49 protein-coding genes and 1 pseudogene (1 of these 50 running past the window's edge) are annotated in these 57,671 nt (G+C 40.4%); 21 read left to right on the top strand and 29 right to left on the bottom strand.

Annotation, left to right across the window (positions count from 1 at the left end):
• From CDG79_RS15520 to CDG79_RS15510, 3 genes are all read right to left on the bottom strand, one after another.
• Positions 1-161, bottom strand: the 5' portion of a protein-coding gene (locus CDG79_RS15520) for a DEAD/DEAH box helicase (RefSeq protein WP_094342891.1). It extends 4,054 nt beyond the left edge of the window; the window shows 161 of its 4,215 coding nt (coding positions 1-161); it begins with the start codon at positions 159-161; its stop codon lies off the left edge, out of view.
• A gap of 249 nt (positions 162-410) precedes the next feature.
• The gene (locus CDG79_RS15515; protein ID WP_094331599.1) at positions 411-692 is read right to left on the bottom strand and encodes a hypothetical protein; all 282 of its coding nucleotides are present in this window, start codon (positions 690-692) and stop codon (positions 411-413) included.
• 264 nt (positions 693-956) lie between these two features.
• Entirely contained in the window at positions 957-1,169 is a 213-nt protein-coding gene (locus tag CDG79_RS15510) for a hypothetical protein (RefSeq protein WP_094331600.1), read from the bottom strand.
• A gap of 31 nt (positions 1,170-1,200) precedes the next feature.
• Here CDG79_RS15510 and pyrC point away from each other — a divergent pair, with 31 nt between their 5' ends.
• A complete protein-coding gene (gene pyrC / locus CDG79_RS15505) occupies positions 1,201-2,229 on the top strand; it encodes a dihydroorotase (RefSeq protein WP_094331601.1) in 1,029 nt (342 codons plus the stop codon).
• Between the two features lie 285 nt (positions 2,230-2,514).
• Here pyrC and CDG79_RS15500 read toward each other — a convergent pair whose 3' ends face one another.
• The 4 genes from CDG79_RS15500 to CDG79_RS15485 all read right to left on the bottom strand — a co-directional run bounded on the left by CDG79_RS15500 (position 2,515) and on the right by CDG79_RS15485 (position 8,167).
• The gene (locus CDG79_RS15500; protein WP_094331602.1) at positions 2,515-3,465 is read right to left on the bottom strand and encodes an RpoD/SigA family RNA polymerase sigma factor; all 951 of its coding nucleotides are present in this window, start codon (positions 3,463-3,465) and stop codon (positions 2,515-2,517) included.
• An 89-nt stretch (positions 3,466-3,554) separates the two neighbouring features.
• Positions 3,555-5,801 (bottom strand): SF1B family DNA helicase RecD2, encoded by a 2,247-nt coding sequence (gene recD2, locus CDG79_RS15495; RefSeq protein ID WP_094331603.1) that lies wholly within the window; start codon positions 5,799-5,801, stop codon positions 3,555-3,557.
• Positions 5,802-6,140: 339 nt separating this feature from the next.
• Positions 6,141-7,304 (bottom strand): ParB/RepB/Spo0J family partition protein, encoded by a 1,164-nt coding sequence (locus tag CDG79_RS15490; RefSeq protein WP_094331604.1) that lies wholly within the window; start codon positions 7,302-7,304, stop codon positions 6,141-6,143.
• The gene (locus CDG79_RS15485) at positions 7,304-8,167 is read right to left on the bottom strand and encodes a ParA family protein (RefSeq protein ID WP_094331605.1); all 864 of its coding nucleotides are present in this window, start codon (positions 8,165-8,167) and stop codon (positions 7,304-7,306) included. Before CDG79_RS15485 ends, CDG79_RS15490 begins: the two co-directional genes overlap by 1 nt.
• 945 nt (positions 8,168-9,112) lie before the next feature.
• On the opposite strand from CDG79_RS15485, the gene CDG79_RS15475 reads away from it, so the two are divergent.
• From CDG79_RS15475 to CDG79_RS43765, 7 genes are all read left to right on the top strand, one after another.
• On the top strand, positions 9,113-10,069 hold the full coding sequence (locus tag CDG79_RS15475; protein ID WP_094342890.1) for a ParM/StbA family protein: 957 nt from the start codon (positions 9,113-9,115) through the stop codon (positions 10,067-10,069).
• Positions 10,070-10,083: 14 nt separating this feature from the next.
• The gene (locus CDG79_RS15470; protein WP_094342889.1) at positions 10,084-10,371 is read left to right on the top strand and encodes a hypothetical protein; all 288 of its coding nucleotides are present in this window, start codon (positions 10,084-10,086) and stop codon (positions 10,369-10,371) included.
• 266 nt (positions 10,372-10,637) lie between these two features.
• On the top strand, positions 10,638-11,000 hold the full coding sequence (locus CDG79_RS15465) for a hypothetical protein (protein ID WP_094330343.1): 363 nt from the start codon (positions 10,638-10,640) through the stop codon (positions 10,998-11,000).
• 14 nt (positions 11,001-11,014) lie between these two features.
• A complete protein-coding gene (locus CDG79_RS15460) occupies positions 11,015-13,714 on the top strand; it encodes a hypothetical protein (protein WP_094342888.1) in 2,700 nt (899 codons plus the stop codon).
• A 282-nt stretch (positions 13,715-13,996) separates the two neighbouring features.
• Positions 13,997-14,311: a hypothetical protein gene (locus CDG79_RS15455; protein ID WP_094330341.1), complete on the top strand. Its 315-nt coding sequence runs from the start codon at positions 13,997-13,999 to the stop codon at positions 14,309-14,311.
• A gap of 170 nt (positions 14,312-14,481) precedes the next feature.
• Positions 14,482-15,531, top strand: a complete 1,050-nt coding sequence (locus CDG79_RS15450) for a J domain-containing protein (RefSeq protein ID WP_094330340.1) — start codon at positions 14,482-14,484, stop codon at positions 15,529-15,531.
• Between the two features lie 71 nt (positions 15,532-15,602).
• The gene (locus CDG79_RS43765; RefSeq protein WP_223269828.1) at positions 15,603-16,205 is read left to right on the top strand and encodes a hypothetical protein; all 603 of its coding nucleotides are present in this window, start codon (positions 15,603-15,605) and stop codon (positions 16,203-16,205) included.
• A 438-nt stretch (positions 16,206-16,643) separates the two neighbouring features.
• On the opposite strand, the gene CDG79_RS15430 is transcribed toward CDG79_RS43765, so the two are convergent.
• Entirely contained in the window at positions 16,644-21,842 is a 5,199-nt protein-coding gene (locus CDG79_RS15430) for a hypothetical protein (protein ID WP_094330339.1), read from the bottom strand.
• 47 nt (positions 21,843-21,889) lie between these two features.
• Between CDG79_RS15430 and CDG79_RS15425 the strand changes: the two genes are divergently transcribed.
• Complete coding sequence (locus CDG79_RS15425) at positions 21,890-22,420, top strand: hypothetical protein (RefSeq protein WP_189525013.1); 531 nt, start codon at positions 21,890-21,892, stop codon at positions 22,418-22,420.
• Between the two features lie 164 nt (positions 22,421-22,584).
• On the opposite strand, the gene CDG79_RS15420 is transcribed toward CDG79_RS15425, so the two are convergent.
• The 4 genes from CDG79_RS15420 to CDG79_RS15405 all read right to left on the bottom strand — a co-directional run bounded on the left by CDG79_RS15420 (position 22,585) and on the right by CDG79_RS15405 (position 25,547).
• Complete coding sequence (locus CDG79_RS15420) at positions 22,585-22,959, bottom strand: hypothetical protein (RefSeq protein ID WP_094330337.1); 375 nt, start codon at positions 22,957-22,959, stop codon at positions 22,585-22,587.
• Positions 22,960-23,157: 198 nt separating this feature from the next.
• Entirely contained in the window at positions 23,158-23,568 is a 411-nt protein-coding gene (locus tag CDG79_RS15415; RefSeq protein WP_094330336.1) for a hypothetical protein, read from the bottom strand.
• A gap of 243 nt (positions 23,569-23,811) precedes the next feature.
• Positions 23,812-25,008, bottom strand: coding sequence for a ParM/StbA family protein (locus tag CDG79_RS15410; RefSeq protein WP_094330335.1), 1,197 nt, complete (start codon positions 25,006-25,008; stop codon positions 23,812-23,814).
• Positions 25,005-25,547 (bottom strand): hypothetical protein, encoded by a 543-nt coding sequence (locus CDG79_RS15405; RefSeq protein ID WP_094342887.1) that lies wholly within the window; start codon positions 25,545-25,547, stop codon positions 25,005-25,007. The genes CDG79_RS15410 and CDG79_RS15405 overlap by 4 nt, the downstream gene beginning before the upstream one ends.
• Positions 25,548-25,949: 402 nt before the next feature.
• Here CDG79_RS15405 and mobV point away from each other — a divergent pair, with 402 nt between their 5' ends.
• The 7 genes from mobV (at position 25,950) to CDG79_RS15370 (ending at position 32,736) form a co-directional block, all read left to right on the top strand.
• Positions 25,950-27,698: a MobV family relaxase gene (gene mobV, locus CDG79_RS15400; RefSeq protein WP_223269827.1), complete on the top strand. Its 1,749-nt coding sequence runs from the start codon at positions 25,950-25,952 to the stop codon at positions 27,696-27,698.
• A gap of 107 nt (positions 27,699-27,805) precedes the next feature.
• Entirely contained in the window at positions 27,806-29,434 is a 1,629-nt protein-coding gene (locus tag CDG79_RS15395; RefSeq protein WP_094330332.1) for an ATP-binding protein, read from the top strand.
• Positions 29,431-30,000, top strand: a complete 570-nt coding sequence (locus CDG79_RS15390; protein WP_094330331.1) for a DUF192 domain-containing protein — start codon at positions 29,431-29,433, stop codon at positions 29,998-30,000. The genes CDG79_RS15395 and CDG79_RS15390 overlap by 4 nt, the downstream gene beginning before the upstream one ends.
• Before the next feature lie 100 nt (positions 30,001-30,100).
• Positions 30,101-30,427 carry a hypothetical protein gene (locus CDG79_RS15385; RefSeq protein ID WP_094330330.1) on the top strand — a complete coding sequence of 109 codons (327 nt, stop codon included), beginning with the start codon at positions 30,101-30,103 and terminating at the stop codon, positions 30,425-30,427.
• A gap of 38 nt (positions 30,428-30,465) precedes the next feature.
• Positions 30,466-31,452 carry a nucleotide-binding protein gene (locus CDG79_RS15380; protein ID WP_094330329.1) on the top strand — a complete coding sequence of 329 codons (987 nt, stop codon included), beginning with the start codon at positions 30,466-30,468 and terminating at the stop codon, positions 31,450-31,452.
• Positions 31,436-32,143 (top strand): ATP-binding protein, encoded by a 708-nt coding sequence (locus CDG79_RS15375; protein WP_223269826.1) that lies wholly within the window; start codon positions 31,436-31,438, stop codon positions 32,141-32,143. Before CDG79_RS15380 ends, CDG79_RS15375 begins: the two co-directional genes overlap by 17 nt.
• Complete coding sequence (locus CDG79_RS15370; protein ID WP_094330328.1) at positions 32,143-32,736, top strand: DUF6753 family protein; 594 nt, start codon at positions 32,143-32,145, stop codon at positions 32,734-32,736. The genes CDG79_RS15375 and CDG79_RS15370 overlap by 1 nt, the downstream gene beginning before the upstream one ends.
• On the opposite strand, the gene CDG79_RS15365 is transcribed toward CDG79_RS15370, so the two are convergent.
• A complete protein-coding gene (locus CDG79_RS15365) occupies positions 32,737-33,390 on the bottom strand; it encodes a response regulator transcription factor (protein WP_094330327.1) in 654 nt (217 codons plus the stop codon).
• A gap of 256 nt (positions 33,391-33,646) precedes the next feature.
• Between CDG79_RS15365 and CDG79_RS15360 the strand changes: the two genes are divergently transcribed.
• A complete protein-coding gene (locus tag CDG79_RS15360) occupies positions 33,647-34,417 on the top strand; it encodes a sensor histidine kinase (protein ID WP_094342886.1) in 771 nt (256 codons plus the stop codon).
• 159 nt (positions 34,418-34,576) lie between these two features.
• Positions 34,577-34,819 (top strand): hypothetical protein, encoded by a 243-nt coding sequence (locus CDG79_RS15355; RefSeq protein ID WP_094330325.1) that lies wholly within the window; start codon positions 34,577-34,579, stop codon positions 34,817-34,819.
• Here the strand turns inward: CDG79_RS15355 and CDG79_RS15350 are convergent.
• The 13 genes from CDG79_RS15350 to CDG79_RS15290 form a co-directional block, all read right to left on the bottom strand.
• The gene (locus CDG79_RS15350; protein WP_094330324.1) at positions 34,816-35,592 is read right to left on the bottom strand and encodes a hypothetical protein; all 777 of its coding nucleotides are present in this window, start codon (positions 35,590-35,592) and stop codon (positions 34,816-34,818) included. The two genes, CDG79_RS15355 and CDG79_RS15350, sit on opposite strands and share 4 nt — an antisense overlap.
• 243 nt (positions 35,593-35,835) lie before the next feature.
• Positions 35,836-39,321 (bottom strand): DUF3854 domain-containing protein, encoded by a 3,486-nt coding sequence (locus CDG79_RS15345; RefSeq protein WP_094330323.1) that lies wholly within the window; start codon positions 39,319-39,321, stop codon positions 35,836-35,838.
• A gap of 46 nt (positions 39,322-39,367) precedes the next feature.
• Positions 39,368-39,850, bottom strand: a complete 483-nt coding sequence (locus CDG79_RS15340; RefSeq protein ID WP_223278161.1) for a relaxase/mobilization nuclease domain-containing protein — start codon at positions 39,848-39,850, stop codon at positions 39,368-39,370.
• 10 nt (positions 39,851-39,860) lie between these two features.
• Positions 39,861-41,636 (bottom strand): type IV secretory system conjugative DNA transfer family protein, encoded by a 1,776-nt coding sequence (locus CDG79_RS15335; protein ID WP_094342884.1) that lies wholly within the window; start codon positions 41,634-41,636, stop codon positions 39,861-39,863.
• 155 nt (positions 41,637-41,791) lie between these two features.
• Positions 41,792-42,982: a hypothetical protein gene (locus tag CDG79_RS15330; RefSeq protein ID WP_094342883.1), complete on the bottom strand. Its 1,191-nt coding sequence runs from the start codon at positions 42,980-42,982 to the stop codon at positions 41,792-41,794.
• The gene (locus tag CDG79_RS15325; RefSeq protein ID WP_094342882.1) at positions 42,979-43,734 is read right to left on the bottom strand and encodes a hypothetical protein; all 756 of its coding nucleotides are present in this window, start codon (positions 43,732-43,734) and stop codon (positions 42,979-42,981) included. The genes CDG79_RS15330 and CDG79_RS15325 overlap by 4 nt, the downstream gene beginning before the upstream one ends.
• Positions 43,731-45,290 carry a TrbI/VirB10 family protein gene (locus CDG79_RS15320; RefSeq protein ID WP_094342881.1) on the bottom strand — a complete coding sequence of 520 codons (1,560 nt, stop codon included), beginning with the start codon at positions 45,288-45,290 and terminating at the stop codon, positions 43,731-43,733. Before CDG79_RS15320 ends, CDG79_RS15325 begins: the two co-directional genes overlap by 4 nt.
• Positions 45,287-46,078 carry a hypothetical protein gene (locus tag CDG79_RS15315; protein WP_094342880.1) on the bottom strand — a complete coding sequence of 264 codons (792 nt, stop codon included), beginning with the start codon at positions 46,076-46,078 and terminating at the stop codon, positions 45,287-45,289. The genes CDG79_RS15320 and CDG79_RS15315 overlap by 4 nt, the downstream gene beginning before the upstream one ends.
• Positions 46,079-46,083: 5 nt before the next feature.
• Positions 46,084-47,304 (bottom strand): hypothetical protein, encoded by a 1,221-nt coding sequence (locus CDG79_RS15310; protein ID WP_223269825.1) that lies wholly within the window; start codon positions 47,302-47,304, stop codon positions 46,084-46,086.
• A gap of 6 nt (positions 47,305-47,310) precedes the next feature.
• Complete coding sequence (locus CDG79_RS15305) at positions 47,311-48,021, bottom strand: hypothetical protein (RefSeq protein ID WP_094330316.1); 711 nt, start codon at positions 48,019-48,021, stop codon at positions 47,311-47,313.
• Positions 48,022-50,841 carry a hypothetical protein gene (locus CDG79_RS15300; protein ID WP_094330315.1) on the bottom strand — a complete coding sequence of 940 codons (2,820 nt, stop codon included), beginning with the start codon at positions 50,839-50,841 and terminating at the stop codon, positions 48,022-48,024.
• A 25-nt stretch (positions 50,842-50,866) separates the two neighbouring features.
• Positions 50,867-51,196 carry a hypothetical protein gene (locus CDG79_RS15295; RefSeq protein WP_094330314.1) on the bottom strand — a complete coding sequence of 110 codons (330 nt, stop codon included), beginning with the start codon at positions 51,194-51,196 and terminating at the stop codon, positions 50,867-50,869.
• 83 nt (positions 51,197-51,279) lie between these two features.
• The gene (locus CDG79_RS15290; RefSeq protein WP_094330313.1) at positions 51,280-51,870 is read right to left on the bottom strand and encodes a hypothetical protein; all 591 of its coding nucleotides are present in this window, start codon (positions 51,868-51,870) and stop codon (positions 51,280-51,282) included.
• Positions 51,871-52,611: 741 nt separating this feature from the next.
• Between CDG79_RS15290 and CDG79_RS15285 the strand changes: the two genes are divergently transcribed.
• On the top strand, positions 52,612-53,289 hold the full coding sequence (locus CDG79_RS15285; RefSeq protein ID WP_094330312.1) for a hypothetical protein: 678 nt from the start codon (positions 52,612-52,614) through the stop codon (positions 53,287-53,289).
• A 29-nt stretch (positions 53,290-53,318) separates the two neighbouring features.
• On the opposite strand, the gene CDG79_RS42415 is transcribed toward CDG79_RS15285, so the two are convergent.
• Complete coding sequence (locus CDG79_RS42415; RefSeq protein WP_189525012.1) at positions 53,319-53,495, bottom strand: hypothetical protein; 177 nt, start codon at positions 53,493-53,495, stop codon at positions 53,319-53,321.
• Between the two features lie 785 nt (positions 53,496-54,280).
• Complete coding sequence (locus CDG79_RS41070; RefSeq protein ID WP_143855489.1) at positions 54,281-54,517, bottom strand: hypothetical protein; 237 nt, start codon at positions 54,515-54,517, stop codon at positions 54,281-54,283.
• A gap of 631 nt (positions 54,518-55,148) precedes the next feature.
• Here CDG79_RS41070 and CDG79_RS15275 point away from each other — a divergent pair.
• Both CDG79_RS15275 and CDG79_RS44845 read left to right on the top strand, forming a co-directional pair.
• The gene (locus tag CDG79_RS15275; RefSeq protein ID WP_094330310.1) at positions 55,149-55,799 is read left to right on the top strand and encodes a tyrosine-type recombinase/integrase; all 651 of its coding nucleotides are present in this window, start codon (positions 55,149-55,151) and stop codon (positions 55,797-55,799) included.
• 37 nt (positions 55,800-55,836) lie between these two features.
• A complete protein-coding gene (locus tag CDG79_RS44845) occupies positions 55,837-55,968 on the top strand; it encodes a hypothetical protein (RefSeq protein WP_256875362.1) in 132 nt (43 codons plus the stop codon).
• Between the two features lie 3 nt (positions 55,969-55,971).
• Here the strand turns inward: CDG79_RS44845 and CDG79_RS15270 are convergent.
• Positions 55,972-57,671, bottom strand: a pseudogene (locus CDG79_RS15270) (bifunctional DNA primase/helicase); the annotation flags it as partial.

Here is a 57,671-nt window from a genome sequence, read left to right as displayed (position 1 = left end):
GCACCAGTTTTACTAAGACAACTTACGAAGGAATTTTTGTCTATCGGTGCATAAATTACCGAAAATAACTGAATAATTTTTTGTAAGGAAGGATGTAACTCGAAGTATATATGAGCGAGTTTTGTTTGCAATCTTGTGGTATCATTAGCCAAATTAATCATACTATTAATTCAGTTCTTTAAATAATTCCATTAATTTACGTTTACGTCCATGAGCCGCTTCTAATTTCGAGCGATAAGCAGACCATTCAGCTTTTTACCTTAGTTGAATATAAGCAGCTTTGATTTTTTTAGCTAATTAACGCAGCGTCATAACGGTCAGCTTTTCCTTGTTCCATAATTGGTTCTGCCCGTCTGCTTTGCGTTATCAATTACCCAATCTGCACGATGGGAAACTGCTGCATCCATGACTCAATGAACCAGTTTGGAATCATAGTAAGTATCTCTTTCTACTGTTTTAATTGCATCATCAATTGATCCTTCATGGAGGAAAATATCGACTTGAGCTTCTCCTATTCCCAAATCTGGCTGATTTTGCAGTGTTTGCAGTAAATCTTGTTTGAGCGTCAACCAAGTTTCTCCTGCATAGTCTTGAATCTTACCATAGTCTCGAAACGCAAGAAGCTCAAGGATGGAAGGGGTTACGCCTGAAGTTGCGGTGTAATGCTGGAGTTTGAAGGCGCTTGCCCTCAAAAGTTTGCTCAACTGGTGACAGATGCGCCCGATTGGACAAAGTGGATGGCTTGATTTACACCCAAGCTTGGTATTAGACCAATAAACTATTGCTTGCGAAGTGTGTGTGCCACTTCAAGATTGTTGAATGGCAGTTTCATAAGTAGCAAGTGCTTGTTGATAAGTTGCGAATGCTTCTGTATACTGCTGCTTGTTGGTTAAGTATAGTTCGGCTAATCTTTCAATCATCATTCCGTGATAACTAATATCAATTGCATCACTGTGCTATCGAGAAAAGGCACTATCATAGGCGATCGCTTGCTTTAAAGCCTTAATAGCCTCTGTATAATGCTGTTGAGATAACTGTAGCTCGGACAGCTTTTCGAGAGCGAAACCCTTGCGCTTAAGAGTTTTGAGGTCATTCGGAGCAAACTTGAGTGCAGTATCATAGATAGCGATCGCCCCATACCCTATCTGGATGATCGCCCCTATTTTCATGAGGCCCTTGTTGCCGTTTTATAATGAAAGGATGCAAAAGCTTACCATCACCCGACCTGACGATTGGCATCTGCATCTCCGCGACGGTGCAGCACTGAAAGCGGTTCTGCCCTACACGGTGCGTCAGTTTGCCCGCGCGATCATCATGCCGAACTTGAAGCCCCCTATCCGCTCGGTGGCAGATGCGGCTTGCTATCGCGATCGCATCCTCGCCGCCATTCCAGAGGGACAACAGTTTGAGCCATTGATGACGCTCTACCTCACCGACAACACCAGCCCCTACGACATTCTCCGGGCGAAAGAATCCCAGTTTATCAAAGCGGTCAAGTACTACCCAGCCGGTGCAACGACTAACTCAGACTCCGGTGTGACAGATATTCGGAAGGGTGATCACGTCTTTGAAGCGATGCAGCAGGTGGACATGCCGTTATTACTGCACGGGGAAGTGACCGATAACGATGTTGATACGTTTGATCGCGAAAAGGTGTTTATCGAGCGACATTTAATCCCCCTCAAGCAGCGATTTCCCAACCTGCGGGTGGTGCTTGAGCATATCACCACCTCCGATGCGGTGCAGTATGTCCTGTCTGCCAACACTATCGCGGCAACAATTACGCCACAACATTTGTTGTTTAACCGTAATGCCCTGTTCAAAGGCGGCCTTCGCCCCCATTTTTATTGCCTGCCCATTTTGAAACGGGAGGAGCATCGTCAGGCTTTGTTGCAAGCAGCAACGTCGGGAAATCCGAAGTTTTTTCTAGGTACCGATAGCGCTCCCCATACCCGCACCAGCAAAGAAAGTTCCTGTGGCTGCGCGGGATGCTTTTCGGCTCTGCACGCCCTTGAGTTGTATGCCGAAGCATTTGAAAGCGTGAAAGCCCTGGATAAACTGGAGGCGTTCGCTAGCTTCTATGGCCCAGATTTTTATCAACTGCCGCGTAATACCGAGCGAATTACCTTGTCCAAAACGACTTGGCGCGTTCCTGATGAAGTTCCATTTATGGAATCTGGGCTTGTACCTTTGGGGGCGGGGCAGGAAATGACATGGCAAATGGTATGACATTTGCATTGTGCATCAGCCGTTGTGGAATCCTGTCGGTTAGCTTAGACCAACGAGTAATTTGAATCCTGGCTCAAATTTGAGTTTGCGAATCTTCCATTTTGAGTGGTGATCGCCTTAGCAGAACTTTAAGATTTTAGCAGAATATAAATATAATCTAGTATTGATTGAAGAAACGTTTAAGCCTACAAATGAGAGATTGAGAAATAACCTTTTTATAAATAGCGGGACTTAGACAAATTAGTTCTACAAGAACCGTGCATCATCTGACGAAAGTAATTCTACTTATTCAAATAAATATTCTTGCATGTCGTTTTGTCGATGGCGGAGAATACTTATAGCTTTGACCTGGATTTGACGAATCCGCTCTCGACTGAGGTTTAGCTGTTGGCCAATCTGAGCGAGATTGAAATGCTGATCGTTCTCTAGCCCAAAGCTTAAAGTCAACACTTGACGTTGAATCGGTGTCAATGGTTCTAAGAATTTAGCTACGTCTTGCGATAGAAGTTCCTGGGTAAGCAGTTTTTCTGGTGAAGCGGCATCGCTGGCTAAAATTTCACCCAACTCTGTCTCTTTCTCATCTCCGACTTGTTTATTTAAAGAGATCGCCGTGCGAGAAGCGGTGAGATATTCTCGAAGTTTATCTGTGCTTATGTTTAATGCTGATGCTATTTCTTCAGATGTGGCATGACGACCGAGTTTTTGAAAGCTTTCTCGCTGCACCTTCTTGATTTTATTAAGTATTTCAGTTAGATGAACAGGCAATCTAATAGTGCGGGATTGTTCTGCGATAGCTCTGGTTATAGCTTGACTAATCCACCAGTAAGCGTAGGTTGATAGCCTATAACCTCGGTTGGGATCAAACTTTTCTATACCTTTTTGTAAACCGATTGCTCCTTCTTGGATCAAATCTAGAAATTCCAAATTGCGGTTCTGGTATTTCTTGGCAACAGATACTACCAATCGCAGGTTAGCTGTTACCATTTTTTGTTTGGCTTTTTGGCCAAGGTGTAGTGCTGCTCGGACTTGTGCTTCGGTTTTTTCGACAGCATTAGCTAATTGAGTCAAAGTTGGTTCGCGGTCTAGCTGTTGAGTGAGTTCATTTTTAGATTGCTCAATGACAATCATTTCTTGTACCTGTCTACCATAAGCGATTTCTTCCTCTGGCTTTAATAAAGGATACTGACCAATTTCTTGCAAATAGATGCGAACCATGTCTGAACTCAGGCTGGACATACAAAATCAACACTTTTTTAAACCAAGGAATTTAAAAGTATAAATCAAATAGCTCAATAAAGTTTTCTATTTTGAAGAACCAAAACATATCACCAATTCAGTCCTGTCTGAAGTAACCTCTGCTTCAACCTTGTGTAGCGCTGTTGGTCATCAGTAGAGCGCACCGCCAGAGATATCGCTTTTTTTGCGCCAACTACGATCGCTAACTTCTTGGCACGAGTTATACCAGTGTAAAACAGGTTCCGGGTCAACATCATATAGTGCTGCATATAGATTGGCAGAACTATCACCGGATATTCTGAGCCTTGGCTTTTATGAATCGAAATGCTCCAGGCAAGGGCAATTTCATTCAGGTCAGCGTAATCGTAAACCACAGTCCGCTCACCATACAGTACTGTAACTTCCTGCTCGACAGTATCAATGGTGAGGATTATTCCCAAATCGCCGTTGAAGACTTCGCGGTTGTAGTCGTTGGTTAGCTGGATGATGCGATCGCCCTCGCGTAATAAATTTCCACCTCTGTTAATCTCCACCTTGTTTGGGCTGGGTGGATTAATCAACTGCTGCAACACAGTATTAAGGTTGCGAGTCCCTACCAAGCCCCGCGACATTGGACAAAGTACTTGCACATCAGTAGCAGGATTAAAACCCAGCCGTGGAATCAAATCGCTAATCAACTCGCAGATTGCCTGTACACCATGTTCGGGCTGATGTCCGCCGCCGTGCCAAATACAGTCAGACACAGGATTGTCGGAGATTGGCTCGATTGTCGGATAAATTCCTCGATTAATTTGGTGAGCAGCAGAGATGATTGCAGAAGTTTTAGCTTGGCGGAATACCTGAGTTAACCGCACTACTGGCACACGACCAGAATTAATCAAATCAGCGAGTATTTGACCTGGCCCCACAGATGGTAACTGGTCAATATCACCCACCAACAACAGTAGAGCGCCAGCTAGTACTGCTTTAATTAAGGAGTAAGCCAGAAACAAATCAAGCATCGAAGCTTCATCAGCGATAATTGCCGTGTGGGGTAAAGGATTTTCGCTATCGCGCTTGAAACCCCTTGAGCGGGGGTCAAATTCTAACAAGCGATGAATAGTTTTAGCTTCCAGCCCAGTCATTTCACCCAAACGTTGAGCAGCGCGTCCAGTGGGTGCAGCTAGGGCTATGGATTTACCCATTGCTTTCCACAGGCTGACAATCGTGTGAGTTGTAAAGGTCTTTCCAACGCCAGGGCCACCAGTGAGGATCATGATTTTGGAATAGGCTGCTGTTTCTACAGCTTGGCGTTGCTGTTCTGAAAGCTGAATTTTACGGTTGGCTGTAAAGCGGTCAATCCAATCACGCACACGCTCAATGTCAGTGCCAACAGGTTTTTCCAAGCGTTGGCGTATCAGTTGAGCTAAATTCTGTTCCGTATGAAAGTAAGTCGGCTTGTAGCAAAGTAGTGTTTTTTCTTCATCCCACTCTCTAATCAGGTCGTCTGTTAAAGCCATATCTTTAATAATGATCGCGACCGCTTCTTCTGTGGGCTGATGAGATTCGGTTGTCAGCAGTTTGATTACCGACTCAATCAGTTCGCTTTGTGGCAGGTAACAATGACCATCTTCGGCAGCTTCACTTAGGCAATGGATAATCCCCGCACGGTAACGAAATTCTGAGTCAGGGGCAATTCCGATATTTCTTGCAATCTTGTCAGCAGTCAGAAAGCCAATACCGTAGATGTCGGCTGCTAACTGGTAGGGGTTTTTGGTAACAGTGGCAATTGCTTCATCCTTATATTGCTTGTAAATCTTCACAGCATAAGTGGTAGAAACGCCATGCCCCTGGAGAAATACCATCACTTCTTTGATCGCTTTTTGAGTTGACCAAGCGTTTTTGATGAGAGTGATCCGCTTTTTGGCAATACCCTGGACTTCAATCAGTCGTTCAATCTGGTTTTCGATAATATCGAGGGTTTCAAGTCCAAAGTGAGCTACGATGCGTTTGGCTGTTACTGGGCCAACACCTTTTATAAGTCCACTACCTAAATATTTCTCAATTCCGGTGAGAGTGGCTGGTTTGGTTTCCTGGTAATTGATGACTTGGAACTGTGGCCCAAACTGAGGATGGTCACGCCAAAAACCCGTAAGTTGTAGAGTTTGACCGGGTTGAATATTAGCAAAGCTACCGACAATTGTTGTGAGTTCGTTGCTTCGGGGGCGCGTCAGCCTTGCCACAGTGTAGCCTGACTCAGCAGAGTAAAAAGTTAGGCGTTCTACGACTCCGGTGATTGTTTCGTGTTGAGGAAAGGCACTTACTTGTTGAGGGGAAAGATTAGGGGGAGTGGACATTGCCTGTTAGAAGAGGCCGCACATTATTATAATACTGGAAGTCAGTTAATTATAGTACATAAATACTATATGGCACACCCAGCATTAGTGTCATCTAAAACTCACCCTAATTTCCCTTCATCACTCTTATATGTCATAGTTCTAGGCTTCCTTTTCTTAAGTGGAACTACTGATTTTTTGGGTGCTGGAGGAGGGCGGTAGCTTTCGCAGTAAAGCGATGCTGGTTATACCTATTATCAACGAGGTGAGCAAAAACGTTTAGAACAAAGTATATGACACCTTGACTTGGTAACTCACTTTGTCCGGGATAACTATATTAAAAATTACAAAAACTGCTTACTACATCAGGGTTTTAATCTCATCGAGCTTTTCCTGAAGGACTTGGCGTAGTTTAATAAGTCGTGTCTGTTCCAATATTTTTAAATTTATTGACTGGATATCCTTAATAGTTTTGTTCATCTGTTTGTTCTGCTTGGCTTCAGAATTAGAAGCACTATACTGCTCTAGGGTTTGCTTAACTAGTGTTTTAGTTTGGCTCAATGATAGTTTTTCTTCGATGACTCGATGAGTTACCTGAGTACGAATCATCAGAGCTTTAGATTCATCAATCTTCATCTGTTCAGAGGATAACTTATTGAGTTCTCTTACTTTGCTGGTTTCTAACCCTTCAGAGCGAATGACATTTTTTAGGTCTTCTGTCACTTTAAGAAGAGGAAAGATATTGTTATTAATCGATACCGGATTGAGTTGTAGTCCTAACAAAACTGAGACAATCTCATGTTCCTCATGTTCCTTGAAATCAGATGTTTCTAGCCATTCTTGTTGTGTCATCAAATCAGAATCTTTAATCAGTGCGAGATATTGAAGCTTCTTGCTACGGACTAGTCGGTTAATGAAAGCATTCAAAAACTTTGGAATCTCGTCTTCTCTTCCGCTCAGATCGGGATATTTATAAATAATTAATCGAATAAGAGCAGTTGCTAAGTCAAGGTCATGAAGTTTTTGTGAGTGAATACTACTTACCAGTTGACCCTCAAAAACTACGACTTCATCTGAAGTTTCTTCTTTAGGTAGAAAGACAGCTTTCAGTTTTGTCATTCCAGCAAGTGGAGCTGACCTCCATCTGAGTTCTCCATCAAATATTTTGTAGCGTCCATCAATTTGTGGAATAAGCACTATTGGGTTTTGCTGACCTTGCCGACGCAGACTCTCTGCTCGTTCTTGGATTACTAATTGAGGAAACGTTTGTCTCGGTTGAGCCAGATCGGGATCTATAAGATTTACTGCAATTTCATGTATCCCTCCTTGAGTAGCCAGTTGATTAGTGAGTTGCTCAATTTGTTGCTCTAATGTAATTTTTTCTTCTGAACTAAATACATTTGTTCGCAGCTGTATAATTTCTACTTCGAGTTTCTCTATCTGACTTTTAAGTTGGTGAATTTGCTGAGACTGACCTGCTTGGCCAAACAGTTGACTAATTTCTACAGGTTTTTTACTTGGCATTACAGTTCCTCTGTCATCAATTTAATTAAGCTAGTCACAATAGGTTTAAAGTCTTCACTAGCATCATAACCAGGTCGATATAAATTTAAGGGTAATCCAGAACCACTAGCTTTAAGGTAGTAATTAGATTCTCGAATGTAGGGAAAGCATCGGATTCCCATCTGTTTAATTAGAAAGGGAAGAGTTCTCTCAGGCTCAATATCAGTTCTGAGGTTGCCCTTTTTGTCTAAACCTAAAATATCTCGATGTGCCCCAACGCCATATAAATCTACTCGTGTAGGTACAAACCCTAATATTTCAGGTTGAGGTTTCAATCTCAAATCGTCTACTTTACTATAGAACCAATCTAAAAAACCTGCGAAAGCTCCTGTATCTTTATATTCTGGTTTGATAGGAACAAGCACATGTGTAGAAGCTGCTAGTGCAATCAAACCCATAGGCTCTAAGGAAGCAGGAGTATCAAAGATAATCAAATCGCTATTTAAGGGAAAATCTTCTAATCTATCTTTCAGTGTGTAGTGACGGCGATTATAGTTATATATTTCTGCAATGCTTTCTTCGAGAAATTTTCCTCCTTGAATAGCCGTAACCGTGGAAAGATGTTCTGTCCAAAGTGGAACAAGTGGGTAGTCACCTGTAAATGTTTTTTTGAAGACAGCAGCTAGAGACTGCTCCATTGATGCTGGTGCAAGCCTTGCAAAAATACATAGTGAGCCGTTTTGATCGAGTTCTATTAGGGTAACTTTGTAACCTTTGGCACCTACAGCATATGCTAAATGGGTTGCTACCGTGGTTTTACCTGACCCGCCTGCATTACTAGCAATTGTTAGCCGGATCTGCTTTTTAACTGTTTTCTTTTTCATTACAATGTCTTTTAAAACTCACATCTTTCTTAGTTTTATTTATTACCAACAACTGAGTTAATTCAAAAAAATCGTGATTTCATAAAAAGGTTGTTTTACATAACAAGGCTCCTCAAATCTTTGATAGTGGCAACTTGATACATAATATACGGATCGTTTATGAAACTAACATTAGTTTCATAACCTTGTATATGACTAAGGTTAATTTCTTCTGCTCTAAGATTCGCTAATTACTACTGTTCTAGCACCTACCAGTAGCCCATCAATAACATCTTTGAAGTGTAACTGTGGGAAGATATCAAAAAAAAAGGAACATAGCATTGGACTAGCCAATTATAAAGGTTAAACTTTTCCACTCCCATTTGTAGATCAGTTGCCCCTTCTTGATTCAAATCCAGCAGTTATAGGTTATTCCAGCAATATTTTTTAGCTACTCCAACTTTCCCTTCTTTACACACTGCACCCCTGCGAATGTCTCGAATGATGCAGGTTTAATTGAGATATTAACTCTCAACATCGCTTATTTCCAGTCGAAACCCGTCGCTATCCCCAAAATCACGATCATGCTAGACCACGCTTATCACCTTGAACATCTTACAGAGGCATTAAAGTATAAATCAAACAGCCAACCATCTAAATTAATTTCTGCTGTGTTGATAAAAAAGATTTCAAAAATTCCTCATGGGGGCTATATAGGGGCTATATATACCCCAGCAATAGTTCAAGACTTTGGTGAGATTTTGACCCCTATATAGGGTACATATAGGCGCTAAATGGGGTACATTTGACTAATTAACATTTTGTACCCCATTTAGCCCCCAAGGGGTTATGATAAGCTCTTGAGATTAGGAAAAAAGGGGAGGTTATTTTATTCTTCTTTCTCTTGCTCTTGCAGATCGCTTGAACAGATAATTTTCAAAAATTAAAGTGTATTACTTGGAGCAGATGTCAAACATTCACACCTTACAAAAAATTTTTCCTGCGGGTTTCGATAACGGTTACGGAAGCCTAAAACTTTTAGTCGAAGGATTTGAAGTAGTTCGTGTCCCCAGCTATATAACTAATGCCGAGATGGAAGATGTGCCAGGACGTGTAGTTTTTAACGGCATTGCTTACACCGTTGGAGAGTCAGCTTACCGTACAGGAAATTATTTTGACCGCAACACAGACAATAATGAAAACAAAGTCAATAATGCATTATTGACTTTATTGGGTGCATTAGCACATCTGCCACACCGTAAGGCTTGGCACTTAAAATTAGTCGTCAGTTTACATGATGTTGGTCTGGCATCAGAACTACAAAAAGTACTAAGTGGGGAATATCAGCCGATACTAGCTGGCAAACAATCAGACGTGAAAGTAGAAGTGCTGAAAGTTGTACTAGAGGGGATGGGTGCATTATTTGGGCATCCACTCCCGAAAAAATTAACCATTTTAGACTTTGGTAATGGAACAACCCTATATTCTCGTTACAACCGGGGTCAACGAGAAGTTCACACTGCTTACCCCATCGGTGTAGAAGTTCTCATAGATGATATCTCCCAAAAAATGAAACATCTAAATGGTGGAAAAATCGGAGATCCATCCAAAATCCGATTTTGTTTAGAAATGGGGCATACCCGATACAGCCGTGACATCGATATCAAAGATATATACAGTGCCAGTCTTAAAGATTGGTATGAAAAATACTTGAAGAAAGTGGTGAATCTGACACTTGATGCCAAGCACCAGGGGGATGAAATCTGGGCGATTGGTGGAGGCTGCCTCTTACCTGGATTTAAGAAGCTGTTGGAGAAAAACGGCTTCAAAATCTTGGACAATCCGGTAGAAGCCAATGTCTCTGGGCTTTTAGAGATGGCAAAAACCATCACCAGCAAGAATCCANACTACTACATCTCTTAAGTAAAGTTATAACAATGGCAGACAAACTTGACTTAACCCCAGAAAAAGTTCGGATCAAAGATAGCTACCGAGAGCGGATATTTGCCGAATCACAGCAACTAGGCAAGAGTTACCTAGAGACGCTCTACTTTATCATTGATTGCTATTTTGCTTTCAGGAAGGGTGCATTTCCCACACAACAAGTAGCTTTCACGCCAATTAATACTGAAGATAACAAACTCCCTTCAAGGACTGCAACTTCATTTACAGAGGAGGAAGAAGATTCTGATGGTGAAACATTCAGCCTTGATTTTGATTTGTAACGGGAATGTATTGGTAGGGTGAACACATCTAAATGACTCTTGATCACAACGAAGGTTGAGAACCAACGAAAAAATCTTTCCTTTCGCGTTTAATTATTTTTTAAGCCCCAAAGCGATAGCCTAAAAATTTCGCAATAAGCAAGAGTTAATGACATTTGTGTTAATTAGTCAAAACCGCCTCAGTGAAGAAAGTGAATATCGAACAAACTTAAATTTACAAATTGCGCGCGCTACTGACAGAGCATGAAGTCACACGAGTATTACAAATGCTTGATGCGATTCAAGACAAAATGGGGATTGACAATGATGAAGACAGTGAGCTTGCTGATTTAGAAATGGAAACCAAGCCGGAAGATGTATTAACTGAAATTGAGCGGCTTCAGCAGTTAGCACTGAAGAGAAAAAAGCGCCATCGCTCAAAAGAAGAGATGGGCAATACAATTATTCCTTTGGGCAAGAGGTTCTTGCTGGAGGCTCAGTTGGGAATAAGCTGTCGTGCTTATAACTTGCACTTTTTATGGTCTAGAACCCTTATTGCAACGAGAATACTCTGGAAAATTAAAGATGCGACAGCTTACTGCTTGCAGCAAGAACTGCCCTCTGCCTTTTTTGATAAAATTAGCTTATGAATTAAGCACTGTTTATGGACTGTTTGCTCAGTTTAATTAGAAAACCCAATGGTCTGATGGGTTGGGTGAGTCGAGTTCGACATCAACTAGAGCCAAAAACTGATAATCCAACCAGAATGGGTATAGATTCAACACAGGGTCTATATGAAATTGTCGAATCTCCTCTCTCATTATTGACAACATCGCTCGTTCCCAATAAAGAGCAATTAATTGCTTCATGGAATTTTATTAGTTGTGTTGACGAACTGGATGCGGAAACTCTTTTTCATGTTTTAGTAATTTTGCTGGAAACGGTATCCGAACCGTTAGAACCAGAGGCAACGTTGCCAATTTTACCAATAAATAGTCCAAAGCAGATAATTAAAGCAACAGCAGCAAATCCTAGAGCATATAAAGGAACTAAGTATAAACCACCAAAACATAAGATATTTACTCAAGTTGATTTGAGATTATATTTGTGCGAGCGCAAATCTCAAAACCAACTACTTTTAAGATTAAGCCAACATTGGGTAAAGGCTTTGAAAAAACTTCAAAGAGTGGGGTACGATATTCGCTCTTTGTCATCGATACCCAAGGAAAAATTAATTATCGATCCATATTATGCATTCCACCATGATCTACATGCTGCTGTAGATTATCCTTCCCTACCTATAAATTTTCATCGATATTTATGGTTTTCATTACAGGGTTTGAATTGGCAAAATGTAAATGAATATTTATCGATCTATTGGGGGCTTGGACTAGACAGCAATTTTAATCTTTTACTCGCGTTCGGTCGTTTGCTAAGTCTCAACAATGGTAATAAGACATTGAAATGGTGTCACATTATTACCCAACAACCTGAGTCACGTCGTCTTACGTTCACTTCAATTTTGATTGAAAATCAGATTTATTCTACTGATCCACTCTCTCTAGATGATATTGAGCGATTCAACCAAATAACAGATGATATCGACTATGAATACCGACTTTATTGTTTATTTATTGCATTCAGTCAAGGGATTTCTGTAGATTATATGCTGGGTGGATTTCAATTAGCTTCTAAGTATCCATCAGAATATCATCGGTTTGACTATTTAGATAGATTAGATGGAGATTGCCTATTTCCAGAAGAAGCTGTGGAAAAATTGATTGCTCATCTGGGAAATGTTGGTGAGTATAGGTTTTCCCTACCCCTAGATATTTGGGAAAAATGTGGACAACTTTCAGGGTTCGGTAACATTATTTTACGCATTGATTGGACGAAATATCCAAAAGAGATTGCCTATGAATATCTCAATTTTTATCGTTGGGCTATCTCTTTATATCCCGCAACAAATCGGGAGGCTGAAATTCAAAAATACAAGTGGAACTTTCTGAAAGGGCAAGTTGATAACATTGAAAATCTCCTAAGTAGAATTACAGAAAAATATCAGCAAAAAGCAATTGATGATTTAAAATTTTATTATTGGTTTTGGATCGAAACTTACGAACTCGATTTGATTCCTTATGCATACTTAATAGTGGAACGTTTAGCTCAGTCTCCTTTTAGTCAAAAGAGTCATGCAGTAAAAGCGATCGCGGTTTTTATTACTTATTTACAAACCGCAGATATATCTATATTTCTCAATGCACCCGATGCTAGTTTTTTACGTCTTGAAGAAGCTTGTTATTTAGATAATAATAGTAAGTTAATTGCAGAGGGAATTGCACCAATTAGCAAACAATTGAATAATTTTATTATCCAATGCTTTATTGAATTCCCTCACAAAATCTTTAAGGTTGCCAAGTTATTGGGAACTCTTAATACTCCCACAAGTGAAAAAGTGGTCAAAGCATTCAGCCAACATTCCATCATGACTGAGAATATTACTCTACTCCCTATAAAGGATGCTTGTGAATTTATTGATAGCCAATGTGGTTCCCAATTTAGTAACCCAATTCCACGCAAAATCCGCGATTATGTCCAAGGAAAAATATCTTTAAGTGAACAGCAAATCAATCGTGGTTTCCAGAAGATATGTAAGCAAATTCAACTTACCCGCTTGGATATTTTTGAACATTTAATCCTGAATACATTGAAACGCGATTTTGATGTCAATCCCGAACGGGAAAATATTAGACATGCTCTTTCAATGTTGGGTATTATTGATGATAATTTTCGTTCTTTTAGAAAGTTTTTGAAGGCTTATTGGGGAGGTAATTTAGATTATTTACTTAATCATCCTCTGACACAAACTTGGTTAAAAAAGCATAGTTGTATCAATATCAAAATGTGGACGCAGGGAATTGAATACACATCCCAAGTTGATGGGTTTGGCTTGATTGAGATTAAGTTAGAGAACGAACCACTGGAGGTATTAAAGCTGGGTACTTATGTGGGGAGTTGTCTCGCACTTGGAGGGTTATGTTCTTATTCAGCAGTTGCGGTTCTTCTAGATATTAATAAACAGGTTCTCTACGCTCGAAACTCAGAAGGTAAAGTCGTAGCACGTCAACTAGTGGCAATTTCAGAAAGAGAAGAATTAGTTTGTTTTTATATCTATCCCAATGGAGTCAATTCTATCATCAAAAAGATATTTTATGAATGCGATGTTAGGTTTGCCGAAGCACTTAATTTAAGACTTTATCAACCTTCTTCAGATCAAGATAATGATTGCGATGTTCAGAATATTATTTCTCAAGCTTGGTGGGAGGATGATGTCTGGGATTTTACATTGTCAGACGAAATGTAACCAAATACTAAGTTTTTTCCATCTCAGAGACGGTATTCTCAAAGAAATACGATTTCTGTCCATAGTCGGAATAAAATTATGATGGAAACACTTCTATTGCCATTTTAAATGCCTCGATTTACACCCCCAAATACTACCATGCTCTATGGAATGGATATCCAGTTGTAGTTTTTTCGTTTGACGAACCCAAACGCGCCGAACCTCAAAATTATCGGGTCATATTTGGCGACTTCAAGGTGCTGGAATTTCAGTTTGCAGCAATTCAGTTGAATCGTTTAAGGAATGCGAGATTTTTTAACACAGTCAAATCCGGTGGCAGCAGCATTAATGTCGAAGATGAATATTCGCCGTGAGGAACGTCCGCAGGTGAAAGCAGAATGTTTGCGGCTGCTGGCGACGTTAAAGTTAGACCCAGCACGGATGCAATTGATTTCAGGGTTTGTTGATACGTATTTGAGGCTCGACAATACTGAGAAACAGGTGTTTCAAGCGGCAATCAGTACAATGGGATTAGATGAACAGGAGGAAATTATGGAGATTGTAACCAGTTGGCAACAGGAAGCTTTGGAAAAAGTTGCGGTAAACTTATTGCGCTAGGGTATAGCAGCTGAAGTGATTGTGCGAGTAACAGGGTTAACCGTAGAACAAGTACAGCAATTACAGGCACAGCTGTCTCAAGAAAATTAGTCTCAGTAGGCATTCATGTATCATCACTGAGGTGTCAATTGTCGTTAAAGTTTTTTACATAAAAAAAGCATAAATCTTCTATGCCTAGAAAAACCCCACCTTTATCCCACTCGACTGTTACAACTCCACTGGCTCTCTCTCAATTACATATCCGCTTACAGTTTCTAGAAAAATCACACCAATCACTACTCAAGCAGATTAAGAGAAAACGGACAGAACTGAATAACTTTGTTGAACAGACGCGAATTTTCGCCACAGAAATCTTTCATAAAGCTAGTCCCAGCTTCCAAAAAATGGCTGAGTTAGACCAGGATATTCATACTCTTTTTGAGGAAATCTTTACTACTAGAAAGTTTGGTAAACAAACCTTCAAAAATATAGAAGCAGTTTACCTTCAACTCCAGTTGACAGGAATCATTAGTCAAAAAACCAATGGCAAACAATTTTCAACAGAGCTAGAGGAATTGTTTGACAACCCCGAACCCGAATCAGATTTTTTCAGAGAATCTGCTGAAGGTCGCTATCAACATTGGCAAACACAAGAATCTGTAGAATCTCAGTCTGTAGGTAGAACAGAGTCTAAGAGAAAAATTCGTGAAACATTTCTGAGGTTAGCTGAAATCTTCCACCCGGACAAGGTAAAAGACAGCGAGACACAGACATATAATACAGAAATCATGAAATCAATCAATCAAGCCTACCAAGAAGGTGATTTGGCAAGACTTCTCGAAATTGAGCGACTTCACCAAGTGGGAGAAATTATTGATCTTAATAGTGAAGATGATTTAACTCGTAAATGTCGAACTATAGAACAGCAAAATCAAATTCTCCTGACTCAATATGAAAACTTGAAACTGGAACTGCGTTTAGCAAAAAATACTCCAGAAGGAACAATGGTTTCTGATTCTCGCAAAGCTGCTAAAAAAGGCATTGACTCTATGGCTATTATGCTAGAAACGATAGAAAATCAAATTAAGGTTGTTTCTCAGATTCGGGATTTTGTCAAAGACTTTAGAGAACAGAATATCACTATCAAAGAATTTATTGGTGGCCCACCAACTCTGCACTCCCTAGACGAAGAAATTATGGAAGATATTCTTGAGCAGATGTTGTCAGAATTAATCAGATAGTAGTTTTTTCTGAAAAAAAAATCGCTTGATTTGTGAATGCTCTGCTCAACTTAAAATAATTTTACAGAACTATGCCAATTAAAAAACACATTAATCTGAATGTTGGAAGTTTTCTTAATACCGCAGATAAAAAGATAGTTGTCAATTTAGCTAGTGAAGATATTTTAACTTTAATCACGCAAGAGTTAAAAACTCGTTACTCCCCAGAAACTCAAAAACAAGCCCTTGAAGGAAGTTCTCAGCTATTACCTGATTTTGTATTACAAGAATTATTAAAGCGCCAAGAGCAGGTAGTAAACGTTAACCCCGATACCTTGATAGTGGTTAACTGTCAAATAGCAGAGGTAGAGGTCGATGACTTGGGATTTGATTTAAATGTCGAAGCATATTTTGTCATTGGAGATGCAAATGGTCAAAATCATTTTCGCGCTAATAGGATCGGACTTTGGTCAAATATATGGGGTGATGAAGAAAAACTTTTTGATTTAGAAGATGAACTAGGCGACCAATTCTGGACTAATTATCAAATCCAGTTGCTCTTTGATGAAAAAAATCAGCAAATAATTGAACTGTCAGTGTCACAAACAGATGACTATGAAGCAAGATTACAATTTTACCCATCTTTTCAAAGGTTTTTACCATCCATAGTTCCCTTTACGGATAATGACTTTTAAAATCCCCGATTCAACCAAAATTTGCCCAGCATTTATGGCGGTATCGTCTCGATGGTGGTGAAGAACAGCTTTTCTATTTCTGCTTGAACATTCCCTACTTTAACAATTTAATGGAGAATTGAGTTTATTCCTCCTCGCCTTCATCTTCGTACTCCTCATCATCCTCGTCATATTCATAATCTGCATAATCCTTCCCATGCTGCTCATACCAGAGGCGTTCTTCCTCTTGAGCCGCCTCTCGCTGTATCCTTTTCCGTTCTGCCAGCTCTGCTTCTAGGAGTTCTTGCTCTAATTTCTGCTTCTCAAACCTTTCTCTTAAGAGCCTTTCTCGCTCTTGGGTTTCTAGGCTTTAATTCGTGCTGCCCTTAAAAGGTTAGGACTTAAACCCCCAAACTTTGTTAAAGCTTTTCCTTTGGCTGACAGGCTTATAGCCAATATTTATGCCTGCATTTCCATCTGTTTCTTTTTAGTAGTAGCTAAAGCTGCCATAGCTTGATTGTTAGCATTCTCAAAAGTTTCTAAAAGTTGGGGGGTAACTTTATTAACTTGCACTTTACCCGATTGTAGGCTCAAAACCACTTCACCATCTTTGTCAGCGATCGCTAAATCCCTACTTTCACTTTTGTAAGCCAAATCGTAGACTTTGCCCCTGACGACAGTAAAACCATCTTGGGCAGGTTGACCCCAGACCATGCCAATCCTTTGAGCAATTTGAGTCAACCGACTGATGACTTCAAGCTCAAATGTATCTTTATTCATTACTGTCAATGCTTCGGCTGATAATTGCTCACCAGCTTTAAACCCATTTGCCACTTCTACAATGCGTTTTTTGTAATTTTCCGGCTTCCCTAACTTATCTGCGGCATTGTACCAACTTCTCAAGTCATCAATAGTGACTGATTGAGGTTGGACTTCTTGATTGGGTACGGCTCTGTTTTGTGGTTCAGGAAACGGGACTATAAAACCCTCCACATAATCTCCCAAGGGTTCAAAATGTAGTCCCCAGACCTGCCCTTTGCCTGTGAACAGTTCTGGTAATGCCTTGGGTGAGTGCTTTTCCATATCAGCCCACTGCTGTTGATAAACGGGGTCAGCAATCATATCAGGTGTGATTTGATACTGCTTACCGACTCGAAAGGCGACTTGCTTATCAATGCCTGTCGCCAGAGCAATATCCCCTTCCTTAAACCCATACTGTTTGTATGGCTCTTTAGCTCTGGTGGTATGAGTTCGACCATATCCTCTCATCGCATCAATACAAGTGTTTACAGGTAGTGGGTTCGGCTCACCATGCATCATTAAAGGGTAGTTCATCGGAATCGGTTTGCTTTTGATGGCTATTGGGGCGACATTTTGAATATCTTGGTTTGGGTGGAATTGAGCGCTTTGTTGAGGCGGGGATTGTGCTGATTGAGATGGAGGTTTCAAGAATTGCGGTCGTGTGGCGAGGGAATTAACTCTTTGTTGATAGTCACTATCCGTTTCAATAATTGACCCAAATTTCTTGGTCATGTTCTCCAAAGTTTTGGCAGGGATGGAGCTATCAACCAAGTTAAACACCGCTAGACCTTTTTTAGTTTCCCTGATAACATCTTCTATTGGTACTTGTTTCCATTCAACTTTTTGAGCAGTTAACCATTTAGTCACAGTCTCAGCTTTATAGTTGTCAACAGCCAAGCCCATGACTCCAAGTTTTTTGTTTGATTCTGTCGAAAATAAGAAAGTAGGACGCTCTTTAATCTGATGTAGAATATTCGCACTACTCTCAATCATCTCTTGTTGTTCAGAATTAACCGATTGAGTCCCAAAACCCTGAAATTCCTTCGTCCATATCTGGGGATATTCAACGGTATTAGGATCAATTTGAGCGCAAATAACAGAAAAATTACTTTCAACGATTGCAGGCGCAAGTGTAAGTTTTCCGGTTTTGAGCAATCCAAGTTGTCTGAGCGCGTCTTTGTCTTTTTTAAAGTGCAACACTCCCAAGGGTTTACCATTCAAAAATACAGCATCCCTAGTTTTAGAAGCTGAGGTTTCGATAGTCAGTTTTCGGTAATCTTGATCATTGAATGTCTGACCAGAAAAATCATAGAAGTTAATTTTATTAATTTTGAGGAGATTTCCATTGGGAGACTCACCCAGGACAAAAGCTTGATCTCCTGTCTCAGAGATTGACGTGAGCTTTAATTTTAGGTGATTACCATTTTTGAGATAATTAATTTCTTTTAACTGTTGGGCAGAATCACTGTCTAACTCCCCCAGAGTTTTGCCATCAATTTTGATTTTTACTGTTTTATCAGGAATCGGCACAGTGCCAAATTCTAAGTTGACCGGTTCGGCGTTAAAAACAAGTCCTGCATAAGAGAAGTTCTTGAGTTCACGGATAGTAATTTCAATCGGCTCGTTTCCTGGCAGTCCAATAGTTGCTTTGGCAGTAGCAGGTTCTATCCCAATGAAATTAGCTTGCGCCTTTGTGCCAATTGGTAACATTCCAGCCCTGGTTTCGAGCATGGCGAATTCCTTATATTCGCCGTCAGCATCCTGGACAAACATTAGTCTGGAAACGTGGCGTTCATGTCCTGGTGGATGGTGAGAAGCTCTGATTTCTATCGGGTGCTTTTCGTCTGGGTTCCACTTTCTACCCAAAAATTGATTTGCCTCATTCAAAAGTGTGACTAACTTCGGTTCGGTAAATTGCAGTTGCTCCAGGCGGGAGATAATTTCATTGGGGAAAGCAGCGAAAGCAAAATTAGAGACTTTTTTAGCGATCGCTTGGGGGTTTGCGTTTTCTTTTCTTGCAACTTCAAGTTCATCTTGGCGGGATGCACAGATGCTCCAAGCGGCGGCGGATAGAGCAAGTTTTTCTGACTCTGGGATAGAAGCGTAAAATGCGAGAGCCGCCTCTTGTGCCTTGTCGAAAAGTAATTTAGTTTGGCTTCTAGTAAGTTCTGGTTTTAGTTCTAGGAGTTTAGCTCCCTGCATGGCCATCCCCACCTTGAGGTTGTGGTCAGTCACAGATTGTTGGCTAACTGTCCCCAGGTTGCGGTAAGCGGGTTTTCCATCTTTCCCAACCTCGCCATCTATCTGTGCAACTGCTAGTAATTTGTGGGGGCGTTCTTTAGTTCGCCATTTCTCTGGTATTTCGTCTAGGCGAATATTCAACGTCTGGGCTTTCCAGATTAAGGGGTGTCCGTAACGGGTGAGATTGGTGATTTCTAGTTTCGCCCCCTGTGGAGTTTGGATAATTGCAGATGGCCCTTTCTCAGTTTCACGCCGTTGGGACATCCGAACCGCAGCGTTGAATTTCTGATCGAACTCGTACTTCGCGGCGATCGCTGCAAATTTTTGCTGTGGTGTAAATTCTACTCCTTTGAACAAGTCTTTAAACTGGACGATGGGACGCGATTCTAACTGTGATTCTTGGAAATATTTATTGGTTTGGCTAATTAATAATTCTACTGGTGAGTAGCCCTTTGGTGTTATCCCTGTGCTTAAATAAACTGACGAAGATTTCTTATCTTTAATATAATTAACATCACGATATAAGTAGCGGCTGTTCTCCCTGATTAAATCCATCTCAGGTTTTTTTGCACTTTTGAATAAATCAACCGCTATTTGGTTTTGATAACATCCCTCACCAATCATTTCTCGGTACATCAGGCGGTTAACATCCATTGCCTGCTGAATAATCTCTGGAGTTCTTTGACCCAAAGCAAGTTCAACAAACCCTTGCATATAAGATTTATATTCTTCTCGGATTAACTTTGGCTCTTTCTGGTGTTCTTGCTCAAATAGGGCTTTATAATGACTAGAAACTTGGTCTAAATAAGTTGATTGTTGTTCGATAGTCCCATAAGTTTTAAGTACTTCAATTTCCGATTCTAATGCCTCCAGTGCTGTCACTTGATTGTTGATTATACCCACGCTGATGCTATCGCTCATGTGGATAGCAATTTCTTCAAATGGGGGCTGGGTTCCATCGCTAGGATCATAAAATGATTGTTTTTTGAGCTTAACCGTGGGCGAATAGGCGTTTTGAGGAAGGTTTCTTCGCTCTGCCTCTGCTGTTAAATTAGGGTATAAGCTAGCTCTTGCCACACCAATGCAATCACCATCGTAGTCTCGTGCTTGGCGTTCCGATTCGGTTTCTGCTGGGTCGATAAAATCAACATCGACCCCTAGCGCTTCTAACTCTATAATTCTTTGCTGTATGCGCTTGTGGTCTTCGTCATTAACTACAATTATGCCTTCTAAGGGTTCACCATCTGGCCCTAACTGATCCTTAACATATTTATTATTAGAAACACACAAACCATTAGAGTTGAGAAAAGGAGAACGGAAGTTAAGAATTTTTTCTTGCTCATCAAGCCAAGAGACACAAATTTCACCATTTTTGAGTTCCTTGGAAGGAATAATCATCCCTCTGTCAAAAGTAAGCGTTTTCCCAACAGCAATATCTCGCCACTCACTTTGTACAAACCGACTTAATTCCTGTTTGACCTTCTCAGTCTCTAATAACTGCTGATGCCCTAGTAAATCGGCTTTAATGAGTTTGTACATGAACAAGTCATCTTTAGCACTCTCATCACCCAACTCCTGATCTACATCTAAGTCATCATTTGTCCCTAAGTTTTTAATATCTGTTTCTTGATTGATAATGTCTGATGTTTTTAATTTATTTTGGTTCAATGATTCTTTACGTTTTTCATATCTTTCACAATAGTAAGCAGCAACAATTCTTGGGTCATCTTCAATAGAGGCTAATCTTTGAGCTTGTACCTCTAGTTCTTCAGCAAAATCTTTAATTCCTTGGGGGAAAGATGCCAGCAGTTGGGAGATAGACATCTGACCTTGTTGAGATTGTGCTTTTTCAGCTAACCAAATATTTTGCTGATATAATCCTGGTTGAATTTGAGGTTTAGTAGGACCTTTGGGTCTATCCTTGTCTGTTCCCTTAAAACTGCTTACGGGAAGAATTATATCGATTTTTGGTTCATTTTTAGAATTTGCATATTTTATTCTATCTAGTCTGTATGGTCGCAGTGTTCCTTTGCCAAAGCGATATTCAGTCGTATCTTCTCCAACTCCATCTACCCAACCAAATCGATGTTGAATTACACGATAGCTTTTATCTGTTTGGGATTCCCTTAAGGTTAGCTTGTCATAAAGTTGTGTTGAAATCTGCCCATAACAATCGCCAACTAATTTATATGCCAAATCATTCGATAATATCCCTCCATTTTCACCCCTGTTATCAGTAGAATCATCTACTACTAAAATGTTTAGCTTTTTGTGAATCGCATTTTTACAAGCCCCAAGGAAGATAGAACCATAAGCACCCCGGTCTTTACTATCTGGACAAATTTTTTGAATCGTTTCTAAACATTCTTTATCTCCATAAAGTAAGCGAGTCTTAGAAGACAGTAATAAAATTTGTCCATCTGGATGATTCTTTAATTCTTCAGCAGTGCTGTATTCATCTGAATGTCCAAATGAGAATTCTTTGTCAGGAAAGTAAAATTCTAGTAAAGTATTACTGAGCTTTTCAGTTAAAATTGATTGAGAGTCGGTTCTGCTATCGTCTATATAGATCCACTGATTTAAACGAGGGTCAAAATGCTTTAATTCCAAAGTCATAAGATTTGAAATTTGATGAATATTAATTAAATTTTTGAGAGGTTTTTATGTCAAGGATTAAGCGTTGGATAAATATGAATAATGAAGAATTCAACCCAGATGGAAGTTTGAAAAGTGAAGCTCGGCAAGAAATGTTATCCAAAGGTGAAGATCCAGGAGCAATTGATAGTTATGCTCGTAGAGCAAAAGAAGAGTATGACGAGTGGAAACACCTGGACGAGACTGATCCAGAATCGTGGCCAATCTACACAGCCTACGATTTCTTCACTGAACAAGAAAAAAAGGAGTTTAACCCAGATGGTTCTCTCAGACCTGAATATGTAGAATATGCTCAGAAAATTGGCATCAGTGAAAGTGCGCTAGAACAGCTTGAGTGGCGCAAGAAAATGGAGGTTGATAATTACAATAAAGTGTCTGCCGATTATGTAGAACAAGGCATCAACTTTGGTGCATGGTTGATGAGAGGAAGGATTGAAGATAGCAGAACATACGTCCAACGTCGGCAGCAGATGGAGCAAGACCTGCGTAACTTTGAGGATGTTGACAGCTTGCCTTTCGACAAGAACACAGCATATTAAGCGGGAGCTATGCAGAGCGAGTGATAATATAAGCTGAAAGCATTATCAGACAAGGCTCTCAGCTTTTTAACGGCATTCTTTTACATCTGCAATTGCTCCCCTTGTACTGAGCGTAGCCTCTCCAAGAGTTGTATTACGACTGGGTGAAAAAGCGGATTGTTTGGTTAATTAGCTTGCCGTTCTATAGCTGGAGGGATTACCCCAGGCGATCGCACAACTGATTTGTTGGAAGCGGCGGCAAGGAACGCAAACATTCCTAGAATGGCAAAGGACGTAATAATTACTTGCTGTACAGATGCAAAGACCGACTTTTCTTTCTCCTTTTGGACAGTAATACGATTCAGATTCTGTTGAAATGCCGAGAAATACAAATAATTCAACACTTGTTTACACAAGGCGGGGTCTTCACCTTTTTGGACTTTTTGACACAGGAGAATTTCTAAATGCTCTTGGCGGCGATCGCTTGTAGATAAATCGCGCTCGTCCCACAGTTTTACTTGGGTTGCATCTAAAGGTCTATCAATACCTAATAAAGTCATAAATATGTCCTCATTTAATTGTTGGGTTAGTTGAGGGAACAGGTGTAATCAACAAGTCAATTACACCCTACTGTGCTTTTTGAAAAATGGAACTCATACCTAACTTAAGAAGTTTATATACGCCCTCTAAAAAGAACTAGCTACGTTAGTACTGAAAAAATCGGTACTGGAGTAGCTAGTAAAGTTAGTGAGTTTATGCTATATTTCCCATTCCAAATCTGGTTGTAGAGATGGGGATAGAATCTGTGCTTTCGATGGTGGTTGGGGTGTATCCGACTCCAACGGGTTCGTCCCATCCTGGAATAATTCTTGTGCCAGAGTCCGGCCATCGCCGTCAATGTCACTACTCAAGAAATACTCCAAAACCTGCGGTGTAGCACCATCAATTGCTGCTTGTGCTAGTAGGGATTTGATGAATTGGGGAGATGCCTCACTATCAGCTAGTACCTTCAAGGTTTGCTCGGCATCTTGGATGGTCATTTTGGAGATATCCTTAACTCCAACTTCGTCCCAGACATCCCCAAAATACTGTCGATATTGCTGATTGAAGTCTTGCTCTTGGGCAAATCGTGATAATTCTTGTACCTGCAAATGTGTCATTTCAGCCATCTTAATTTGCCAATGTTAATTGTTCGCGCTTGTTACTGTTAGAGCGATCGCACTTTCAGATGAGGAAAGGTGCAAGTTGAAGCATATCTCTTACCAAGAGAGGCTTTTACGATGTTAGACAGATATTCTGTCTAACATCAAGTGCAAAATATGAGCCTTGGACTAGCGGCGATCGCTACTAGCAAAATATGAAATAAACACATTCAATTTAAAATCTCAAATCCAAAATGTGTTTTTTGAGAGCTACACTCTATTGATAGAAGTGAGATGATTAACTGCTGGAGAATAAGAATCTGGTACTAATTTCTGTTTGCGCTCATAGCAAAAATTTTCATCCAGCATTCTCACATAACTAATATGAGTTGCCCAAACATCAGCCAGTCGCTCACCCAAGCCAACGGTATCTAATGATTTGGGAATAACTACTCCACCATTCCAAACGATAGGGATGCTTTCTGTTTGAAAATATTGTGTCAGTTCTCGACGCACAAACTCACCAGTACCACCACAGATGAGAACTTCGTCTAATGGTACATGGTTTTTGACCCAGCGCAGCAATGCTCGACAGTATTCATCCCGAATCACTTCTAAAACTGATTTAAACAACTCTAAATCCGAGTTAATTCCTGATGGTGTATTCCTACGTGACAAATTTCGTAATGCAGTGAAATTACCTTTACTTGCTTCCACTAAAGCCGCCGCTATACACGGATCATCTTTCGATAGTCCTACGCTAGTACGTTCGACAAACTTTTGTAACACCCAATTCATCCCCAAGTCTGTCGATTCTTTCTTTGCTACTTTCCCTTTTTCTGAAAGGGTAAAACTGGCATTACGATGACCCAGCATTAACAATCCTATATTTTTTTGAGAAAATACATTCCCTAGAGCGCGATTTCTGTAAGAAATAATACCTGTTCCTTCAGGAAGATTTTTGAAGCTATTGACCTTAATTTTCATTCTTCCCGTTGGCGTTATTACTCCTTGCCTATAGTTCAAGACAAACTTTTTAGCCAAATCTTGTACATTCTTCTCTTCTCCAGGTGGTAGCAAAATCTGGAGAAACATTTCGTGAATATCTAGATTTATTTGACGTTTAGCTAGCCACAACAAACCAGCAACCTTTGATAAGGCATATTCAGACTTCAAATCTTGCAGTGCCGCAGTTCCAGCAAACTCTCTTTTTGCAATACTCCCTAATACAGAATATTCCTGACCAATTCTCACCCAAGCGCTATCATCAGGCAGCGCATCTACAGTTAAATGTTTGGTTGAACCCTCTCCCACATCGGCAACTTCTGGACTCATCCACAATGCAAATGGCACTCCCGCCGGATAAATCTGGGCGATCGCCTTGGTTGAACTACCCCCCAAGTCTGCCGTCAGTATAAACTGTACGACTTGGCTTGATTTGTCCTGATTAGTATTTGTAGTTGTCATAAATTTTTATTACCGTTTGTTTCGTCAAATCCCAACAATTGAGTAGCCATTAATAAGTCTGGTGTCATTTTCAAGTCCATTAATCCCAAATCATCATCAGATAGTAAGGATTCTTCCTGCTGACTTGTTTGCTCTAGTTCCTCTTGTTCTTCTTTCTCTTTGCGAATCACATTTGTTGAGATTGGCAAGCTTTTTTCTAAAATCGATGATTTGTTCTGCTCTATTTGTTGTGGTGGCAAAATCGCACTACTCTCTACTTCAAAAGAATTAGAAACCTTTTGCATTAAAATTCTAATCTTTACTAGCTTTCCTTCCAATTCCCCAATACTCGACAAGCAAGCTTCAATAAATTCCTCTTTACTTACCTTTCCCACTAATGCTTCTATTAGCCAGTAACTTGTCACTGCTTCCATTGTCAGTTCACCTGCCGACTTTTTTGATCGATGATTCACCAAGTATTCAATAGTTCTTCCATCCCAAGAATCATGTCTCCGTTTTACTCTTGGCAGTTCAACGTCTTTGCTTCCCTGTTTGTCCATTTTTAAAAACCAGTACAGTTGTCTTATTGTTTACATTTGCAATACTTGATACAAAAATGAGTATTGCGGGTAGTCTAAATGAGTATTTAGGCGGAGAAATCCCCCTTTTTCTCTCAATTGCGTTTCCACTGTGTTTTCACTGCGTTGCGCTTTTTCCCTCATTTATGAGTATCCGTGCGTAATTCGTACCCAAATTATTCACTGCTTAGAATCAGGCGACTAAATGCCTGGGGTCTTTGCTATGTAAGCACTTGAGCTAGTTAGGTATTAGAGTTCCTTCAAAAAGTCTTTCAAGCCGCTAAAATAATCGTACTTACTACGACTATCTTCACTTTTTCGCATTTGAGCAATTTAGCTATTTTGGCGACTAGTCGCAATTGCTCCGATTTTGGGTAAATCAGCGTGATAACAAAATCATACCAAGTTTATCCAAGATGTGAAGCCATGAGCTACGCGATCGCGCGATTAAAAAAATTAAAGCGGGGTAACATATCAGGGAGTGCATCTCACACTGCACGAGAAAGAGAAACGCCAAACGCAGATCCCACTCAAAAAAATATTCGGTTCATCGGTAGCCTCGACCCAGAGGAACGACTAGAGGATTTAGTCTTAGCTAAGATAGGGGACTCGGAGCAGAAGCGGAAGATTCGCACTGATGCGGTGTACTGCGTGGAGTTACTGTTGAGTGCATCGCCCAGTTATTTCCGTCCCGACTGCCCCACCCAAGCCGGTTACTATGAACCACAAAAGTTGGATAACTGGGTAGAAGCGACTCACCAGTGGTTAGCGGATGGATATGGATCTCGCATTGTCCGCGCCGAGTTACACCTGGACGAAGCCACCCCCCATATTCACGCTTATTTTGTCCCCCTTGATGATGACGGGCAGCTACGGTGCAATCATTTCTTTGACGGGCGGCAGAAAATCCAACAATTTCAAGATTCTTACTACGACATGATGCGGTTAATTGGGTTGGAGCGCGGTATTAAGGGAAGCAGAGCAAAGCACCAAGACATCAAGGATTTTTACCGCATTGTGGAGGAGGGGCGCGATTTAGAAGTTAATGAGCTAAGTGCAGAACATCTTTTAGCCAAAGCTGCCGACCGAGACAGGGCGAATCAGCGTAAGCAAGAGATGGAAGCTACAGCCAAAGCTCTCTCACTTGAGAATGACCAATTACGGCGGCGGATAGAGCAATTAGAACAAGATAATCAATCAATAAGAAAACTTACCGAATGGTCAACTGATTTAGCTTTAGATGATGTTGCTATTGAGTTGGGGCTGTGGCGTAAAGGGAATGAATGGGTAGGAGGAAACCACATCATTAATATAGATGGCTCTAAATTTAGCGACCTTGCTCCCGGTTCTCATTTTGAAGGTAATGATGCAATTGGTTTGGTGAAACACGTTAATCAATGCAACCAAACAACTGCGATCGCATGGCTGGGGGAAAGATTTGGTGAAGTCGGCGCAAAACGTGCAGCGATCGCTCATGCTCAAAAAGTTACGGCTCTTATTATCCAAACTCAACCAGCACCCCAATTCACCCCACCCATTGAGGATAAAGCTAACTGGTCAGGCGTTGAACATTACCTAACCCAGAAACGAGGCATACCTTCTGATTGCATACAAATGTTACATAATCAGGGGCTAGTTTATGCCGACTCAAAAGCAAATGTTGTGTTTGTGATGCGGGACTTGGAAGGGAATACCAAAGGGGCTTTTTTAGAAGGTACAACCAATAAATTCTCTGGTTATGAATTAGGTACAGTTCGCCGTAATAGCTGGTTTTACTTTACTTTAGGGAAAAAGCTTAGTGATAAAGCTAGCACTGCTGTACTGTCTTTTTCTCCCATTGATGCCATTTCAGTAGCCATGCTGGAATATCAGGTCAAAGGAATACCAGAAAACAGAACAGTTTACATGGCAGTAGATGACACTTCAAGTTTACCTGTTGAAAGATTACGTAATGTTGCTCATGTACAGGTAGCTTTTAGTCAATCAACAGTGGCACGGGCTGTTAAAGAGCTACTGCCACACTCGACTCAACTCAAGTGCGAAAGTCGGGATTGGAATACGCAGTTAATCAATTTCTCCCATCAATTGCAACAACGTTATTCACAACAAAACCACGAGGAATTAGAGCTATAGTTGCAAAAAAGTCAAGCTACTCTAGTACCGATTTTTTCAGTACTAAAGTAGCTAGTAAAGAGTTTTAGCTATCAATAATATTGGGGTGAAAATTAGCTAAAATCCTGATGAATAATGAGTTAACAAAGCAAATATTTGGATTAATTAAGCTTAACAATAAGCTGATTGCTGTCGAGTCTCCATTGCAAGAGAGGGTCAGGCTGCTTATTAATCTAGCCAGTGAATGCCAGCGCCTGGACATTAACTGTTACCTGTGGACGCTGGAGGATGATGCGCTACAGCAGTTATCTACTAATGAGGAGGGATTAAGTTTAAAAACTGTTAACCAGTATCAGGCGAGCGCCAAAAGCAGACGCGAACATTACTTTGAAATTCTGCGGTTTTGGAAAACCACCGATTTAGAAGGAATCTTGATACTAGAAGGTATATTCCCTTGGCTGGGGTCAGCTACCACTGACCCCGATTTCTTTCTGACGGCGGAGTGGATTAAGTCTGCCCTCATTAATCTGAAGCTGTACAATTGCAATGCTAACAAAACAGCGATTTTGCTAGGCTCAAACGCTAGTCTCTCATCTGACATTGCCCCCGAAGTTCCGACAGTCATTCAACAACTGCCAGCTACCCTGGAAATAAACAGTTATTTATCCCAAGTATTACCGGATTACAGTCATAGCGATATTCATGCGACGGCGAACGCCTCAATAGGGATGTACTTGGCAGACATTGGCTATGGAATCAGACAGGCGATTGCAAATCATGAAATTACACCGGATGAGTTAGTGTCTCAACTGTCCGCTTACAAAATCGAACTGTTTAAGCGAATTTATAGTATTCAATTCCTTCAGCCCCCAGCTACCCCTATCGGTGGTTTAGAACTGATGCAGTCGGCATTTAAAACCTACAAGCGGTTATTAACAACACTGGCAAAAGCGTACAATCTTCGTTTACCCAAGGGGATTTTACTAATCGGCCCACCGGGAACAGGAAAATCTTACTCGGCTAAAGCAAGTTCTGCACAATTGGGGCTACCTCTGATTATCTTGGAGTGGGGTAGTTTCCGCAGTTACGGTAATTTGGCTGAGTACAAGCTAAAAAGCTTACTCGCACTGGTAGACCGAATCAATCGTGTAATTTTATACTTAGATGACTTTGATAAGGGATTCGCTGGGGATGATGATTTATCCAAACGCCTAGCTGGTATGCTTTTGACCTGGATGCAAGAACGTACTAGTGAGGTTTTAATTATCGCTTCGGCTAACAATATTCAATGGCTACCACCAGAGCTAACCAGAAGTGGACGCTTTGACGAGATTTTCAAGGTGGATCTCCCAAATTACGGCGAACGGCACGAAATATTCAAGATTCACTTAGCCCGTTTCGATCCTCGTTTCCGCGATCGGGGCGATGGGTACAGCGAAGAAGAATGGAAAAGGTTACTCAAAGCCACGCAGCGATGTGTCGGTGCGGAGATTCAAGCCATTGTTGAACGTGCCGCCGTCTCTAGTTTCTGTCAAATGTTTGGCGACGATGTTTCTCCCCTTCAAGAACTACCACCACTAGGAATTACATTGTCGGCATTGCTGGCTGCAAGGCAGAGTATGAATCCTCTGGCAATCCGCGAAGCTGACCGAGTTGAAAGTATGCGTAACATTGCGGCTTTGCATGGCCTTCCATCTAGTCCAATTGATTCATCTATATATAGTCTCGGCAATGTTGATATTTTTGGTGAAACATGAAAACTTTAAAAATTAATTCTGAAAAGGATTTATACGTTGCTGCTTTCAAGTTACTGAACATACTAGGCCCTGTCGCTGGAGTATCAATTATCATCGGCACTGTGGCGCTTGGTTACGTCCAAACTCGTCCCCAGGATTTACCAGTTACGCACATTCTCACCAAAGGCGGTCGCACATTTAACTTGGAAGCCGCTTCTACACCAGAGCAATTAGAGAAAGGGCTGAAATTTCGAGCATCCTTAAACGGCGATGGCGGAATGTTATTCAATTTGGGAGGAGAAATTTATAATGTGCCTTTCTGGATGTACAAGGTAAATTTTCCATTAGACATCTTTTATCTTAAGGACAATGTGGTGACAACTGCGGTTTACAATGCCCAACCGTGTTACAAAAACCCTTGCTCTATCTACAAAGGGAAAGTTGCCAATCAAGTGCTAGAGCTAGCAACAGGCGCTGCCAATATCAAGGTTGGCGATAGGCTTAACATCCAACCCTCATCAGTTTTGCCTAAGAATAATATCAGTGTTGACAGAGGCAGTTCTTTGAGAACCAAAAATAATCGCTAGTAATTGTATAACGTATTTTTTTAAAATCAAGAAACCATAGTACTGAAAAAAACAGTACCTAAATAGCTTCGTGTGTTGAATCAAATATGGCAATCTATTTATGGGAAGAGTATGGACATATTGGGAATTTGATCACCCTTTGGGTAGTACGGTGCGAGTAATATCAACCCCATTAGGGCTAGAGATATTTGCTGAAGATGTATTTCAGATTATTGCACCAGAATTAAATAATGAAAAAATAGTGCCTCTGCATATCCAAAGTCGAGAACGTCATGTGATTATTGGGGAGCAAATAACAATAGTAAAAACTTTAAATTCGGGAGCTATTTATAATTTAAAATGCATGGTTAAAAAACAAATGATTAATAATTTTACGCAATGGATAAGGAGTAATGTCTTACCGATATTTCAAAAAGATGTTTTTTAGAAAATTGAGAACAAATCTGAATTATGAGGAAAAGAAAAATGACACAAACTATCAATAACAATCAAAATGGAAATATTAATAGCAAAGCTGATATCTCGGCAATTGAAGCAGCAGAAGAAATAAAGCTAAATGATTTAGCACCAGAGCAGCAGTTAGAGTTAGAGAAACTAAAGTTAGACCTGGATATGGCCTCAGATGCAGATAAAGAGGCAGATGAAGTAACTAAAACTCCCCCAAGAAGATTAGTAATAGTAGACGGGGGGAAAGGTGGAGTTGGTAAATCGATGTGGACGAGAGGGTTTTTACAAACTTGTATAGATGAGAAAAGGAGAATTGTGGCAGTAGATGCAGATAATTCTAATCCAGATTTGTTGAGATATTATGGTGAGAATGGTGAGCATTGTCAAATACAGCAGTTAAATATTTTTAAAGATGGAAGTATAGATAGATTTTTTGATCAGATAAAGAGAATGATGGAGCCAGAGCCAGATACATATAATCAACTGCCACCACCAGAATCGCTGTTTTTATTAGAATTGCCACCGCAATCAAGACAAATATTTAAAAGATTTATAGAACAAGAGTTCTTGGAAACAGCCGCCAATGATTATGACATTAGAGTAACAATGGTCGTGGTAATTAGTCGAGTATCAGATTCGGTAAAGCAATTAATAGATTTATACAGCTTTTGCGGAAATAAAGTAGATTACATAGTCGTTAGAAATTTATTTTATGGTGAGGAGTCAGAATTTTCTAGATATAGCAACTCATCAATAGTTCAAGAGATAAAGCAAGAGCTATTAAAAGCAGGAATCCCTTTATTTGATATTACAATGCCGAATTTGCTTGAATATGCCTATGATTATTTAGATGAAAAGTCACTAAGTTTTTCTGAAGGAATAAAGCAAAAAGAACTACCAGGAGTGAAAATGCGGGTGAAGAGTTGGCTAAAAACTTTTAAACAGCAAATTTGTCCAGTTAAGCATCTCTTAGGGCTGGAGAGTATAAATGTTGAAATCTTCTAAAAGAATGGTAATGACTGTAGGTGACTCTCGTGTAGGCAAGTCTACAGTTATGAAACTGTTGCTGGAAATTTATCAAATTCAAGGTAAAAGATTGAAAGTTTATGACCATGATAATCGTGATAGACTTTTGGCTTACAAAGATTTAGTGTGTATTGAAAAGATAGATTTTTTCAATAAACAAACGGACAGGATGTTTATTGATCTGGTAGCTGCTGATATAGATATCATTTTAGTGGATATGCCGGGGCAGCACATAGACAAAATTTGTCAGTATATTGTTGAGTCTGAACTATTAGAAGCTTTAGCTGAATATGGATGGAAGCTAACGTTCCTGCAACCGATATCACATAGAACGGACTGCATAGACTACTTAACTCAAATCATCCAAACTGCTACTAACAATGCCAACTATGTGATAGTGAAGAATTATCATTTTGCGCCAGAGTTTAGGGAATATGACGAAAAAATGCAGAAAACTCTGTTAACAATAGGAGGAACAGAAATAAATTTGATGGCTTTACATCGAAATCACTATCAAGCGATGGAGAAAGCTGTCAAGCCATATTCACAAGTTTGCCAGGATATATCGATAATTTTATTTTGGAGAAGCTTCATTTTTCAGTGGATTAAAAATTTCCGCAATTCAGTGATAAATAACAAATTGGCTATTAAATATTTAGGACTTGATTGATGACATCACAAGATATATTACAAGGTTATTCTCCATCAGAACAAAGGCGCATAGTTGAAGGGGCGTACCAATTAGGAATCACACCAGATGACCCAACATTTAGGATGATGGCAACGCTGGGTCGATATGAAGAAACGATGATAGACCTCCAGGCAAGAATGGAGGCAATGATAGAAGCATGGGCAGCATTAATAGACCAAAAACTGGAGAAGACAAGTAAATCCGCCGAGTCAATGCATTATACAGTTGTCTCTAGTGCCGTGCGTGATGAGATGAAAAAAAATAAGCCCATCAGCACAGGCATGAAAGTGCAGTCCGGCTGGGGATTGGGAACAGTATCTCTAGTGTGTGGATTAGTAGCGGCTGGCAGTACCTTGTTGGGTTCGCTGACAACGTGGAATCTGGTGCAGAATGTAGGAACGAATCAGTCAGTAGTAGTCTCACGTAACGAGATAAAGATTCTCCAATGGGCAAAATCCCAGGAGGGTAAACAGATGTACCAAATTATCTTAAAAAATCAAGCAGCAATTGAAGCTTGTCAAACACAGCAGAGTAAAACCCAAGGCTATTGTTTAATTCAAGTAGGTAAGTAGCTAACCTACCTGAAGGTAATCTTGTTCGATGTACCCAAGTTTACTAGCTTCAATCAAAGCATTGACGCGATCGCTGACATCCAACTTCGCAAAAATCTTGTTAATATGCCCTTTTACAGTACTTTCAGTAATGAATAACTGCTCGGCAATCAGCTTATTAGAAAAACCAGCTGCCATCAAAGAAACAATTTGGATTTCAGTATTAGTGAGATTATCTTGATAAGTCTTACCCTTGATTTTCTGTTGGTAACAAAAATTACGTCGGCTAATATCAGGGTCAAAAAAAGACTTGCTATCGTAGAATGTGGTTTTAATGGCTTCTAAAATCAGAGGAACATTATTCTTTTTGAGAATGTAAGAATCAGCGCCGACATTTAAAGCTGATTGAACAGTGCCTTGAGAAGAATGAGAAGAAAGAACAACAATTTTAGTCTTGCTATTGAGTTTGACCTCTTTAATCACTTCTAGCCCAGATATGTCCGGTAAACCAATATCCACCAAAATCACATCGGGATTTAATTCCTTAACTAAATTAATACCTTCAATACCAGTACGCGCAACGCCGACCATTTCCATATCTGGTTGTTGATTGATAGCAGTAGTGATCCCCAACCTAATGAGTTCTTCATCCTCAATGAGCGTTAATCGAATCATAGATCACTTCGATTATAAGATGACTCAATATTTATAACATAGTTATTGGTGTTAAGCCTTTTACTTTTTGTATCTGTCATATAAAATATAAGTAATCAAAAATCTTTCCAGATAAATGAAAGAAACTTTAGTACTAAAGTTTGATTGGATAATTTTTTTTTATAACTAAAACAAAAGTATTCTCAAATCTTGTAGACATAATTAGCACTTATTCATAAAAGTAGCCAAAATACCATCTGTCGTTGGAAACATAGTTATGCAACAGGAAGTTTTAAGCATATTAGGTTTGTTACACGATGTTTCAAACAACTATCAAGGAGCATCGTTAGTTTTGAATCAAATAATTGATGGTGCTTATGGACAGTCTTTAGAAGAGATCAAACCGTTGCTGATCGCTTTACAACAAACGAATGAGCGAGGGGTGAGTTTGATTCAATCTGAAAAAAATGCTTTTTTTGAACTAAATCCAGCGACAATGGAGCAGTTTGATATGTTAAGTTTTTTACAAACAACTTATTCTCGATTCAAACCAATAGCGCAGTATCATTCCTTGAATCTCCACTATGAAACACAACTAACATACAAGCATGGAACGCAAGTACGGGGTGATAGCATAAGTATTGACCGAATGCTGTGTAATCTGGTGACAAATGCTATTAAGTACACTCTTACCGGAGATATCTTTTTAAGGCTGCTCAATCAAGAAGATGATTTAATTATTGAGATTGAAGATACCGGCTGTGGGATTGCCGCAGAACAAATTTCCAATATATTTATCCCATTATGGCGAGCGCCAAATAGCAATTTATTACATCAATCAGGGATGGGACTAGGACTGTACATCGCCTTATGTGTGGCTCATACTCATGGTTTGAGGATAAGCGTAAACTCGGTAGTTAGACAAGGAACCAAATTCACCATAATATTTCCTTACAAAGATAACGGGGTTTATGGGGTTGATGGTAGGATGTTGCCATTCGTCACCAAAACAAGTCGGAAGTCGGAGTTCGGAAGTCGGAAGTTTTGAGTTTAAAAAGGTTTGAAGCTCCTAATTTTAATCATGGAGAAAGATCAGAATTATGGTGAGACAAGAAGAAGTATGAAGTGTGAGATCGAAAGTCGGAAGTTTTGAGTTTAATTTCTGACTTCCGACTTCTGACTTCCGACTTCTAAAAGAGGTTACAAGATGCGTTACCTATATGATGTGAAACTTTGGGACAGGATTGAAACAGGAGTGGAATTTCTAATTTTTGTGGCTTTGATGATAGCGGCAATCATCAAACTGGGGCACAACGATTTTCTACAAGCATTGTTTTACATAGTATTAGCTGTCATCATCTCGCCCTGGTCACAATTCGAGCGGGTGACTAAGCGATATGTTTTAGTAAGTGCGTACATTCTTGGGTTGTTTGTCGGATATTTTACTTAATCTAACTCTGGTCCGTCAGGAGAACGCTCGTTTTGCTGTTGCTGTGGCGGTGGCTGTTGTTGTTGCACTCTTATATCAAAGTTGATCAGCTTTTGTGTTTCTTGTGGTGAAAGGTGATTGTGTATGACCTTGTATTCTTCCTCTTCTTCTACTTTATAAGCACTAAAAGCCGATTGATTATCACTTTTGCGCCAAACAGTCAGACGCTGCATACCTTCTCTCATCAACAAATTTAATTGATAAGCCATACCTTCATAGACCCGACCGCCAATAGTATCTTGTCCCTTTGTAACGATAATATTCATTAGTGCAGGAATAAGAGACTTTTTAACAACCTCATCATTTTCACTCTCAACCGATTTTGACTGTTGGCTGTCAACAAAAGGCAGTTTGCGCCCTTTAGTTTCTAATATCTGCTGCAAGAATGTCTTTTTCTTTTCATTGATCAAATCTTCAACTCTTGTTGAATTATCTATATCAGGTGTTTCCTCGGATTTATTTAAACCAAATTTTTGAGCGTACTCTTGGTAGTATTTTTCCTTAAGGGATTGCCTGTAATCTTCAGTAGTTTGAGCATTTCGGGACAGGTCTAGAGTATTTCTTACCTCACCAATAAGATTTTCGCGCTGTGTGGGGTCTAGTGCGGGGGTTATTGACGGTGAGGGTGAGTATTTCTCCATCATCAGTGCCAGTCTGTACGCCATTTGGTTGTCAGAAAAGCCACTGTTGCAGTTGATGATAGTGATGGTTTCGGCTACTGAGCTAGATTGCATAGGTATTACCAAAGAAGAATTCAGGAGTCAGGAGCCAGAATTCAATTCTGAATTCTGAATCGATTTAGTAGATAGTGCCGGCGGCAAGCGAGTGCGTGTACCCCTACGGGGATCTTGCTACGCTTTTAGCGTCTCTTAGATAGCGTCTGAATCATGGTCTAAAGCCCCCGACAAACTCTTGGAGACTCTGCGCGAACAGACATGGAGTATTCTGACTCCTGACTCCTGAATTCTGACTCCTTTTCATAATTCTAATTCCTGTGAATTAGTAGTAGGTTGTGGTGGAGTGTGAGATTTTTGAGAATGTACTTCAACCTTGGGCGTATAGGTATTGTTAATAACCTGGCTACGAGTATTGAGCAAATCCTGAATCACATCACTCAAAGGAGGAAGTGAGATATTCGTTTGCCCAATGTTCTGCTGCTCGAATTGACTTTGAAGAAGAATTTTTTGGTAAAGTTCACGTTGCTCCCCAATAGTCAGCTTGCCAGTAGTGACAAGTTTTTCCCGTAAAGGGTTGTTGTACTGATTGGCAACACTAGACCAAGTTTTATTAGTTTCTAAATCGTGCCAATGAGAGGCGATGTCAGGATGGAGAGACACGGGTGTATCACGCTTTGGGTCAGAATCAAACTGTGGTTGTGCTTCTTTTTGAACGTGCGATCGCAAATCATTAACAATGTGGGCTAATGGTGGAAGCACAATATCAGTACGCCGAAAGTGATTGATTTCACTCCAGGCAAGATTTTGAATCTGCTGGTAGAGTTCACGCTGTTCACCAACAGTTAATTTTCCAGTTTGCTGAATTTTAGATTGAAATTCTAAATGTCCTTGCGCTACAGTCTCATGACTTGAACCATCTTTTTCTAACTGCTCCCAATATTGTTTTAAAACTGGATGTAGTGGTAGCACAGCGTTATCTAAGTTAGAAGAAAAATTGGGTCGTTTTGTTGGTTGTGATGGTGTTGTGCTATTAGGTGTAGTTGAGTGTGATACAGCGTTCTGTTGTTTTGGAGAATTAGAGCTTACTCCTTGTGGGTTTGATTGTGTCTTGCGATCTGGTGCGTTGGGCGTAGATTGAGTAGATTGGTGTGACTGATCATCGTTTAAATTACGGTTAATTTCGGGGTGAACGGGCAAGTCGATGTCACGGGTGTCTGTCGGGTTGCCAAATAATGCTTTGTAATTAATATGCAGTTTTTGAGCCAACAGTCTTAACTTCTCCAAATCAGCTTCAGTGATAGCCATCGCTTGGACTTGATGAGTCATACCAGTGTCAGTTTTCTCAAACTGAAAGCGAACAGCTTCCCGATTTGTACCATTGTGTTCAGTTTTGAGTAATTGCAGAGTAGATGTATTGTCACTAGTTTGCCGAAAAATAATCCGGTAATTGCCCAAGGTTAAGTCGTCTTTCTCGAAGCTAGTAATACTTTGTGTGAGTATTTTTAATACCTCGTTTTCTTTGAAACTTTCTAAAATATTGTGTGTGCCTTTAGGAGAGACTGAACCAACGACAGAAGCTATTTTGCGAGGGTCTTCATCAACAGAGGGCAATTCTTTACCAGCTTTCAGGTAGTCAGCCACTAACAAAAACTCCTGCCTTTCAATAGGCAGAATGTTAATTTGTTTTTCTCCCCAAATTTTTGGCTCAGACTCTATTTCTGTGTAAGAAAGTTTAATCTTGCCTACGTGTCCCCATTTATCAGCTTGAAAAGTCATTAACTCTATATCATCATGACGACGATAGATACTGTATTTATCAGCACCATGATTCTTGATTACAAAAGCATCAGCATGGTAGATTTTGCCACTAGTCTGCTGTTGTTCATCTTTAGCCTCAACACCATACTTTTTTAACAAAGTATAAGCAGCAAAAGCTATTTGTTTATTCTCGCTAGCTTCTAGGCGCTTTCTAAAAAAATTAGGCTCATAAACTGTAACATTTTCTTTTTTAGCCCAAGAAGAACTAGTTACAGGAGTTTCAGTTGGTTGGGCTAGCTCCGGGGCAACATCTATATGGATAATGTCTGAATCAATAACTTTTATATCTATAATCTGTGAACCAGGGTCAATAGGTGATTTAGCACGACTTTTTTTAAATACACCAATGTTTGCTTCTAATTCGGGATCATCTATCATAGTAGAGTCTCCTTTTTGTTGATCAATTTTTTTGACTGTGCCATCCTTGAGCTTGATAGTAAAACGTAAATTATCAAGTTGATTTTGATGCCACTCCTCTAGAGATATAGCCCCGGCAGATAACTTTTCAAAAGCTTCTTTTCCTTGTGAAACTATAAAATCATCTACACCTTTATCCGGCCCTGGCAGCGTTACTACTTTCACGACAGCACCAAATTCTTGTAATAAGCTTCCTGTTTTCCAAATATCTCTTTGGATATTGAGCTTAGTTTCAGGCTTCGTTTCATAATCAAAGCAGATTTTGAAAACTCTACCAGAAGTTGCGAAAACAGCTAACTCATCAGCCAGATAGGAATCACCAATTTTCTTGCCCCACTCGTTTTTCGGTGAGCGATAGCCGGAGGAAATTCCCGGTAGCCCGATGGCTGCGTGACCTTGGCTTAACAGACTAGCCGCCTTCTTCGCCCCCTCTGTAATGACGAGTGGAATATTGTGTTTATACACACAATACCAAAAACCACTCAAGCGATCGCTATCGCTGGGGTTTACTCCAGCTTTTGAGTAAATATTTTGGGCAATCATGCCTGGGACATCTAGCAAGAAAATACTCAAATCAACTGATGGTGGATGCTCATATTTAATGAACTTGCCTTCAACCGCAACAGTGAACCCATCTTTTTTCACGGTTTTGGGTCTGGGGCGGTTTGGCTTATAACATCCCCATTCTTTAATTTGAGGTTGCTCACCAGGGGTAAGATTAGCAAATGTGCGCGGGTCTACCCCTGAATTACACCACCAGCCACCTGCATCTAGGTGAGAATAGAGTTCTAAAAGCCTAATAGAGAGGCTACCTGTATTTGTACGTGAGAGTTTGTCGCTGATCATCAGCCGTTCCCAAGCTTCATGTTCGCCACCGACATAGCTAAAATGAAGACTAGAGAAGTTGAGATGTGCAATTTCTGGTGCGATCGCGCTGCCTACTACGAGTTCGTGCCAATGTTGCGGATCAATATGTTCTGGGTGAGGCGGGATATCTTGAGTATTTTGTCGCTCAAGTTTTTTACTACTTATGCCATTGTTGGCGCTTTCAACTGTAAAAAAAACATTTCTATGGATGGAAGCATTTAAACCTAGATTATCTTGGTCTTGAATAGGTAGATATTCCTGGGTGTTTTGCCACATCTGTATAGTTAAAAACTCAACAGATGTGGCAGAAGGCGGAAGAATTAAGGGGGAATTGGGGTTAGGTAAAACTGGAGGTAAATCAGGCTCAGGAGGAAAATTCGACGGTGTTATATCATTACTGCCGGGAAGAAGTTTAGGCAATAAATATGCCATTATCTCTTCTACTTGTTCTATTTCCTCATCTGTTACACCTTCAAAGTTACAGGAAGACCATTTCCAGCCACCATCCTCATCAGGAGTAAGAAAATAAGTTTCTTCCCCTATTTCAATTCGACATTTTAAATCAATAGCTGATTCTATTGATTTGTAAATAAACTCTCCTAAAGGATAAATAAAAGCTCTAATAAAATGCTGACTAGCTCTAGCGTAGGCAGAAGTAAGTTGCAAATGTCGTTCATCAAACATATTTTTGTTAGTTATTTATATACTGTGCATTGTGATGTACTCTTACTTATGGACAACAGTTGCAGCGTTTATGTAAATATTTATTATTAGCAGGGTTTTCTAATATCTGAGAACAAGATTGACGTAAAACCTCATATTGTTGCCAGTTAGCCCCCAAGTATTTGATATCAATGAGCTTACCTTGGGGAGTAACCCGATTAAAAATAATATGAATGTAAACGTTACTTGGATTAATATCAAAAAAACAAATGTATTGCAAATCATACCAGCCAATACCATGAATATATTGATTAACAATTTGAATACATAATTGTTGACTTAGGTGAATATAAATATTTTTCAAACTGATGACAATATAGATTCCCAAACTCTTAAGTCTTGGTCTAGTCCCAGACAAGGTATTAAAATTCTCAATGATTTGAGTTGGAGGAATATTAATGTCAATGAAACTACCATTAGCGAGAATATACTGTTGAGATAAAGTTTTAATTAAGTCAAAATTATCAATCTTCAATTCTTCAATAGTCATTTTCATAATATTAAAACCCGATATCAGAAGGAACTTGGTCTTGATTAACCATGCTGCCAACGTTTTTTGATGTCAGACCGGGATTATTAGAAACAGCTTGAGGATTTTGGGGAATGGGAAAGCGTAACTCAACTTGCTTAACTCGCAAAGCTAAATCTTGCTCAGAGGGAAATTTCTGCGTACTTCTCCTAGCTAGTAAACTAACAATTCTCGCCCATTTTAGTTGATTGTATTTCTCAATATTTTTGAGAGTCTGAGAAATTTTAATAGTTTTCAACAGTGGAACTGAACCTTCCTTTTTATTAGCATAAGTAGGGTTAATGAAAACGCATTTACCAGCAATTAACTTCAGAAATTGAGCCGGTTCAAAAAGCTTTCTCGTTTTCTCTTGGTCGCTGATGCTCGTGCTATTATTTTTACTACCAGTAGAACGGCTTTTTTGCTTGTACTTAATCTCTTCATCACCTAAGAAGTTGGAGAATAATTGCGCTGACTCGTTCTCACCAGGATTAAAGATGAATTTAGTGCTGCAAGCGCCAAGGATAGCTTTAGCAATATCCTTACCGTAATTTTTCTCAAGCTGCCCCATATTTTGGAAGCCGATAATACCGCAGAAGCCCTCAGAGCGAGATTCGTTGAGCCATCTATACAGGTCAGGTAAATAAATCGAGGGTAATTCATCCAGTGCAACGATCAGTGGATCTTTCCGTTTAGAAGCAATATTTCGGGCGATGGTCATGTGTAAAATGCTGGTCATGAGAGGCCCTACTGCATCGCGGCGTTCTCTGTCCAACCCAAAGATAATCATCTGCTTACCTTTAATTTCCAAAGGTAAAGTTGTCTTACCGATGAAACAGCCCAAGGTGTTTTTCGCCATAAAGCGAGTAAACATAATACTGGCAGTTGCAACAATCCCGGCAACGGTTTTTTCACTAGCTGCGGAACTGAACAGTTGCCCAAAGGCAATTTTTACCCAAGGATTGAGAGAAGCAGCCATCAGGCGCTTGACCATTTGCTCACTAGAGAGTATCGCAGCACAAGTCATGACATCGGCGTAATCGCCAAATTCTTTAGCTAACATCAGAATTGCCTGAGTCAGCTGATCCCCCGAAGGGCCAAAGAACCCATCTTCAGTTGAATTGCCCAGAAGCCGGAAATTCTTATTGATGACGGTTGAAATTTGTCGGGACGATTCGGCATCACTACTATCCCGGAGAAAATCTAAAGGATTGCAGACTTCAGATTCAGGGAATCCCGGTGCAAAAATGTGAACATCATAGCCCTTGTATTTGGCGTAGGCAGCAACTTTCGCTTGAGAAGGGTATTTAAAGTCATAAACTATACATGGAAATTCCTGATCGATAGCCGAGTAAATCATCGGGTTGATCGCGCTGAATGTTTTACCACTACCGGGAGCGCCGATGACTGCCGTACCCCGTTGCACATCAGGAATATAAAAAGTAGTGCCACCACCTTTTCTTTGATGCTTACCAATGTAAAGTGCCGCACTCTCACATTGGGGATTGGCAATTTGCAAGATGGCTTTTTTCTGAGCAGTAGCAGTTTCTTTAGCTCCACCCCAATAAGAGGTAGCAATTTTCTTCTTGTTACCATCGCCAAAAAATACCCTCATCAAAATATAAGCACCAAGTAAAGACAAAACTGTTAGTCCATTGGGGGTGAAAAGAGAGTGAGTATACTTGCCAATTGCGTCATTATGATTTTGTAATTGCTCAAATCGAAATCCTTGAGGATTAGCGTTATTTATTTTGAAAGATTTGCTCATTTTAAGGTAGAGAATTGGGTTGACCAAGCCCCGAAGGGGCAGGGTGTAGGGTGTGGGGTGTGGGGTATAGGGGAAGAATTAGCCTCAATAACCAGTGGGTCACTTGCCCCCACCAATACCGTCTTCCCTACACCCAACACCCTACCCCCAACACCCTATTCTGGTTGACCAAGAACGATAGGGTCTTTCTCTTGGTACTCAATAAAAGGTACAGGCCCAATGAAGTAGGGGCTGCAAGTGCGACCAATGAAGGGTATAGTTTTACAGATGCGGAAAAACATAGTAGTCTCCACCTTTCCACTGCCTTCATAAATATTCCAAACAACTTGCTTAAAGCTGGAGCCAAAGGGGTTTCGACCAGTAGGCTCTTTACCATCATTAAGAGCTTTTAAAATGCCAAATCCACCATTAACCTTTTGGAATTTCCCGGATATCCACTGTGTTCCAGTAGTCTCACCAATGCCGGACATTTCTGTATGAGCGCAATTGTTTTGTAGACAGGGAACGTTAAAGCCATCTTGATAGCTACCAGATATAGAGCGGGTACGGTTAGCCTCAATATCTCCCAATGGCAGATCAACTTTGGCAACAAATGAAAGGTCAAGTGTTCCCAGTCCTGGTAGGTTATCCCATGTCAAAGTTGATAGTCCAGGTACTCCATTAATTTTGGAGTCTTGCCAATTCTCAAATCTATTAATAGATGTGTTTTGAATGTCGGAAATAGATGTTAGTGAGTAATTTTTTAAATTTATTACTCTTCCTAATGGAACGTCACGTAAACGAGAATTTTGGCTGGCGTTACCTATTGTGCCCCCAGTAATTCCAAATCTTCTCAAAAAATCGTTGACAGGTTTAACACTTGTGACATTTCTATTACCTAAGCCAGGGATCGCTTCGGTTAAAGATGGTAAAGTCTGCCATCTTGTTAATTGAAAATCATCTAATGTTAACCTACTTAAATTGATTCCTTGTACTGAAGCTATGGTTGAAAGATTTAAATTTTCTATTGCTAATTGAGGTGTTTGAAAATCTCCCAGTTCCATAAACTCGCTAATGCTTTGTCCTGCCGTCCAGGTTCTAGTTTCTGTACCTCTTGTGCCTGGGTAGGTAACACTGCCGCTAAGAGAAATAATCATGTCACTGAATTTGAAACGCGACCAATCAGGAGTAAACCCATTAGGAGAATTGATAACGGGTACTTGTGCTGAAGCCTTGGGCAGCAAAAAGCCTACAAAAGAGTTCAATAGCCCATATCTTATGAAACTATGAATCAATAAGCTACCTACTAAACCAAAAAAAATGAAGTAACGTAAGGCGTTTTTATTGGGTCGTAAAGATGATTTCATAAACCATTACCTTGCGTTAAATTATCAGAACTCTTACTCAAAGCAATTAATTTGTTAACTAACTCTTGAGAGATAGAAGCCTTATTAGCAGCAGTAGAAATGTCATCACCTGCTTGTAAATAACCGATTAACTTTTGCAAGCGCTGGTGTAGTTCATCTTGCTGAAGAATCCATCCACTTTTAATAGCGACAACAATACCGCCTCGAATTTGGTTAATTGTTTGCTGTGTTTTAACTAATGATTGCAATTGAGGTTTTGGGGTTGTTTGTTCTCGTGCCACATCAGCCTTGATCGCCACCTGACTATATTTAGGAGTGCCATTACTTGTTGCTAGTCGAAAACTGTAAGTCTTGCGTTCACCAGAGGATGATTGCGTAACTACTGTTAACAAAGTGGTAGATGTTTGCGGTATTCCGGGAATGTTTACTCTCAAGATCCGCCGCAGATGAATCAGCCCAGCACCGGGGCTAGAGCAATTCTGATCCAGTCCCTCTAAGCAACCATCTGTGTCAAGCAGAATTTGCGATGGGTCGTCTAACCAAACTTTTTTAATTGTCTCGCCAATTTCATAGAAAGAAATTGCTACACCGTGACCATTCCAGACGTTGATAGTTTGTAGTTTGGCCTGCGTCCCACTAGCCATTGATTGAAAGATGGTACGCACAACTGGGGCGGCAATTGTGGATATTGGAGTCAGCGCAATCGCCAACGCTAGAGTGCCGCTTGTAACTGTGTTAATTACGCTTTTCATGGCAACTCCAAAGAACGATTTACATTAAAAGTGACTTTGGTTCCCTGTGGAATAAACCAAGTATTAGGGCGAGAAGTAATTTCTTGAGTATTACGTTGATTACGTTGGCTGATGTTTTGGCTAACTTGACCAAAAAACCCTGACATTAACGCACCTGTGAGATTGCGCTGATTGCCACTACTACGTTTGCGAATCCTGCCTGTGAATTCATCAGAAATTTCTTCTTCACTATCCGGTTGGTTCATAATCTCCCCAACCTTCCCTAATGCAGACACAGCGCCACCAAACAAGTCACTACGGGCAATCTCGCCACCCCTGTCCTGAAATCTTCGAGCTATTAGGGGTCTACCACCAACTCCTGTCACGGAAATCGCACCCGCAGAAATAGGATATTCTGTATTATCTTTGATGATCGCTCTGACATAAGCGACAGCGTAACTGCCGCCATCAACCGAACCTAACTCGACTGCAAACATTGTTCCTTTTGGGATTGCCACTTGCCCATAGTTATCGCGTAAATCCTCTTGCAGTCTAGCAACAGACCTAGTGTTCTTAGAGGTTAGTGTTTCTGTCTGTGTCTGCCCTGAATTATTAACTGTGGCTTGAACTAAAGATGTAACAAGGACACCACTAGCAAAAGTGCCAACGGTAAGGTAGCGAGTTTGTTTACCTTGGAGAATTTGGCTTTCTTGAGGTAAATAATTGTTAGCTAAAGTAATCTTGTTAACTTTAGAAGTTGCTTGCCACCTGGGGCGGATCTTTTCAATCGACTCGCTTGAGTTTTGCGGCGTGGTTTGGTCAAAATTGTTTGTATCTGTTTGTTCATTCGGTTGATTTTGAATTGCTTGAGCTTGAGCAAGATATGGATCTAATGAAGATTGTTTACTGGTGCTAGTTTCGGTGTAGGCGATTTTGCCATAAGAACCAATGCTACGAAGTTTGTTCAATTGCTCAAGGGGATCTTGGGGCGTGAGTGTCCGTGCAGATATAGATGGTCTTGGAGAAAAACTCGTGCGTGTTGGTGGCGGAGTGTAGGTTCTAATCGGTTGTGGTGCAGTCTGAGTTACGCGACGTGGTTGTGTATTTTGAACAGTCCGTGGCGCTGGTTGTGGAGATAGTGGGCTAGATGGCACGACCTTTTGGTTTACTGAAACTGGTACTGGCGCTGGTTGGTCAAATTTATTTTTGTTAATGCGACCTAACTCATCTTCTTGATCCGATAGAGCGAGTTTTGCACGCGCATCACCGTCTCCCTCATCACTTTCTTGGGCTTGTTCAGTGGTCGGTATTTCCTGCGTTTTCAGACCAATCTTTGGTGCTGGTGCGGGATTGAAAACACCATTGAGCATCAAAAATATTGCTAAAAATCCAACTCCAAAAGGGACAGCAATTATTGCTAGTCTTGACCAAGGAGAAGTGACAATTGTGTGCTTAGTCGCTACTAATAAACTTTCCGGTTCTGGTGCTTTTTTACCATTAGTTTTATTAGCATCATCTAGATTCAGCAAATCCTCTAAAGTCGATACAGACCCATTTTTATTATTCTCTTTACTCATTTTCTTTTGCCCAAATTTAAATCGACAATTTCGGTAATTTCTAATCCGGCTCTCCGGGTGGCATAGATTTTCTTAGCTAATTCGCTAGTATTAGCTGGGATATACTCTGGATTAGAAATTGATGAAAGTGTAATGGTTTTATTAAAAGTAATCCCTTTGCCGGAATTATCACTACGTTCAAAAGTTACCAGCGTTCCAATAAAATCTATTTCCCATTTTCCATCTCTGAGTTGCCGTGGCTGTGAAATAAATCTAGGGATTAAAGATACTTGCGTATCACCATTGAATATGCCCGTGGGAGTAATTGAGGCTAATTTTTTCAGAAATGCGGCTCTAAATCCTCCATTTTCACTCAAAGCAAAGGCAGCATCATAAGCTTTACTTGTGACTCGGCTATTAGATTTATTATTAATCTTGCCTACTTCTACCCCAGTATCTTGTTTAGTAATAGGTTCGCCTTTTTCATTGAAAACTTGTACTATCCCATCCCAATTAAACATCTTAATGAAGGTATCAGAAATAAACTTTCTAATCACTTCATCAGAGCGTTGCCCTGGGTCTACTGCCCTAGCGGAAATCGTCTCACCTGATGATAATTGTACCAGGGCTAATTGCTTTTGATTTAGTATGCTGATTGCCCCATAATTGAGAAATTGTAATAAGAGGGAAAATCCCGCCATTGAAAACCCAACTAAAGAGATTATTCCTACTCTAGTTGTCACGTATTTGTTGTAACTAAGTAGTTGTAATGGTTCTCTGGATTGAGTTTTACTTTTTTGATTCAGCATAGGTTTTATTTAGCTAATTTTCCGACTAAACTACCACCTTTAGTAGCAACACCTTTAGCAACCTCAATGGCAATTGAACTATAAGTTTCAGCAGCTTTATTAATTTGAACTAAAACAGAAATGCCACCACCAGCCGCTAAACCTGTAGCTAAGAATGGCGCAATTATACCAATTGTAAATAGGAAGAACATTGGCTGATAAGATTTAGAATCAGCGACTAATTGCCCAGCGAAGCCAACAATGATATTGAAGCAGAGCTTGCCAAAACCTATACTGAAATATCCTACTAACCAACTGTAGATTGATTTAGCTCCGTAAGGGAGCAGAGAACCACCAACAGCTACAGGCCCCAGCAGTGCTGTTACGAGCATAGTCAGTTCAATTCCCCATTGATAAGCCCCATTCATCCCGACTAGAATGATAGTAATTACGTCTGTTATCGCCGACCCGACAAAGGCATTAATCGGAGACATAATTACATCTGTAACTGTAGCTTTTCCTTGAGCTACGTCCTTGTAAGAATCGATAGCGCCATCAATCGCATCGATAAACCAAGAAAATACCCCATTATTTTTATTAAATTTATCGGGATATGTCTTCGTTAAATCTTCCTTCGCTTTTGTTAAACAGTTTATCTGCTCTTGTTGACTTAAGGATGAATTTTTGCACTTACTAACAGCTAGTCCGATAGCGCTACGTGCAGCTTCAGTCCCTAATGCACTTTCGTATGCTTTCTTGAGATCAATTCCTGCCGCCGCCTTACTAAGAACTATATTGTTTACATTATTAATATAGTTCCTAATTCCTAATGTTGAATTACCTAAAATTTTTCCGTTATTAGATAGCAAAAGAATTACTATTAACGGCCAAATAAAATCTGTATAAGCTCTTTGTTCTTCCCCCGCCATCATTTTTTTTGTCCATTCAACGACAAAGAAAGTTAGTGTTGCTATAGCGAATAAAGCACCAACGTCACAAACTGCCCAGTATACGCCTCCATCAAGAGTATTAACCCACAATTCGTCAAATCCTTTCGCTACTGAAGCTGAATTTTCTTTTGCTAAATCAGCTAAATCGCCACCATCTAGTTTGGCTAATAAATAGTACATAGTTAATATCCTTTTTTGACCAATATTTATCAACCACTCGTACAGAATTAATGCAGCAATTCTGATCGGAGGCGGAGCAACTCCTGCTCCGCTCCTGAGTTCTGAATTCTTCTTCATAAACCTTTAGTCGTCAGCAGATGTCGCATTTAACCGTGCATTAAGTACGACTTCATGTACTAGAGACAATCTGCCATCTTCTTGGGAGTTCTCCTTTTGCCTTTGGGAATCAAGATGCTCCGCTACTTGCGTTAGCATCAAGTTAGAATAAGCATTGTCCTGTCGGGCTAATAAAGAATCAGTACGCTGCTGTGCCAACATTGACACAATTAAGCCGTTCTGAGCAGCCATCGCTTTGAGAACATTCTGAGAAGCGTCCATATTCTGCGCCTCATCAGCAATACCTTTTGCAAGTTTAGCGATTTGTGCAGTAGTATCAATTTTTTCTTGAGTTTGCTGCTGTCCTTTTTTTCCAATCACGCTGGCAATCGAGCCAAGCGTCAATTCACGCTCTAGCTTCTGTGCTTTTTCTTGGGCGACAGGATAAGAATAATCATCCTTGAGCGTATTTTTCAATTGTTCAGCCGAAGCAATTGGGTCAGGCGCACCCAATTGTCCAATAGAACTATCAATTGCCGCATTAGCATTTTCTTTGATGTCACCCCAAGCACTGTTAATCTCACCCTTGGCCCATGCTTGAATTTCCGAAACTTCTCCTTGAAGATCCGATCCGATAGAACTAAAAAAATCGTTGATGCTGATGCCATAGCTAGGTGCTGCTATCAATAAACTGCCAACTGTAGCAGAAAGTATTACCCCAATTGTCCGCTTTTTCATTTAAGCTACCTGTCTTGTATGTGATTTTGAAAGTAAATTCTTCGCTAACTCTGATAACTCTTCCCCCCGAATCATTCTGATATAATCCTCACTAAATTTGACTAACCCAAGCAGAGGATTATCTTGATAGTATTTGAGAAATAAAGTGCGTAATTCTTGCTCGTTTGGATTATTAGCAACTGAGGCTAATAAACAGTAGGCAGGATAATAGCGACAGAAAGTTAGCTTGCCGTTATCATCAAGCAACCACTGAGAGTAAATCCCCGACTTTTTTGGATAAAAAGCTTCTGTACTATTGACCCTGATGATTTCAATAGGATATTTAAAGCGAACAATAAACGGGTCAACAGCTGATGATTGAATCCTGCCTACTAAACGTGTGGTGATATTGGCAAATATCTTTTGTGCAGATGCGCTCTGATATATAGTCTCTGGTTCTTGGGCAGAGATGATGACGCGGATACCAGACTTCGCACCATTGGCACACAATCGCCCAATTAACGAAGCTATCGCATCAAATTGGAATAAGATTGGCGCTTCATCAAGGAAGAAGATCGAAGCTTTTGATGATAATGCACGACGTAATGCCGCAGAGTATGCACTAAGAGCGAGTATGGCAGCATCAGCTTCACTCGATAAATTACGTAAAGCGAATACTAACAATTTGGCATTAGTTCTAAAACTGGATGGGCGTGAGATTGATTGTCCTACCCTGGTACTCAACCAATAATTTATTCTCAGCCTGATTTGCTCTAAGGCTTCGGAAATCTCTTGACTCTTACTAGCAATAGAATCTAATTGTATGAAAGCTGGAGAACAAAAATTATAAAAATCTTTGAGTGTCGGAGTCTCGTTCCAATATTGAGTCCCAAATCCATTTTGTATTGCTGACTTGTAGCGTGATTTAATTTCATCATCATTAAAAAATGTTTTTAAAGCTAAAGCAATGATTGACTCAATATTGGTGGTAATCGTTGGACTGACACCAATCATGCTCGTCCCCATCACCATTGTCATCAGCACTGATTTGAGAAATTCCTTAAAATCGTTCAATCGCTCATTTCTCAGTTCTGCATCCAGAGAGCGCAAATCAGGAAGTTCAAAAAGATTGTTTGATTCTTTGGAGATGTCAAAGTATGCCCCATTTTCACCCAGCAGATTGGTGTAGTCGGTGAAAGTGGATGTACCATCTGGTTTGGGATAGTCTAGTGCCACTACCGGAATATCTTGTGCAAGCGCCGGCGTAAGAATACCTGCCACCAGCACTGATTTACCTGAACGAGTTGCGCCGAAGACTGCCAAATTCTTATGATTCTGGTACAAGTCTAGATGTACTGGTGTGCCGCCTTCTTCTGCGATTAGCTCAAAGCCAGTGCGATCGCCTGTGGCAGTCCTAATCAATGGCATCAGCCCTGGTGCTTCCGAACTAAAATATGGCAGTCGGCGGTTAAAAGGCTTGGTTAACAACGGCTCCCAAACAAATGGGCAACACTGCAACCATGTCTTCCAGGCGTATTCAATCTCCCGGTCAACTACCGCCGGACGCAAGAAATAGCTGGCAAGATATCGGCAAGCTTCGTCTAATTCCCGTGGGGTTGGGCGGTGGACGAGAAAAGCAACTGCGGTATGCACTACTACACTACCTTTATATATTGTCTTCTGCGCCTCTACCGCTTCTTCAATATTCATGCCTGACTTGACATCAATATTTCCTTTCTCTGTAGATAAAGAAGTGCTGGTAATTGATTGCTTGGTGATCCTTTGTAAGTTAGTTTTAGAGATAGTTTGATTTGCCTTTGTTACCTGACAAATAACCTCGGTATCAGAAATACTATCTCTAGAAATTAACTCCCACAGATATCGCAATTGAGCTTGCTCGTCATACCACCCCCCTGGCTTTTGGCTGAAGTTGAGCGCCCCAATATATTTATTTTGTAGTTTTACCCATTTTCTATCGAAAAATGGCACAGACTCCTCATTCTCTAACATCTGGTGGCGGATGTGAAAATCGCTCGTCTGAGTTTCTACTATTCCATCTATTGGGTCAATTTTTAATGGATTAGGGATTGCCGGAGGAGTAGAGTAATTAAGCTGTTGCCAAATTGTTGACCAAATTTCTTCAGCACTTAAAACACTAATCCCCAACTTCATCTTGTTGCCCAGGATAGCTGACCACTGTAAAAATCCATCGTTAAATGAATTTTGCAGAATATTTTCAATTCTAGTATTGTTATGGGCGTGAATTTCACCTGTAAAGCGAAACCAGCCCTTTTCTAATTTTCTAATCAGAGATTCTATAAAATCCTTAGACCGTTCATCGTCATCAATAACAGTGTAAGTACACCATAGTCTCAAAAACTTATTCTTCCTAGCTCCACTTTGGGTTAGTTTTTTAGTCCTTAATCTTTCACTACGTATTAACAATTTTAATTGGTCAATCTGACAATTACTCTCTAGCTTGGACAGTTCTTCTTGTCGGTGATAATCAGACGTAAAAGAACCTAAATGTATTGTTAAGTTTTCCCCTTCGGGAATTTCTTTTAGCCCCGCTTCTATCCCCTCAAAGATCGGCAGCATTTGCGATGATTCTAAATTCGGATGAATCCCTAAACAATCAAAGCAGAATTTAATTTGAATATTTTCACCTTTTTTAAGAATTAATGCGCCTACGCCCTGCCTACCTCCTAAGTTGAGGTCGCAAATCCCCGCTAAATGGATAATATCTTCAAAGGGAGTGAGCATTTTCACAACACTAATCTGCTCCTTTTCTAATGCGACTTTACCTAATTTATCTTTAACTTTCTTAGAAGAATTTGGCATAACTTTACCAATAACTGAAATTTAACTAGAACTTAGAACTTATTTTTCTGACGACTTCCGACTTCTGTTTTTGTTGTATTGATTGAAATCTCATATATCCCCTACTAATTCGAGGGACGCTGACGAATTTACCGAAAAAGTCTTTATTTGTAGAAATTGTCCACCATGTTGCCCATCCCCAAGCAATACTTAAGCTAGTACCTAACCAACTTGTTTTCAGTAGATAATTAAAGATAAATACATTGACTACTGCTATTAATGTCCAGGCAAATATTTGATCGGCAGGGAATGGCCCTAGTCTTGGTCTTTCTCCTAAAATCCGATTTACTGTCCGAAAATCATGTTTATTTGACATATTTACTGAATTTAATCAAGAGTTATCAGCTATTAATTCAAATACGTATTTATCAATAACTGATAACTTAAAAAGCTTTCTTACTAAACCTGAACAATCAAACCAGTAATTAAATCTCCAACAAAAACTGCCATAACTATGATTAATGGAGTTCTTGCTAGCGTCTGCCAGTCTTCATCATTCCGGGCAGATTGAATAATCCGAACTAGACTGATCCCAACATATAATAGGAATAAAGCTCTTAATACATTGAAAAAAAGCGCGATAACTGCTGCTGTTTGTCCATTGCCGGCATTACCAAAAGTGGTGGTCATCCAAGTTTGAGCATTATTGAAGAACTGAGCATTAGCTGGAGCCGCCGCAAAATCAATTAGGCAAATTACTGCTAACAGCGCAAATAACACTGCATAGAGATTAATTCCATACTTCCTTTGTAGTTTATCGAAGTTAGTAAATAATGCTTGTGACTGTTTCGGCAAGGCAATTACGACGGCAGACGCAATCATAAATCCACCCATCAATATATTGTGGACGGACATCTCTGCTATCATCAACACACCAGTCACACCCATCAGTGTGAGTGTGCCTTTTTTCGCCCTGTCATTCTTAGAATCAGGTAAAAGTGTTCCTGTTGCTGAAGCAGCAAAATCTGGGTATCCGTAGTCAGTACGCATCTGCTTTCGTTCTCCTGAACGATGTCTTGAGGGATAGGCACATTCTTAAATAAGTCAACCCCAAAATCCACGTACCCTGGTACGGAAAAAAACAGAACTGTAGTACTGTATAAACATTTCTAACAGCAATAATCTACGTAGATAAAAATCTCTTTCTTGTATTATCAGTCTTTGTGCTTGATCTACTCACATCCTTAATCATTAATTAGTATAAATCTTTGTGCAACATCTTCAGTAAGTGCTAAATATGGGGGATTGACTATTGACTATTTTTATGATGTAAAACGTCAAAATTAGCTTTAACAAACTTTGGGGGTTTAAGTTAAGAGCCTAATTAAAATCCTCGTTACAAAACTGTACTTCCGACTTCAGACTTCCGACTTCCGACTTGTTTAAGTATCCCTGCTCTCCATAAATTGAACTTTCCCTTCGATACCTCACCATGTTTTGCATCATCACTAAAAACTGTTAAAACTTGATTGCATGTATAGAACAAATATGTATAATACTTGCAGCTTGTACTTCAGCATTTGTTAGAAGTAGATATTTGGTCAAGCAAGGAAATTGGGAATTAATTTTCAGTCAGGAGTCAGAATTCAGGAGTCAGGAGCCAGAATGTTGCAGAAGAGTGAATTCTTTTCAATCAATAGAATAGTTATACGCTCATTGCTTTTAAATTCTGGCTTCTGACTTCTGGGTGCTGAATTCTTACAATTTTCATAATCATTTGTTGGAGTATTTATGAATAAAAGAAAAATATTTGCAGCACTTGTTTCAATAGGTGTAGGACTATACTTAGGAGCTTGCCAGTCTAATGCGGACAAGGTTGCTCAGGCAGAGAATGACTTAAAACCGGCTTATGCGGCGGCAAGTGATGATGAGCAAAGCCAAAAAGATAAGGAAGTACAGGAGCAAATAAGGCAATATGTAGAAGAGACACCTAACTTATATAGAATAACTTGGAAGGTATGCGGAGACGGGAACGCTCCGTACAAAAACGGAACAAGGTGCAACGAAACCAAAATCCCTCGAACTAAGGGGTATTTCCAGCCTGTCTATGTGTGGGGAGCGAATGGAGTCCAATTTGTTAACAAACAGGACTTTGTAAGAAATTTTTGGACTACAGGATTATTCGTCAAATCAAGAGGGTGCTTAAATTTAGGGAAGCCGCGAGAAGAAGGCTTGTACAATGTGAAAAATTTCATGCTCAAGAAAACAGGCACTACTCCTACGCCAGAGAATGTAAAAGTTGAAGTTTTGTCAAAAGAAGAGAAGCAAAAGGTAGTGGAACAGGCTTTTAAGGATGCAGAAGTAGAAAATTATGCGCTGAAAAATTTCGGTGTCTCAGCAACCACAGGATTAATACCCACTGGGAAAACTTGCTTAACAGTAGACGAATGGAAGAAAACGCAATCGTAGTAAAAATCAGGCACTAGTTGTTAGAGAGATCACAATTCAACCTCCGCAATTACTTCCCATTCCAGCACCACCAGCCACAGATATCTAAATAGTCCAGCATAGTCCAGCGCAGCGATCGCTTCCCATTGCAGCACCACCAGCCAAATCGGTTTGGGGTCAGAGGGAACAGTGAAACCCAAAATTTTTGATGTGAGCAGCGCAGTCAATAGCGATCGCCGTTTCTAAGTTAATTCAGCCAGTAAATAGTTTTGCTCACGCACATCAGTTATTTAGCAAAATTTTGTAGTTTTTTATACTTAAGTTTTGCAGTCATTGATTACTTCATGCTTATACTAAGGGATGGCGTAACCGCAAGAGCGTAGCTGATCGCTCTATGAAAATCGCAATTTGCCGACCATTGGTCGGCAAAAACTTAATTATGATTCTGAAAAACTAATCCTTTATATGAGCCAAGATCGAGGGTGTTAAAAGGAGCGGGAATTTGCAGAACACCATGCCATACGATGTCTGTGCCTTCCCTTATGCCCTCTGTATTACTGTATTTTTTGTAATCTAAAACACTTTGTGTTACGCAATTATAATTACTGTAGGCATCGCTATGCAGTAAAGCTTTCTGCATTATACTCATCTAGGTAAATAGGCAAAATTTGCGATGCCAATAACATATTTATTTACCTAGACAATTATCATGATACAGCATGGGGATTTCGTTCGATGTTAAAGTTGTATTTTAATTGTATAATTTATTACATTAAAAACTAACTCGCAATCAGCTAAAGTCCCTTCGGCCATCAGGGAGCATCTTGGCGTTCACCCTGAAAATTGATTCAGGACAAGTTCGGAATCAATTGCAGAACAGTTTGAGTTTTTGGCACGCAAGTTTTACCCATTTCTTGAAGAATTTTTTATAGAGGAATCAAACCACTCTGTGACTTGAAGAAGATTTTGGACAGGTTGTCCAAGTTTACCTTCCAAAAGTGGATGTCCAAGTTTACGTTCCAAAAACATCTAAAAAATAGCATACAGAAAAACTAAACTGCTCAAACTCTATGCCTGTATGTAAAATAAAGGTTTTGGTAATAGTGATGCCGATGGCAGCAAGCGATCGCAAAGCTTGCAAGAAATCCCACGAGTTAGGGGGATAAGTTGGCCTGTGAGTAGTATTAAAGTGGATTTGTGTCCAATTCCTTCTTCCATTTTTGTTATTATGTCCATTTTCTTTATCCAAAAAAAGCGATCGCTTGATTAATGCCTTAACGGAGTTTTAAGTATTTCAGCTTACAACTTGTCCAACTTCTCCTTCCGAAAGCTGTCCAAAATCTTCTTAAAGTCACACACTCTCAAAAAATAAACTAAAAATGACTCTATAGTTTTATGGCGTGATAGCGATTAAATAGCGGGCTATTCGGATAAGGCTTCATTTGGCACTGAAGCAGGGGGAAATTTTGTACAAGTTTCTTAAAATAAGCACCTTTGCCCGTTTTCTTTAACCCAAACCTACACCTGTAATATTTGTGTAGTTAACTTTTAGGAGTATGCTCTTTAACCTGTTGTATTACTTATTAACTATAAAGTAATTTTCAGTTTATTTTTTCACCGATTTTTAGGGGGAACCACAAAAAAAGATACCAGCCTTGTTCTTAATTGCTCGTTGTGTGGCGTGGATCTGGATCGTACTACTCTTTCAGGTGAAAGCTGCGGCGATTGCACGGAGCGCAACAGCAAAGCAGATCGCAAGTGGCGTGTCGATGGCTTGTTGCAATTGCAGTACAGTTAGTTCCACACTTTTTTTACCGAAATAAATCCTGAGACGGGAGCATCGGCGATAATGATTAACTATCGCGGAGTGTGCATCTAAGGTGAAAATTGACCGTCACGGGAAGGCAAAAGTCCTAACGCCGGAAGAAATCGGGCGTTTGTTTACTTCGGGGTTAACCACAGTCCGGGATAGAACACTTGGTGCAGTGATGCTGTACACTGCCTGTCGTGTCTCCGAATGCGTCACCCTCAAAATTCAGGATGTTTATGACAGCAGAAACAAAGTCAGACCAGAGCTGAATATTCGCAAAGGCAGCACGAAGGGAAAGCTGTCCACTCGTACAATTCCTGTGCTGGATGAACTGCGGCATCACCTGGAATTGTATAAACCCAAAGTTTCTCGTGATAGTTATCTCTTTCCTGGACGCTGGGGCCGTGGTCATTTGCATGAGGATTATGCGGCACTGATTTTTCGGAGAGGGTGCAAACTAGTAGACATTGAAGGCGCAAGTACTCACAGCTGCCGGAGAACTGCACTGACGCTGATGAGCAATGCGCGAATTCCACTGAGAGTAATTCAGCAAATCAGCGGACATCGAAGCTTGGAGCAACTGCAAGAGTATCTTGACGTGGAAGCGTCGCAAGTTCGGGGTGCGATCGCGGCATTGTCAATGCTGACACCGCCATCAGTTAGCAGCAATAAAAATGACTTGGTAGATGAGAATCATACAGAGTTATTCACAGAGTTCTAGATCGGAAAATGTACCAAAGACGATCTAGACAGGAGTTATGCCAGATAAAGACTATAAGGATTTTCCCAAAAAGTCATTGACAATTCCATCGGCAACACCTCAAGCGATAGCCAATGATAAAAATGAGGCACAGATTGCTCTTTATTTACGTAACTCAGTCGCGGCGTAGGCTTTATCCCTCCATCGGCAACACCTCTTCATTCAGCAAGGCATAAAATTCCGGGACTTGATCCTCGACAAGTCGCAGTTCATCAGGAGCGATCGCCTCAAGTTCCAGCACGGTATCCCAGCGCAAATCTTCAACCCATCGCTTAAGGATGCCCTTAATCGCGTCCACCCCCTGCTTGATACCAGAGCGTAGCATTTCCACACAATGGAGTAGGGTAGTGCGATCGGTCGGAGGCGACTCAAATTCGGTAGTATCCTCCCCTTGGCAATGGGAGTTCCCTATAGCATTAGGGGGGGGCGTGGATACGGCCTGCTGATTGGGGTTTACACTATACGCAGCAGGGGGTTGAGCAGCATAATAGGTTCGATTTTCTTTTTGATTACGCTTTGTTTCACGATGAGCAATTACATGCATTGCAAATTCTAATTCCTCTTTAGATAAAGAGAAAAGTTTCACCTGTTGCCCCCGTTTACCAAGTTTACGGAAAGTCAGCTTTAGCCCCAGCTGCTCTAGTAAAGTCGCCAGCAACCAAATAGGTTTACAGTCTAGGGGAATAGTAAACCCAAGAATTGCTTTGACGTGAGCAGCACAATGTATAGCGATCTCCGTCATCTTGAGTAAGGTGGAATCGTCGGCAGTAACTTCATCACCCTTCATTAAACTTGAGAGAATTTGATGCAGTCCCAGGTTAAATCTAGCCAGCCACCGTGCCGAATAATTGCCCCAGTCGATGCACAAAGGTAAATTGTCCCGCTCGGTGCGGTCTTTTTGGGTGACAATTGTTGGTGGTGTAGGATAACTTTGCCCGGTTTTGGGGTCAGTAAACGATTCTTCGGGTGGGGCTAAAATGGCCTCAAGTCCAGCGAACGCTCTAATTAAGCGACCACCTTTATCCATTTCTACGAGCGATTCGGTTACTTCGATGCCGTAAGAATCAGAAATGCGGAACTTTTCGCATTCAAAAATTTCATTAGGGTCAAGGTAATCTTTGCTCTGACGGGCACGGTACTCGCTCAAAGTAATATTCTTGGCCTTGGCAACAGCCGAATTGTGGGCACTATCCAAAGCTTGTGCTGCTGCTTTTAGACTTTCAAGAGATTGAGGATCTGAATCACTGCCCATATATATAAAGGTATTGCCCATTTCGGTGAGGAGCGATCGCAAATCATCACGCAGATTATTGAGAGAATAGTGGCGGTTAGCCATAATTTGGCAGTAAGCCTCAAGCGCCCAATCTTTCTCTGCGCCCCGCTTGCCTGTTTGACGGTCAATCCGCAACAGAAAAGCGGTCATTTCATTGGTTTGGAGCAAGCGCTCTTTAATCTTGGATGCGTTTGTATCTTGGTAGCCGAAGGGAGGACGCGGGGCCACCCAAATATGAAACGGGACTTTTGGACGATAGCGGTAAAGCTGTTGGGCACATTCGGTAGCAGTTTGGGAAACGCCGTGAAACACACCAAATACAACATCAAAATGATACTCCGAAATATCTAGACCAGTACCGAGACTGGGAGAGGTGAACAAGGCATCAAAGTTTTTGACGGCGTTGGTGATATCTTTGATGAAAGCGACATTTTCATCACTGCCAGAATTATCGGAATGAACCGACCAGATGCGCCATTTTTGGGATGTATGGGATTTGTCAGAGTTAGATTGTTCGTATTTGATAGTAAATGACTTGTCGAGTTTTTTGATAAAACGCT

Origin of the sequence: Nostoc sp. 'Peltigera membranacea cyanobiont' 232 (genome assembly GCF_002245985.1) — a bacterium.
Lineage (GTDB): Bacteria > Cyanobacteriota > Cyanobacteriia > Cyanobacteriales > Nostocaceae > Nostoc.
Note: the sequence above shows the minus strand (reverse complement) of the source record. Positions and strands in the feature narration are given on the sequence as shown.

Bases quoted from the DNA above. Each gene is read 5' to 3' on its own strand.
- CDG79_RS15510 (WP_094331600.1), bottom strand. From the start codon at position 1,169: ATGAAAATAGGGGCGATCATCCAGATAGGGTATGGGGCGATCGCTATC.
- pyrC (WP_094331601.1), top strand. From the start codon at position 1,201: ATGCAAAAGCTTACCATCACCCGACCTGACGATTGGCATCTGCATCTC.
- CDG79_RS15500 (WP_094331602.1), bottom strand. From the start codon at position 3,465: ATGTCCAGCCTGAGTTCAGACATGGTTCGCATCTATTTGCAAGAAATT.
- recD2 (WP_094331603.1), bottom strand. From the start codon at position 5,801: ATGTCCACTCCCCCTAATCTTTCCCCTCAACAAGTAAGTGCCTTTCCT.
- CDG79_RS15490 (WP_094331604.1), bottom strand. From the start codon at position 7,304: ATGCCAAGTAAAAAACCTGTAGAAATTAGTCAACTGTTTGGCCAAGCA.
- CDG79_RS15485 (WP_094331605.1), bottom strand. From the start codon at position 8,167: ATGAAAAAGAAAACAGTTAAAAAGCAGATCCGGCTAACAATTGCTAGT.
- CDG79_RS15470 (WP_094342889.1), top strand. From the start codon at position 10,084: ATGGCAGACAAACTTGACTTAACCCCAGAAAAAGTTCGGATCAAAGAT.
- CDG79_RS15465 (WP_094330343.1), top strand. From the start codon at position 10,638: ATGCTTGATGCGATTCAAGACAAAATGGGGATTGACAATGATGAAGAC.
- CDG79_RS15460 (WP_094342888.1), top strand. From the start codon at position 11,015: ATGGACTGTTTGCTCAGTTTAATTAGAAAACCCAATGGTCTGATGGGT.
- CDG79_RS15455 (WP_094330341.1), top strand. From the start codon at position 13,997: ATGCGAGATTTTTTAACACAGTCAAATCCGGTGGCAGCAGCATTAATG.
- CDG79_RS15450 (WP_094330340.1), top strand. From the start codon at position 14,482: ATGCCTAGAAAAACCCCACCTTTATCCCACTCGACTGTTACAACTCCA.
- CDG79_RS43765 (WP_223269828.1), top strand. From the start codon at position 15,603: ATGCCAATTAAAAAACACATTAATCTGAATGTTGGAAGTTTTCTTAAT.
- CDG79_RS15430 (WP_094330339.1), bottom strand. From the start codon at position 21,842: ATGACTTTGGAATTAAAGCATTTTGACCCTCGTTTAAATCAGTGGATC.
- CDG79_RS15425 (WP_189525013.1), top strand. From the start codon at position 21,890: ATGTCAAGGATTAAGCGTTGGATAAATATGAATAATGAAGAATTCAAC.
- CDG79_RS15420 (WP_094330337.1), bottom strand. From the start codon at position 22,959: ATGACTTTATTAGGTATTGATAGACCTTTAGATGCAACCCAAGTAAAA.
- CDG79_RS15415 (WP_094330336.1), bottom strand. From the start codon at position 23,568: ATGGCTGAAATGACACATTTGCAGGTACAAGAATTATCACGATTTGCC.
- CDG79_RS15410 (WP_094330335.1), bottom strand. From the start codon at position 25,008: ATGACAACTACAAATACTAATCAGGACAAATCAAGCCAAGTCGTACAG.
- CDG79_RS15405 (WP_094342887.1), bottom strand. From the start codon at position 25,547: ATGGACAAACAGGGAAGCAAAGACGTTGAACTGCCAAGAGTAAAACGG.
- CDG79_RS15395 (WP_094330332.1), top strand. From the start codon at position 27,806: ATGAATAATGAGTTAACAAAGCAAATATTTGGATTAATTAAGCTTAAC.
- CDG79_RS15390 (WP_094330331.1), top strand. From the start codon at position 29,431: ATGAAAACTTTAAAAATTAATTCTGAAAAGGATTTATACGTTGCTGCT.
- CDG79_RS15385 (WP_094330330.1), top strand. From the start codon at position 30,101: ATGGGAAGAGTATGGACATATTGGGAATTTGATCACCCTTTGGGTAGT.
- CDG79_RS15380 (WP_094330329.1), top strand. From the start codon at position 30,466: ATGACACAAACTATCAATAACAATCAAAATGGAAATATTAATAGCAAA.
- CDG79_RS15375 (WP_223269826.1), top strand. From the start codon at position 31,436: ATGTTGAAATCTTCTAAAAGAATGGTAATGACTGTAGGTGACTCTCGT.
- CDG79_RS15370 (WP_094330328.1), top strand. From the start codon at position 32,143: ATGACATCACAAGATATATTACAAGGTTATTCTCCATCAGAACAAAGG.
- CDG79_RS15365 (WP_094330327.1), bottom strand. From the start codon at position 33,390: ATGATTCGATTAACGCTCATTGAGGATGAAGAACTCATTAGGTTGGGG.
- CDG79_RS15360 (WP_094342886.1), top strand. From the start codon at position 33,647: ATGCAACAGGAAGTTTTAAGCATATTAGGTTTGTTACACGATGTTTCA.
- CDG79_RS15355 (WP_094330325.1), top strand. From the start codon at position 34,577: ATGCGTTACCTATATGATGTGAAACTTTGGGACAGGATTGAAACAGGA.
- CDG79_RS15350 (WP_094330324.1), bottom strand. From the start codon at position 35,592: ATGCAATCTAGCTCAGTAGCCGAAACCATCACTATCATCAACTGCAAC.
- CDG79_RS15345 (WP_094330323.1), bottom strand. From the start codon at position 39,321: ATGTTTGATGAACGACATTTGCAACTTACTTCTGCCTACGCTAGAGCT.
- CDG79_RS15340 (WP_223278161.1), bottom strand. From the start codon at position 39,850: ATGACTATTGAAGAATTGAAGATTGATAATTTTGACTTAATTAAAACT.
- CDG79_RS15335 (WP_094342884.1), bottom strand. From the start codon at position 41,636: ATGAGCAAATCTTTCAAAATAAATAACGCTAATCCTCAAGGATTTCGA.
- CDG79_RS15330 (WP_094342883.1), bottom strand. From the start codon at position 42,982: ATGAAATCATCTTTACGACCCAATAAAAACGCCTTACGTTACTTCATT.
- CDG79_RS15325 (WP_094342882.1), bottom strand. From the start codon at position 43,734: ATGAAAAGCGTAATTAACACAGTTACAAGCGGCACTCTAGCGTTGGCG.
- CDG79_RS15320 (WP_094342881.1), bottom strand. From the start codon at position 45,290: ATGAGTAAAGAGAATAATAAAAATGGGTCTGTATCGACTTTAGAGGAT.
- CDG79_RS15315 (WP_094342880.1), bottom strand. From the start codon at position 46,078: ATGCTGAATCAAAAAAGTAAAACTCAATCCAGAGAACCATTACAACTA.
- CDG79_RS15310 (WP_223269825.1), bottom strand. From the start codon at position 47,304: ATGAAGAAGAATTCAGAACTCAGGAGCGGAGCAGGAGTTGCTCCGCCT.
- CDG79_RS15305 (WP_094330316.1), bottom strand. From the start codon at position 48,021: ATGAAAAAGCGGACAATTGGGGTAATACTTTCTGCTACAGTTGGCAGT.
- CDG79_RS15300 (WP_094330315.1), bottom strand. From the start codon at position 50,841: ATGCCAAATTCTTCTAAGAAAGTTAAAGATAAATTAGGTAAAGTCGCA.
- CDG79_RS15295 (WP_094330314.1), bottom strand. From the start codon at position 51,196: ATGTCAAATAAACATGATTTTCGGACAGTAAATCGGATTTTAGGAGAA.
- CDG79_RS15290 (WP_094330313.1), bottom strand. From the start codon at position 51,870: ATGCGTACTGACTACGGATACCCAGATTTTGCTGCTTCAGCAACAGGA.
- CDG79_RS15285 (WP_094330312.1), top strand. From the start codon at position 52,612: ATGAATAAAAGAAAAATATTTGCAGCACTTGTTTCAATAGGTGTAGGA.
- CDG79_RS44845 (WP_256875362.1), top strand. From the start codon at position 55,837: ATGCCAGATAAAGACTATAAGGATTTTCCCAAAAAGTCATTGACAATT.